This window comes from Burkholderia sp. PAMC 26561 (assembly GCF_001557535.2).
Lineage (GTDB): Bacteria > Pseudomonadota > Gammaproteobacteria > Burkholderiales > Burkholderiaceae > Caballeronia.
In genome coordinates, this window is sequence record NZ_CP014306.1 from 227533 (window position 1) to 283017 (window position 55485).

Annotated in this window: 56 protein-coding genes and 1 tRNA gene (2 of these 57 cut by a window edge); 32 read left to right on the forward strand and 25 right to left on the reverse strand. The window is 60.4% G+C overall.

Going from position 1 to position 55485, the window contains the following annotated elements; all coding sequences use genetic code 11:
- The 6 genes from AXG89_RS01140 to AXG89_RS01165 form a co-directional block, all read left to right on the forward strand.
- A protein-coding gene (locus AXG89_RS01140; RefSeq protein ID WP_062167261.1) for an Rne/Rng family ribonuclease crosses the window boundary here: on the forward strand, positions 1 to 764 show its end. The gene continues 2599 nt to the left of window position 1, outside the view; 764 of the gene's 3363 nt are visible here — the last part of the coding sequence; the start codon falls outside the window, past its left edge; its stop codon occupies positions 762 to 764.
- A gap of 179 nt (positions 765 to 943) precedes the next feature.
- Positions 944 to 2053: a GTP 3',8-cyclase MoaA gene (gene moaA / locus AXG89_RS01145; protein WP_062167263.1), complete on the forward strand. Its 1110-nt coding sequence runs from the start codon at positions 944 to 946 to the stop codon at positions 2051 to 2053.
- Position 2054: 1 nt separating this feature from the next.
- The gene (mobA, locus tag AXG89_RS01150) at positions 2055 to 2687 is read left to right on the forward strand and encodes a molybdenum cofactor guanylyltransferase MobA (protein WP_062167265.1); all 633 of its coding nucleotides are present in this window, start codon (positions 2055 to 2057) and stop codon (positions 2685 to 2687) included.
- Between the two features lie 138 nt (positions 2688 to 2825).
- Entirely contained in the window at positions 2826 to 4133 is a 1308-nt protein-coding gene (gene moeA / locus AXG89_RS01155) for a molybdopterin molybdotransferase MoeA (RefSeq protein ID WP_061999963.1), read from the forward strand.
- 116 nt (positions 4134 to 4249) lie between these two features.
- Positions 4250 to 4525 (forward strand): hypothetical protein, encoded by a 276-nt coding sequence (locus AXG89_RS01160; protein WP_031363462.1) that lies wholly within the window; start codon positions 4250 to 4252, stop codon positions 4523 to 4525.
- Positions 4525 to 5043, forward strand: a complete 519-nt coding sequence (locus AXG89_RS01165) for a GNAT family N-acetyltransferase (RefSeq protein ID WP_062170176.1) — start codon at positions 4525 to 4527, stop codon at positions 5041 to 5043. Before AXG89_RS01160 ends, AXG89_RS01165 begins: the two co-directional genes overlap by 1 nt.
- Here AXG89_RS01165 and AXG89_RS01170 read toward each other — a convergent pair.
- The 4 genes from AXG89_RS01170 to pncB form a co-directional block, all read right to left on the reverse strand.
- Positions 5040 to 6506: a DNA recombination protein RmuC gene (locus tag AXG89_RS01170; RefSeq protein ID WP_062167267.1), complete on the reverse strand. Its 1467-nt coding sequence runs from the start codon at positions 6504 to 6506 to the stop codon at positions 5040 to 5042. The two genes, AXG89_RS01165 and AXG89_RS01170, sit on opposite strands and share 4 nt — an antisense overlap.
- Before the next feature lie 2 nt (positions 6507 to 6508).
- The gene (locus AXG89_RS01175) at positions 6509 to 7489 is read right to left on the reverse strand and encodes a 2-hydroxyacid dehydrogenase (RefSeq protein WP_062167269.1); all 981 of its coding nucleotides are present in this window, start codon (positions 7487 to 7489) and stop codon (positions 6509 to 6511) included.
- A gap of 10 nt (positions 7490 to 7499) precedes the next feature.
- A complete protein-coding gene (locus AXG89_RS01180; protein ID WP_062167271.1) occupies positions 7500 to 8891 on the reverse strand; it encodes a sodium:proton antiporter in 1392 nt (463 codons plus the stop codon).
- 174 nt (positions 8892 to 9065) lie between these two features.
- Entirely contained in the window at positions 9066 to 10256 is a 1191-nt protein-coding gene (gene pncB, locus AXG89_RS01185) for a nicotinate phosphoribosyltransferase (protein ID WP_062167273.1), read from the reverse strand.
- Between the two features lie 445 nt (positions 10257 to 10701).
- Here pncB and fdxA point away from each other — a divergent pair, with 445 nt between their 5' ends.
- From fdxA to kdgD, 6 genes are all read left to right on the forward strand, one after another.
- Positions 10702 to 11025, forward strand: coding sequence for a ferredoxin FdxA (gene fdxA / locus AXG89_RS01190; protein WP_061999968.1), 324 nt, complete (start codon positions 10702 to 10704; stop codon positions 11023 to 11025).
- A gap of 132 nt (positions 11026 to 11157) precedes the next feature.
- Positions 11158 to 11233 (forward strand) — tRNA-Asn (locus tag AXG89_RS01195).
- A gap of 289 nt (positions 11234 to 11522) precedes the next feature.
- Positions 11523 to 11693 carry an antitoxin gene (locus AXG89_RS01200; RefSeq protein WP_236873355.1) on the forward strand — a complete coding sequence of 57 codons (171 nt, stop codon included), beginning with the start codon at positions 11523 to 11525 and terminating at the stop codon, positions 11691 to 11693.
- Complete coding sequence (locus AXG89_RS01205; protein ID WP_062167277.1) at positions 11690 to 12082, forward strand: type II toxin-antitoxin system VapC family toxin; 393 nt, start codon at positions 11690 to 11692, stop codon at positions 12080 to 12082. Before AXG89_RS01200 ends, AXG89_RS01205 begins: the two co-directional genes overlap by 4 nt.
- Before the next feature lie 103 nt (positions 12083 to 12185).
- Complete coding sequence (locus AXG89_RS01210) at positions 12186 to 12929, forward strand: FadR/GntR family transcriptional regulator (RefSeq protein WP_062167279.1); 744 nt, start codon at positions 12186 to 12188, stop codon at positions 12927 to 12929.
- Between the two features lie 259 nt (positions 12930 to 13188).
- Positions 13189 to 14106, forward strand: a complete 918-nt coding sequence (gene kdgD, locus AXG89_RS01215; RefSeq protein ID WP_062167281.1) for a 5-dehydro-4-deoxyglucarate dehydratase — start codon at positions 13189 to 13191, stop codon at positions 14104 to 14106.
- Between the two features lie 78 nt (positions 14107 to 14184).
- Here the strand turns inward: kdgD and AXG89_RS01220 are convergent, their stop codons facing one another.
- Genes AXG89_RS01220 through AXG89_RS01230 form a run of 3 tightly spaced genes read right to left on the reverse strand, consistent with a single transcriptional unit; the run spans position 14185 to position 16918 of the window.
- The gene (locus tag AXG89_RS01220) at positions 14185 to 14772 is read right to left on the reverse strand and encodes a LutC/YkgG family protein (RefSeq protein WP_062167283.1); all 588 of its coding nucleotides are present in this window, start codon (positions 14770 to 14772) and stop codon (positions 14185 to 14187) included.
- Positions 14769 to 16178, reverse strand: a complete 1410-nt coding sequence (locus tag AXG89_RS01225; RefSeq protein WP_061999974.1) for a lactate utilization protein B — start codon at positions 16176 to 16178, stop codon at positions 14769 to 14771. The genes AXG89_RS01220 and AXG89_RS01225 overlap by 4 nt, the downstream gene beginning before the upstream one ends.
- Complete coding sequence (locus AXG89_RS01230) at positions 16175 to 16918, reverse strand: (Fe-S)-binding protein (protein WP_061999975.1); 744 nt, start codon at positions 16916 to 16918, stop codon at positions 16175 to 16177. The genes AXG89_RS01225 and AXG89_RS01230 overlap by 4 nt, the downstream gene beginning before the upstream one ends.
- 979 nt (positions 16919 to 17897) lie before the next feature.
- On the opposite strand from AXG89_RS01230, the gene AXG89_RS01235 reads away from it, so the two are divergent.
- The 4 genes from AXG89_RS01235 (at position 17898) to AXG89_RS01250 (ending at position 21436) form a co-directional block, all read left to right on the forward strand.
- Positions 17898 to 18683, forward strand: a complete 786-nt coding sequence (locus AXG89_RS01235; protein WP_062167285.1) for a FadR/GntR family transcriptional regulator — start codon at positions 17898 to 17900, stop codon at positions 18681 to 18683.
- A complete protein-coding gene (locus AXG89_RS01240; RefSeq protein WP_062167287.1) occupies positions 18680 to 19738 on the forward strand; it encodes an aldose epimerase family protein in 1059 nt (352 codons plus the stop codon). The genes AXG89_RS01235 and AXG89_RS01240 overlap by 4 nt, the downstream gene beginning before the upstream one ends.
- 297 nt (positions 19739 to 20035) lie before the next feature.
- The gene (locus AXG89_RS01245) at positions 20036 to 20509 is read left to right on the forward strand and encodes a CreA family protein (protein ID WP_062167289.1); all 474 of its coding nucleotides are present in this window, start codon (positions 20036 to 20038) and stop codon (positions 20507 to 20509) included.
- 162 nt (positions 20510 to 20671) lie between these two features.
- The gene (locus AXG89_RS01250) at positions 20672 to 21436 is read left to right on the forward strand and encodes a DUF4088 family protein (RefSeq protein WP_062170178.1); all 765 of its coding nucleotides are present in this window, start codon (positions 20672 to 20674) and stop codon (positions 21434 to 21436) included.
- 31 nt (positions 21437 to 21467) lie between these two features.
- Here AXG89_RS01250 and AXG89_RS01255 read toward each other — a convergent pair whose 3' ends face one another.
- The 3 genes from AXG89_RS01255 to AXG89_RS01265 form a co-directional block, all read right to left on the reverse strand.
- On the reverse strand, positions 21468 to 23525 hold the full coding sequence (locus AXG89_RS01255) for an ATP-dependent helicase (protein ID WP_069638362.1): 2058 nt from the start codon (positions 23523 to 23525) through the stop codon (positions 21468 to 21470).
- A 249-nt stretch (positions 23526 to 23774) separates the two neighbouring features.
- On the reverse strand, positions 23775 to 24029 hold the full coding sequence (locus AXG89_RS01260; protein WP_056354457.1) for a hypothetical protein: 255 nt from the start codon (positions 24027 to 24029) through the stop codon (positions 23775 to 23777).
- An 88-nt stretch (positions 24030 to 24117) separates the two neighbouring features.
- Positions 24118 to 24501: a hypothetical protein gene (locus AXG89_RS01265; RefSeq protein ID WP_061999982.1), complete on the reverse strand. Its 384-nt coding sequence runs from the start codon at positions 24499 to 24501 to the stop codon at positions 24118 to 24120.
- 350 nt (positions 24502 to 24851) lie between these two features.
- Between AXG89_RS01265 and AXG89_RS01270 the strand changes: the two genes are divergently transcribed.
- Positions 24852 to 25073 carry an RNA-binding S4 domain-containing protein gene (locus tag AXG89_RS01270; RefSeq protein ID WP_062167292.1) on the forward strand — a complete coding sequence of 74 codons (222 nt, stop codon included), beginning with the start codon at positions 24852 to 24854 and terminating at the stop codon, positions 25071 to 25073.
- Between the two features lie 268 nt (positions 25074 to 25341).
- Here the strand turns inward: AXG89_RS01270 and AXG89_RS01275 are convergent, their stop codons facing one another.
- Positions 25342 to 25566: a hypothetical protein gene (locus AXG89_RS01275; protein WP_062167293.1), complete on the reverse strand. Its 225-nt coding sequence runs from the start codon at positions 25564 to 25566 to the stop codon at positions 25342 to 25344.
- Here AXG89_RS01275 and AXG89_RS01280 point away from each other — a divergent pair.
- The 4 genes from AXG89_RS01280 (at position 25565) to fumC (ending at position 31677) form a co-directional block, all read left to right on the forward strand.
- Entirely contained in the window at positions 25565 to 26620 is a 1056-nt protein-coding gene (locus AXG89_RS01280; RefSeq protein WP_061999985.1) for an NAD(P)-dependent alcohol dehydrogenase, read from the forward strand. The two genes, AXG89_RS01275 and AXG89_RS01280, sit on opposite strands and share 2 nt — an antisense overlap.
- Positions 26621 to 26803: 183 nt before the next feature.
- Positions 26804 to 28228: an MATE family efflux transporter gene (locus tag AXG89_RS01285; protein WP_061999986.1), complete on the forward strand. Its 1425-nt coding sequence runs from the start codon at positions 26804 to 26806 to the stop codon at positions 28226 to 28228.
- Between the two features lie 339 nt (positions 28229 to 28567).
- Positions 28568 to 30244 carry a phospholipase D family protein gene (locus tag AXG89_RS01290; RefSeq protein WP_082771304.1) on the forward strand — a complete coding sequence of 559 codons (1677 nt, stop codon included), beginning with the start codon at positions 28568 to 28570 and terminating at the stop codon, positions 30242 to 30244.
- A gap of 38 nt (positions 30245 to 30282) precedes the next feature.
- A complete protein-coding gene (gene fumC / locus AXG89_RS01295) occupies positions 30283 to 31677 on the forward strand; it encodes a class II fumarate hydratase (RefSeq protein WP_062167295.1) in 1395 nt (464 codons plus the stop codon).
- Between the two features lie 54 nt (positions 31678 to 31731).
- Here the strand turns inward: fumC and AXG89_RS01300 are convergent, their stop codons facing one another.
- The 3 genes from AXG89_RS01300 to AXG89_RS41940 all read right to left on the reverse strand — a co-directional run bounded on the left by AXG89_RS01300 (position 31732) and on the right by AXG89_RS41940 (position 34195).
- Positions 31732 to 33285, reverse strand: coding sequence for a class I SAM-dependent methyltransferase (locus AXG89_RS01300; RefSeq protein ID WP_062167297.1), 1554 nt, complete (start codon positions 33283 to 33285; stop codon positions 31732 to 31734).
- Positions 33286 to 33421: 136 nt separating this feature from the next.
- A complete protein-coding gene (locus tag AXG89_RS01305) occupies positions 33422 to 33949 on the reverse strand; it encodes an acyl-CoA thioesterase (protein WP_062167299.1) in 528 nt (175 codons plus the stop codon).
- Between the two features lie 102 nt (positions 33950 to 34051).
- Entirely contained in the window at positions 34052 to 34195 is a 144-nt protein-coding gene (locus AXG89_RS41940) for a hypothetical protein (protein ID WP_155524226.1), read from the reverse strand.
- A gap of 138 nt (positions 34196 to 34333) precedes the next feature.
- Between AXG89_RS41940 and AXG89_RS01310 the strand changes: the two genes are divergently transcribed.
- Positions 34334 to 35101 (forward strand): ArsR/SmtB family transcription factor, encoded by a 768-nt coding sequence (locus AXG89_RS01310; RefSeq protein ID WP_062167301.1) that lies wholly within the window; start codon positions 34334 to 34336, stop codon positions 35099 to 35101.
- 269 nt (positions 35102 to 35370) lie between these two features.
- Positions 35371 to 37353 carry an alkyl/aryl-sulfatase gene (locus AXG89_RS01315; protein ID WP_082771306.1) on the forward strand — a complete coding sequence of 661 codons (1983 nt, stop codon included), beginning with the start codon at positions 35371 to 35373 and terminating at the stop codon, positions 37351 to 37353.
- 59 nt (positions 37354 to 37412) lie between these two features.
- Here the strand turns inward: AXG89_RS01315 and AXG89_RS01320 are convergent, their stop codons facing one another.
- Together AXG89_RS01320 and AXG89_RS01325 are read right to left on the reverse strand one after the other, a co-directional pair.
- Positions 37413 to 38246 (reverse strand): thymidylate synthase, encoded by an 834-nt coding sequence (locus tag AXG89_RS01320; protein WP_062167303.1) that lies wholly within the window; start codon positions 38244 to 38246, stop codon positions 37413 to 37415.
- Positions 38247 to 38476: 230 nt separating this feature from the next.
- The gene (locus tag AXG89_RS01325; protein WP_061999993.1) at positions 38477 to 39853 is read right to left on the reverse strand and encodes a sigma-54 dependent transcriptional regulator; all 1377 of its coding nucleotides are present in this window, start codon (positions 39851 to 39853) and stop codon (positions 38477 to 38479) included.
- A gap of 515 nt (positions 39854 to 40368) precedes the next feature.
- On the opposite strand from AXG89_RS01325, the gene AXG89_RS01330 reads away from it, so the two are divergent.
- The 3 genes from AXG89_RS01330 to AXG89_RS01340 all read left to right on the forward strand — a co-directional run bounded on the left by AXG89_RS01330 (position 40369) and on the right by AXG89_RS01340 (position 43062).
- Entirely contained in the window at positions 40369 to 40914 is a 546-nt protein-coding gene (locus AXG89_RS01330; protein WP_062167305.1) for a hypothetical protein, read from the forward strand.
- Between the two features lie 115 nt (positions 40915 to 41029).
- Positions 41030 to 42517 (forward strand): sigma-54 dependent transcriptional regulator, encoded by a 1488-nt coding sequence (locus tag AXG89_RS01335; RefSeq protein ID WP_144022163.1) that lies wholly within the window; start codon positions 41030 to 41032, stop codon positions 42515 to 42517.
- 44 nt (positions 42518 to 42561) lie between these two features.
- Positions 42562 to 43062 (forward strand): dihydrofolate reductase, encoded by a 501-nt coding sequence (locus AXG89_RS01340; RefSeq protein WP_062167307.1) that lies wholly within the window; start codon positions 42562 to 42564, stop codon positions 43060 to 43062.
- A 65-nt stretch (positions 43063 to 43127) separates the two neighbouring features.
- On the opposite strand, the gene pmbA is transcribed toward AXG89_RS01340, so the two are convergent.
- Entirely contained in the window at positions 43128 to 44498 is a 1371-nt protein-coding gene (gene pmbA, locus AXG89_RS01345) for a metalloprotease PmbA (RefSeq protein ID WP_061999997.1), read from the reverse strand.
- 187 nt (positions 44499 to 44685) lie between these two features.
- Here pmbA and yjgA point away from each other — a divergent pair, with 187 nt between their 5' ends.
- Together yjgA and mog are read left to right on the forward strand one after the other, a co-directional pair.
- Complete coding sequence (yjgA, locus tag AXG89_RS01350; protein ID WP_062170189.1) at positions 44686 to 45333, forward strand: ribosome biogenesis factor YjgA; 648 nt, start codon at positions 44686 to 44688, stop codon at positions 45331 to 45333.
- A complete protein-coding gene (gene mog / locus AXG89_RS01355) occupies positions 45317 to 45937 on the forward strand; it encodes a molybdopterin adenylyltransferase (RefSeq protein WP_174364088.1) in 621 nt (206 codons plus the stop codon). Before yjgA ends, mog begins: the two co-directional genes overlap by 17 nt.
- A 34-nt stretch (positions 45938 to 45971) precedes the next feature.
- Here mog and orn read toward each other — a convergent pair whose 3' ends face one another.
- On the reverse strand, positions 45972 to 46595 hold the full coding sequence (gene orn / locus AXG89_RS01360) for an oligoribonuclease (protein ID WP_062000000.1): 624 nt from the start codon (positions 46593 to 46595) through the stop codon (positions 45972 to 45974).
- Positions 46596 to 46742: 147 nt separating this feature from the next.
- On the opposite strand from orn, the gene AXG89_RS01365 reads away from it, so the two are divergent.
- From AXG89_RS01365 to AXG89_RS01375, 3 genes are read left to right on the forward strand one after another with little or no spacing between them, the layout of a single operon-like run.
- Entirely contained in the window at positions 46743 to 48011 is a 1269-nt protein-coding gene (locus tag AXG89_RS01365; RefSeq protein WP_062167309.1) for a M48 family metallopeptidase, read from the forward strand.
- Positions 48008 to 48934, forward strand: a complete 927-nt coding sequence (gene rsgA, locus AXG89_RS01370; RefSeq protein ID WP_062167311.1) for a ribosome small subunit-dependent GTPase A — start codon at positions 48008 to 48010, stop codon at positions 48932 to 48934. Before AXG89_RS01365 ends, rsgA begins: the two co-directional genes overlap by 4 nt.
- A gap of 9 nt (positions 48935 to 48943) precedes the next feature.
- Positions 48944 to 49270 (forward strand): putative signal transducing protein, encoded by a 327-nt coding sequence (locus AXG89_RS01375; RefSeq protein ID WP_062000003.1) that lies wholly within the window; start codon positions 48944 to 48946, stop codon positions 49268 to 49270.
- Between the two features lie 340 nt (positions 49271 to 49610).
- Here AXG89_RS01375 and AXG89_RS01380 read toward each other — a convergent pair whose 3' ends face one another.
- The 6 genes from AXG89_RS01380 to rpsP form a co-directional block, all read right to left on the reverse strand.
- Positions 49611 to 50549, reverse strand: coding sequence for a CobD/CbiB family protein (locus tag AXG89_RS01380; protein ID WP_062000004.1), 939 nt, complete (start codon positions 50547 to 50549; stop codon positions 49611 to 49613).
- Between the two features lie 114 nt (positions 50550 to 50663).
- On the reverse strand, positions 50664 to 51365 hold the full coding sequence (locus AXG89_RS01385; protein ID WP_236873356.1) for a CoA pyrophosphatase: 702 nt from the start codon (positions 51363 to 51365) through the stop codon (positions 50664 to 50666).
- Positions 51366 to 51495: 130 nt separating this feature from the next.
- Entirely contained in the window at positions 51496 to 51882 is a 387-nt protein-coding gene (gene rplS / locus AXG89_RS01390) for a 50S ribosomal protein L19 (RefSeq protein WP_062000005.1), read from the reverse strand.
- Positions 51883 to 52017: 135 nt separating this feature from the next.
- The gene (gene trmD / locus AXG89_RS01395; protein WP_062000006.1) at positions 52018 to 52788 is read right to left on the reverse strand and encodes a tRNA (guanosine(37)-N1)-methyltransferase TrmD; all 771 of its coding nucleotides are present in this window, start codon (positions 52786 to 52788) and stop codon (positions 52018 to 52020) included.
- Positions 52789 to 52821: 33 nt separating this feature from the next.
- Positions 52822 to 53529: a ribosome maturation factor RimM gene (gene rimM / locus AXG89_RS01400; RefSeq protein ID WP_062167313.1), complete on the reverse strand. Its 708-nt coding sequence runs from the start codon at positions 53527 to 53529 to the stop codon at positions 52822 to 52824.
- A 79-nt stretch (positions 53530 to 53608) separates the two neighbouring features.
- Positions 53609 to 53863 carry a 30S ribosomal protein S16 gene (rpsP, locus tag AXG89_RS01405; protein WP_047844837.1) on the reverse strand — a complete coding sequence of 85 codons (255 nt, stop codon included), beginning with the start codon at positions 53861 to 53863 and terminating at the stop codon, positions 53609 to 53611.
- Positions 53864 to 54225: 362 nt separating this feature from the next.
- Here rpsP and AXG89_RS01410 point away from each other — a divergent pair, with 362 nt between their 5' ends.
- The gene (locus tag AXG89_RS01410; RefSeq protein ID WP_062000008.1) at positions 54226 to 54720 is read left to right on the forward strand and encodes an NINE protein; all 495 of its coding nucleotides are present in this window, start codon (positions 54226 to 54228) and stop codon (positions 54718 to 54720) included.
- 43 nt (positions 54721 to 54763) lie between these two features.
- Here AXG89_RS01410 and AXG89_RS01415 read toward each other — a convergent pair whose 3' ends face one another.
- On the reverse strand, positions 54764 to 55485 hold the 3' portion of the coding sequence (locus AXG89_RS01415) for a PA0069 family radical SAM protein (RefSeq protein ID WP_062167315.1). 415 nt of this gene lie beyond the right edge of the window; 722 of the gene's 1137 nt are visible here — the last part of the coding sequence; its start codon lies beyond the right edge, outside the window; it ends in the stop codon at positions 54764 to 54766.

Sequence of the window (55485 nt, forward strand, 5' to 3'; positions counted from 1 at the left end):
CTGCCGCGGTCGCCGTGACGGAATTGCCGGAGCCGGTTCGCGCCGTGCCGGTCGAAACGGTCGCGCCGGTTTCCATCCCTGCCGCGCAGCCAGTTGCAGAATCGATCGAAGCGAAGCACGCCGAAGCCGAAGGGTTCGTGGTGCAGCACGAGGCGCATGAAGTTCACACGCCGCATGCTGAAACGCCGGCGATCACCGTGTTCGAGAAGCCGGCAGCACCGCGGCCCGTCGAAAACCCGTTTGGCCCGACGCCGAAGGTAGCGGAAGAAAAGCCGGCGAGTCCTTTCATCGATACCCCGAAGGCAGAGGAACCGGTCGTAGCTCAGGCCGCGCCTGAAGCCGCACCGCAAGCCGCTGAAACGCTTGCCCAGCCTGCCGAGCCGCTGAAAACGGCGGCTGTTGCGGCTGCGCCGGAATCGGAAATGGTATCTGCGATTGCGCCGCCCGTGCCCGTGGTGGCGGAAGCGTCTGCACCGGTCGTATCCGAGCCGGTGAAGGCCTTTGAAGCGGTGGAAACCGCTGCGCCCGCCCCGGTTGCTCCGGCGCCCGCGGTTGCCCCGGTCGCGCTGAAGGAAGAAGCCCTCAAGCCGATGCTGGATACGGCGGGTCTCGTCTGGGTGAACACCGACGCCGACAAGCTCCGCGCTGCGCGCGAAGCCGCGGATCAGGTCGAAGCGCCGACACGCGTCGTGCGGGAGCGCAAGCGCCTGCCGCCGCTCGACGCCGCGCCGATGCAGCAAGTGGAAACGGGTAAGGACGCATAAGCGTCCGACGTTTCGATAAAAGCGCCACATGACTCAGGTCTGTGGCGCTTTTTTATTTCTGCGCGTGCAAAAACCCCATAAAGCACAGCGGCGGACTACTGCTGATCCGCCCTTCCGCTAAAATGGATCGTTGAAAGTTGACAGTAGCCCCGCTGCTGCTTGCGAGAAATAAAACGATCATGTCCCGACGCATCATTCCCGTCACCGATATCACCGCGATCCCGGCCTTCCCGGGAGCCGTGGCGACGCCGACCGGATTGCTTACTGACAGGCTGTCACGCGACTTGCGCGATCTGCGCATCTCGGTGACCGATCGTTGCAATTTCCGTTGCGTGTACTGCATGCCGCGCGAAGTCTTCGATAAAAACTACGAATTCCTGCCGCACAGCGCGCTGCTGTCCTTCGAGGAAATCGAACGGCTGGCGCGGCTGTTTGTCGCCCATGGGGTGGAAAAAATCCGGCTGACCGGCGGCGAACCGCTGCTGCGAAAGAACATCGAATTCCTGATTGAGCGGCTGGCGCTTTTGCGTACGCCCGAAGGCCGGCCGCTCGACATTACGCTCACCACCAACGGTTCTATCCTCGCCCGCAAAGCCAGGTCGCTCAAGGACGCGGGTTTGACCCGTGTCACGGTGAGCCTCGACGCGCTCGACGACGCGTTGTTCCGCCGCATGAACGACGCGGATTTTGCCGTCGCCGATGTGCTCGATGGCATCGAAGCCGCGCATGCAGTCGGCCTGGCACCGCTGAAGGTGAACATGGTCGTCAAGCACGGAACAAATGACGCGGAAATCGTGCCGATGGCGCGCCATTTCAAGGGCAGCGGCACGGTGCTGCGGTTCATCGAGTATATGGACGTGGGCGCGTCGAATGGCTGGAACATGAACGAAGTGCTGCCATCGGCAGATGTTGTTGCGCGCATTGCCGAGCATTTTCCGTTGCAACCGCTCGAAGCCCACAACGACGCAGAAACCGCTCAACGATGGGGTTACCGGGACGGAAGCGGCGAGATCGGCGTGATCTCCAGCGTGACCCGCGCCTTTTGCGGGACGTGCACACGGGCGAGGTTATCGACGGAAGGCAAGCTGTACTTGTGCCTTTTCGCGACGTCCGGACACGATCTGCGCGCGCTGATTCGCAGCGGCGCGAGCGACGCAGCCGTCGCCACCGCCATAGCCCGGATCTGGGAAGCGCGCACCGACCGCTACTCGGAGCTGCGCGGCAGCAATTCCCTGCCGGCCCCGGACCCGGACGCCCGGCGCGTCGAAATGTCGTACATAGGCGGATGACATGACCGAGCCGTCCCGAGATGCCCTTTCGAAGCACGACATCACGGGCGTGGTACTCGCCGGTGGACGCGGGTCACGCATGGGCGGCGTGGATAAAGGCCTGCAGCCGCTGAATCTCGAACCGCTCGCGCTGCACGCGCTGCGCCGGCTCACGCCGCAATGCGGCGCCATGCTCATCAGCGCAAATCGCAGCCTCGAAATCTATGCGCAACTCGGCATGCCGTTCCGGGCCAAGGTCATCGTCGATGCATTCCCCGACTTCCCCGGCCCGCTCGCGGGCATGTCGGCGGCGTTGCACGAGGCGCAGACCGACTTCGTGCTGTTCGCGCCCTGCGATGCACCTTTCGTCGATCCTCATCTGGCCGACCGGCTGTCGGAGAAACTGGTTGCCGACAGTGCGGACATCGCCATCGCGACTGTCACGGATTCGGGCGGCGATCGCCATCTGCACCCCGTGTTCGCGCTCCTGAGAACGTCGCTGGCCGACGATCTCGACACGTACATTCGCGCCGGCGAACGTAAAGTTCGCGCGTGGTACGCGCGCCACAAGGCGGTAGAAGTGACCTTCACCGACGAGCGTGCGTTTTACAATGTCAACGATCTGCAGCAGCTAGCCGACCTGGAGCGCAACTAAGCGCCGGTTCGTTTCAGTTTGCTGCGAGCCACCGGCTTGCCAGAGGTCGCGGAAACACCGGCGCATCTCAACACGTCTGCCTCTTCATCCATCCACCCGCGGGCTTTGCGTCGCGATTCCGCGCTGTTTTACCCATCGATGAACACACCCAGGCACTTTTCGAGCTGCGTCGCCGAGTACGATCCGAACGCGCTGCCCGTCAGCGCGGCGCAAGACATCGTGCGTCAGTGGGCGTTGCCGCGCGGCTCCGTCGAAGTCGAGCGCGTGCGTCTTTTCGATGCGCTGGATCGTGTGCTGGCCAAGGACGTGATTTCACCCATCAACGTCCCCTCGCACGATAACTCCGCCATGGACGGCTACGCCTTCGATGGCGCAGTGCTGGCGGACGCCGGTCTCGAAGGGCGGATTCAGTTGACCGTTGCCGGGAAGGCGCTCGCTGGACAACCGTTCGAAGGCCGCCCGCTTGCCGCCCAATGCGTGCGGATCATGACGGGCGCGCTGCTTCCGCCCGGCTGCGATACGGTGATTGCGCAGGAACTCGTGCAACGCGCGGGAGACATGGTCGCGTTCGGCACGGCGGGAATCGGGCGCGGCGTGAACCGGCGCCTTGCGGGGGAAGATCTTGCAGAAGGTCAACCGGCGTTGCGTGCAGGACGGATCGTGCGGGCATCGGATATTGGGTTGCTGGCTTCATTGGGTATCGCTGAAGTTACCGTGCAGCGCCGTTTGCGCGTCGCGTTTTTTTCCACCGGCGACGAGTTGCGCTCTGTCGGCGAAACGCTTGAACCGGGTTCCATCTACGATAGCAACCGCTACACGCTTTACGCGATGCTGCGCCGGATGAACGTCGAGCCCGTCGATCTGGGCATTGTCCGTGACGACCGGGCATCGCTTGAAGAAGCCCTGCGACGCGCGACCCGCGAAGCCGACGTCGTCATCAGTTCCGGCGGCGTGTCAGTGGGCGATGCCGACTTCACACGCGACCTGATGAACACACTCGGCGACGTCGCATTCTGGAAAATCGCGATGCGCCCTGGCCGGCCACTCGCGTTCGGTCGGCTATGGTCGGGCGCGCGTGCCGGCGAGGGCGAATCAGCGTTGTTCTTCGGCTTGCCCGGCAACCCGGTCGCGGTCATGGCGACGTTTTATTTCATCGTGCGGGAAGCGCTGCTCGCCATGTCGGGCGCGGCGCGGCACGCGTTGCCGATGGTATCGGCGATCAGCACGAATCCGCTATCCAAACGTGCCGGCCGCACGGAATTCCAGCGCGGTATTGCAGAGCGCGACAAAGCCGGGCGCTGGCGCGTGGTAACGACCGGGCCGCAAGGCTCGGGAGTGCTGAGTTCAATGAGCGAAGCCAATTGCTTCATTGTCCTCGAGCACGAGGCAGGAGATATCGATGCAGGAGACAGCGTCGATATCCTGCCATTCGACGGCCTGATTTAGTTTCACAGGCTCTTCGACAACCTGCTTCAAGAATCCGGACTGCAACGCCGTCATCCCGTATGCGGCCAACGCCTGGGTTCGAATGCACTGCACTACGACTGACGGGGTTTTCCTTCATGAAAAAACAGATTTCGTTCATCGCACCGGGACAAACCGCCAAAGCGCTGATTCTCGTGTACCTCACATTCAGCGTGCCGATCGTGTTGCTCGGCGTGCTGGTCGCGTTCTTCCGATACGGCTCCGTAGAACTCAGCACCGTGACAAGCGCACTGTTGCTGAACGCGATCCTGGGATTCATCCTGTTGTGGATTGCGTGTCACGCGTACAACTGGGTGGCGTCGCGGTTCGGCGGCATCGAGATCGTGTTGTCCGATGCACCGGAAGAAGCATGATGAGCGCCGCAATCCGTAGCGCCACTCCGCAAGATGTCAGCGCGATCTTCGGGCTCATGCTGGAACTGGCCGAGTTTGAAAAGCTGACGCATTTGTTCGTTGGGACTGAGTCCGGCCTCACCGATGCCCTGTTCGGCGACAAGCCCGCAGCGGAAGCCATGGTCGCGGAAGAAGACGGGGTGATCGTGGGTTATGCCCTCTTCTTCCAGAACTACTCCACGTTCCTTGGCAAGCGCGGGCTTTATCTGGAAGACCTGTATATCAAACCTGGCATTCGCGGCAGCGGACTTGGCACGAAGATGCTGCGCGCGCTCGCGGCGATTGCGGTGGAGCGTCAGTGCGGCCGCTTCGAATGGACCGTGCTCGACTGGAACCAGAACGCCATCGGTTTCTACGAGAAGATGGGCGCGACCGTGTTGCCGGACTGGCGCATCGTGCGGATCACCGGCGACGCGCTGGCCACCCTCGCCTCGCCTTCTGCCTCGCCTTCTGCCTCGGCGAATGCCCCGGTAAATTAAGCTTCCGGTTCCTCGCGATCATCCGCTTCATGCCCGAGCAGGCAGGCCGCCTGCTCGCCCGGCAACGCTTCTACATCGCGCAGTTTCTTGCTCATCTGACGGGTGCGCGTTTCCGCTGATTCAATCGATCGCGTCACCGCCTCAAGCTGCGAGCGCGTCTTCGAGAGCACTTCCCCGAACTTCCTGAATTCCGTTTTTACCGCGCCGAGCACTTGCCAGACCTCACTGGAACGCTGCTCGATCGCGAGCGTCCGGAAGCCCATTTGCAGGCTGTTGAGCAAAGCGGTCAGCGTGGTCGGGCCCGTCACACTCACGCGATATTCACGCTGCAAGAAATCCGTCAACCCCGGACGGCGCAAGATCTCCGCGTACAAACCTTCAGTAGGCAGGAACAACAACGCAAAGTCCGTGGTGTGCGGCGGCGCGACATACTTCTGCGCGATGGTCTTCGCCTCAGCGCGAATCCGGCCTTCGAGGGCGCGCGATGCCTCTTCCACCGCGACTGGATCTCCGCGATCCTGCGCATCGATCAGACGCTCGTAATCCTCGCGCGGAAATTTCGCATCGATGGGAAGCCATACCGGCGTCGCCACCGCGTTCGCGCCGCTCTGGCCGGGGGCGTCGTGTCGGCCGGGCAGCTTGATCGCGAACTCCACGCGGTCGTTGCTCTTTGGAATGGTCGCGACATTCTTCGCGTACTGGTCCGGCGTCAGGAGTTGTTCGAGCAGCGACTCGAGTTGCACTTCGCCCCATGTCCCCCGTGTCTTGACGTTGGTCAGCACTTTCTTCAAGTCGCCGACGCCCGCCGCCAGTGTCTGCATTTCCCCCAATCCGCGATGCACCTGTTCAAGTCTGTCTGACACCAGCTTGAACGATTCGCCAAGCCGCTGTTCCAGCGTGGCATGGAGTTTTTCATCGACGGTGCGGCGCATTTCTTCGAGCTTCGCCGCGTTGTTCGCTTCGATGTCCTTCAGCCGCGCTTCAAGCGTCATGCGCACCTCGCTCAGACGGCGGTCGTTCGATTCCGACATCTGTGCGAGTTGCAGCGTGAGGGTATCGCCGAAACGCTTGAGCGCCTGACTTTGTTCGTCGCGCGCGTGCTGGCTTTGCTGGACGTTGCTTTCCGTCAAGGCAAGCAACTGCCGCGAGAACGCCTCGAGTTGCGCGTTCTGCACGTTCGACATGCTTGCAAGTTGCGTCGCAAGCGTCTGCTGGAACTGAGCGAACGCGCCGCCCGCTTCCGTACGCGATGCGCGGGACGTCTCCACCACCTCGCCCCGCACATTGCGTTCGAGCCGCTCCTGGGCGCGTGCGTGGGCTTCGCCCATATCGATAACCCGGTCAGTGAGTGCGTCGAACTGTTCTTCGATATCCGTCTCGCGCTTGGGCCGCAGCAACAGAATCAGCACGATCACCAGCGTGATCGCAAGGACCGCGACCGCAGCGCTCAACAGCAACAACATTGTCATTTCTTCAGTACTTCCGGATTGATCGGGTTCGGCGGCTTACCGGCGCGGGGACCTTCGCCTAATGCAGCGATGAGGTTGTCGGCAGCGAGATTCGCCATTGCGCGGCGTGTGGATTCGGTCGCGCTTGCAATATGCGGCGTCAGTACGACGTTCGACAAACCCAGGAAATCGCGATTGAAATTCGGCTCGCCTTCGAAGACATCGAGGCCCGCTGCAGCGATGGTCTTGTTGCGCAGCGCTTCGATCAACGCAGCGTCATCGACGATTCCGCCTCGCGCGATATTGGTCAGCGTTGCCGTGGGTTTCATGCTCGCGAGTTCCGCCGCGCCGATGGTGTGATGGTTTTCGGCGGTGTACGGCAGCACCAGTACAACGTGATCGGCCTGTTTGAGCAAGTCAGCCTTCGATGCGTATTCGGCATTCAACTCCGACTCGATCGCCGGCGCGACACGCGAACGGTTGTGATAGATCACGCGCATGTTGAACCCGCGCGCACGCCGGGCCAGCGCTTGTCCGATGCGGCCCATGCCGATCACGCCCAGCGTCGAGCCGTAGACGTCCGCGCCGAGAAACGCATCGTACGACCACGTGCCCCATTTGCCCGCGCGCAGGAAATGCTCGGATTCCGTGATGCGACGTGCAGCCGCCATCATGAGCGACCAGCCAAAGTCAGCGGTGCTCTCGTTCAGCACGTCAGGCGTGTTCGTGCCGAGCACGCCGTGGGCGTTGAGCGCCTGCATGTCGAAGTTGTTATAGCCGACGGCCATGTTCGACACGACCTTCAAATTCGGTGCGCCTTCAAGCACCTTGGCCGTGACAGGATCGCCCGCGAGCAACGCGCCATCGCGATCGGCCATGCGGCGCGCGAATTCGTCGGCGGGAAGCGGCGCGCCGGGATTGGCATCGACTTCAAAATACTGTCGCAGGCGTTCGATCACGTCCGGGAAGATGGGGCGGGCAACCAGCACTTTCTTCATCGACTTCTCCTTAAAAGAACAACCATCCGGTAAGCAGGTACAGGGGCAACAAGATGACCGATGACCAGCCCAGGTAACCGAAGAAACTGGGCATCACAACGCCGCGAGATTCGGCGATCGCCTTGACCATGAAATTGGGCGCGTTGCCTATGTAACTGTTCGCACCCATGAAAACGGCACCCGCGGAGATGGCGGCGAGCGTGGTGGCGCCGGTCGTCATCAAGGCCTGTGCGTCGCCGCCGGCGAGGTTGAAGAACACGAGGTAGGTAGGCGCGTTATCGAGAAACGATGACAACAGCCCCGTCGCCCAGAAGTAAGCAATGTCGATGGGCTTGCCGCTCGAGTCGGTGACGAGATGCACGATGCCAGCAAACGCGCCATCCGCGCCGGCGCGCAGAATAATGATCACCGGTGCAATGGTGATGAAGATGGCGGCGAACAGCTTCGCGACTTCTTCGATAGGCGCCCAGTTGAACGCGTTGCCCTCCCGCGCGCTCTTCGGCGTGAGCTTCAGTGACAGCAACATCACGACGATCAGCAATACGTCGCGCACCAGGTTCTGCAACGCTACGTGCGTGCCGAATACATCGAATTCGATACCCGGTTTCCACAAGCCGCTCATCAGGACCAGCACGACAACTGCCGCCAGAAGAACGAAATTGATTTTCCCGTCGATGCTCAGCGGCGTCTTTTCAGCGGTCTCCGGCAGCACGTCTTCCTTCGCGAAATAATACCGGTCGAGCGCATAAAAGAGCGCGAGCAGGATGGCGCAGATAAACAGCGTCGGCTTCGCGAGATGCACGGTGGTCCAGAAGAAGCTGACGCCGTTCAAGAAGCCGAGGAACAAGGGCGGATCACCGAGAGGTGAAAGCGAACCGCCTGCATTGGCAACGAGAAAAATGAAGAACACCACCCGATGCACACGGTGCTTGCGCTCTTCATTTGCGCGCAGCAACGGGCGGATCAGCAGCATTGCTGCGCCCGTGGTTCCCATGATGCTGGCGAGGAAGGTGCCGAGCGCGAGCAGTCCGGTGTTCAACCGGGGCGAACCGCGCAGGTCGCCATTCAGGCATATTCCGCCGGCGACGGTGAAGAGCGCCGTGAGCAGAATGATGAACGGGATATATTCTTCCAGCATCGCGTGGACGAAGGTCGCGAAGGCGGAGTTCGCTCCGAAACCAATGGCAAACGGTACGAGAAAGGCAATCGCCCACGCTGCCGATATCTTGCCGTAATGACTGTGCCAGGCATGCGGCGCGACCAGCGGCGCAATGGCGATGGACAGCAGGATGCCCGCGAACGGCAGCGCCCAGAGCGGCGACAACGCGGCGCCATCGAGCGTCGCCGCGGAGGCATCAAGCGGCAGTGCCGCGAGCGCGAGGACCAGCATCAACCAGCGCATATCCCAACTGCGCCGCCCGCGTGATTTCCAGCATGCGGGCGATGGTTTCATGGGTGGGTCCTCGTTGGCAGGTGCGTCGATCAAGGACTTGATTATAACGAGCAGCCCTGCCGCACGACCCTAGACCGAATGGCTAACGCTAAGCCGGGTTGCGTCCGGACGCACGCCCACGAGTTACAGTTCTCCTACCGGCTTGACGATATCGAAAACCTGGCGCAGGTACGCAAGATAAGCCTGGTCTTCGCACATGTTCTTGCCGGGAGAATCGGAGAGCTTGGCGACCGGCTGCCCATTGCAGCGAACCATCTTGATGACGATCTGCAAAGGCTGGTAACCCAGGTCGTTGGTGAGATTCGTGCCCACGCCGAACGCGAGCTGGCAACGGCCGCGAAAGCGTACGTAGAGCTGCAGTACTTTGGGAATGTCGAGCGCGTCCGAGAAAACCAGCACCTTGGTTCGCGGGTCGCATCGGTTCTGCTCGTAGTGACGGATCAGGCGCTCGCCCCAGTCGAACGGATCGCCGGAGTCGTGACGGGCGCCGTCGAAGAGCTTGCAGAAGTACATGTCGAAGTCGTTGAGAAACGCCTTCATGCCGTAGACGTCGGAGAGCGCAATGCCCAGATCACCTCTATATTCCTTGGCCCACATCTCGAAGCCGAAGACCTGCGAATCGCGCAGCCGCGGACCGAGCGCCTGGCAAGCCTGCAAGTACTCGTGCGCCATCGTGCCCAGGGGACGAAGGCCGTGCTTCATTGCGTAATAGACGTTGCTCGTGCCGGTGAACTGCTCGCCCAAACCTTCCTTCAGCTTGAGGATGACTTCTTCGTGCCACTTGCCGGAGAACCGGCGGCGCGTGCCATAGTCGGCGATCTTGCACTCGGATACCTCAGGGCTGCCGCCAAGCAACTCGATCTTGTCGCGCAGACGGTCGCGGCCGGTTTCGAAAGTCGGATCGCGCTGCGTGTTGCGGAAATAAACTTCGTTGACAATCGCGAGAACGGGAATCTCGAACAGGATGGTGTGCAGCCAGGGGCCGACAATATCGATGTCGATCTCGCCGTTGTTTTTCGCCGACGGCTTGATCGTCACCCGCTTTTCGTTGAGGTGAAAGAGCGCGAGGAAGTCGATGAAATCGCTCTTGATGAAGCGCATCCGCCGGAGGTATTCGAGCTCTTCTTCGGTGAAACGCAACTGGCAGAGCGCGCGCACTTCCTCGCGAATTTCCTCGATGTACGGAACGAGATCGACACCTTGCGTACGGCATCGGAACTTGTATTCCGCATGCGCTGCCGGGAAGTGATGCAGGACGACCTGCATCATGGTGAACTTGTAGAGATCGGTATCGAGCAGCGAATGGATGATCATGGTTCCAGACGAACGGCTAGTACAACGGATAGAACCGCCAGGCAAAATCCCGCGGGCAAACGCAAACGGAGGGTCTGTAAGGACACGGTCTGTACGGACACGGTCCGACGGAACGCACTGACCAGGCACTGGCTGGTCTGCCCCGGCGGCCTCGAAGAGCATGTTACCCGAAGTGCAAAGCCTGAGCCCCGTGCGCCATGGCGTCGAATCATTTGCCGCACCTTGCGGCAGGCCCGCATACGCCCATAAACAAATCACTAAAGGATATAAGGCCTTCTGGAACGGGGTCGCGCTGAGTTTTACCGGTACGCTACAATATTGGTTTTGGCGCGCGCAATGTGCATAGCCGGGCTGCCCAGCCCAGGAAAGAGACTGAAGGTTCGAGATCGAACCCAGCGTCCGAGTTGCCTCGCCGCCCCCACGAATTTCGCATGCAGGAGCCTGAATGACTCACGTTGTGACCGAAAGCTGCATCAAGTGCCGTTACACCGATTGCGTGGACGTGTGCCCGGTGGACTGCTTCCGCGAAGGTCCCAATTTCCTCTCGATCGACCCGGACGAGTGCATCGACTGCGCTGTGTGCGTGGCTGAATGTCCGGTCAATGCGATCTATGCCGAAGAAGATGTGCCAGGTGATCAGCAGCACTTCATCGAACTGAACGCGGATCTTTCGCGCGCATGGCCAAGTATCACCAAGACCAAGGCACCGCTGCCGGAAGCCGACGATTTCAAGGACGTAAAAGAGAAGCTCGAACTGCTCGAACGTTGATACATAAGCGGCGGTTTGTCGCTCTGTTTAACGCACTCTTTGTTGGTAGGTAAGTTTTTAAATCGAGATGAACGCAGGGTGTTGACAGGCTAGAATCCCCTCCATATAATCTCGTTTCTCTGCTGCAGATGTTCCCCGATAGCTCAGTTGGTAGAGCGCCGGACTGTTAATCCGTAGGTCCCTGGTTCGAGCCCAGGTCGGGGAGCCAAAAAGGTTCCAGACAAAAAGCCCAATCGAAAGATTGGGCTTTTTGCGTTTAGCGCTATGGAATGCACTGCCATAGCGATTTCGCGAAGTAAGTTGCCACTGCTCATGTTTCAAGAACGAAATGCGACCTCTAGGGCATGTCAACCGGGAAACTGCCTCTTCTTTCCTGATGAGTTTGGTATATACATTTGATATATCTCATCAAGAGGGGAAGGTTATAAATACTGCTAAAGTATTTTTAGTCTGTCCGATCACAGACCGTGCGCTTGCCCAAGGAGTTCCGACTGGACGTGGATGAAGTGCGTGTGCGGCGCCACGGCAACGCGATCATCCTCGAACCGATCGCCAATGATTGGTCATGGCTCGAATTGATCGTCGGCCCCGTCGACGAAGGCTTTATCCAGGCATCAACTGAGCAGCCGACCGAACAGGACCGCCCAGATCTGGATTTCTTTAAGTGAACCACTTGCTCGACACGAACGCCGTCATTGCGCTCATGAAGGGAAATAGCGGATTTCTCGCTCGGCTGCGACAGCATCGACCGCGCGATTTCGCCATCTCATCCATCGTCGCACAAGAACTATATTACGGCGCATACAAGAGCCAGAACGCCGCCGAGAACTTGAAGCGTGTTGAGGCGTTGCAATTCGAAGTTCTCGACTTCGATACTGAAGATGCCCGGCACGCAGGGGAAGTGCGCGTGGAACTCGCATTGGCCGGAACTCCAAGTGGACCGTATGACGCTCTCATCGCGGGACAGGCCCTTGCCCGCGCACTCACACTTGTCACTCGAAATACCCGGGAGTTCCGTCGCGTGAGCAAGCTGAACGTTGAGGACTGGGAAAGCTAGGAGACCCAGCGCACCTCATCCAATCTTTAAAATTGGCGGTCGTCAGACAACGGTATAATGTCCGCTTGAATATATCGCCCGACCGACTCAAGGAGCGTTTCTGATGGCCGAACCCCTCGCATCCGTCGCGACACCCCGACGTGCCCGCAACCTGGCGGAGAGCGTGTTCGACTACGTGATCGAACAGATCGAATCTGCCGCCCTGAAACCTGGCGACAAACTGCCGACCGAAGCCAAGCTGATGATCACGCTCGGCGTAAGCCGGACAGTCGTGCGCGAAGGCATTTCGCGATTGCAGGCAAACGAGGTCATCGAAACGCGGCACGGCATTGGAAGTTTCGTGCTGGAACCGCGGCGCGAAAAGCTTGGTATCGACATGGTGCCGGCCACCACCCTGCGCGATGTTCTTTCAGTGCTCGAACTGCGCATCAGTCTTGAGACGGAATGCGCCGGTCTGGCCGCGCAGCGTGCGCAGCCCGAAGACCTCGTGCGCATGCGCGCCGCACTCGATGCAATCGAAGCCACCAGCCGCAATGGCAATGACAGCGTCGCGGCCGACCTCCAGTTCCACATCGCGCTTGCCCGGGCAACGGGCAACCGCTATTTCGTCGATATCCTGACGCAAATGGGCACGGCGCTGATTCCGCGAAACCGCATCGATTCAGCGGGTATCGCGAAGGCAGATCCGAAGGCGTACATGTCGCTGGTGAATCTCGAACATGAGAGCATTCTGGAAGCGATTGTCCGGCGCGACGCCGAAAGCGCCCGCGCCGCCATGCGCATGCATTTGTCGAATAGCCGGGAACGCTTGCGGCGCGCCAACCAGGCAGCCGATGTGACCGCCTGACCCACCAAGCTCACTTGCCTCGCTTGGAATTTTCAACGAGCGCAGGCAAACTCATCTTGTCTGACGTCATACTTTGATGGATACTATGTACGCCCGGCGGCACCAAATACAGCCTGTAAGGTGTCGCCACTATTATATGATCTGGGGGTTAATACCCATACTATCGCCAATCTGATCGATCTTAGAATGTCATCAGACAACGTATGTCGATTAATCTCGTAGCTGCTGGCCGCCTGGAAAAACCAACTCACGACCGAACATGACGACACCTCAAGAACTCAAGAAAATCGTTTCCGAAGGCCTGCTGTCTTTCCCGCTGACCGACTTCGATGAACAAGGTGACTTCCGCGCCGACACTTACGCCGAGCGTCTCGAATGGCTGGCGCCTTACGGCGCAACGGCGCTGTTCGCGGCCGGCGGCACGGGCGAGTTCTTTTCGCTCACGCAAACCGACTATTCGAACGTGATCCGCACGGCGACGGAAACCTGCAAGGGCAAGGTGCCGATCCTGGCCGGCGCCGGTGGCCCAACGCGCGTTGCCATTGCTTATGCGCAGGAAGCCGAGCGGCTGGGCGCGAACGGCATCTTGCTGATGCCGCATTACCTGACGGAAGCGAGCCAGGAAGGGATTGCCGCGCACGTCGAACAGGTGTGCAAGGCGGTGAAAAACATCGGCGTGATCGTCTATAACCGCGCGAATTCCAAGCTGAACGCTGACATGCTCGAGCGTCTCGCCGATTCCTGCCCGAATCTGATCGGCTTCAAGGATGGCGTGGGCGAGATCGAAAACATGGTGACGATCCGTCGTCGCCTGGGTGATCGCTTTTCGTATCTCGGTGGCTTGCCGACCGCCGAAGTCTATGCCGAAGCGTATAAGGCGCTGGGCGTGCCAGTGTACTCATCGGCGGTATTCAACTTCATTCCGAAGACGGCGATGGAGTTTTATCGCGCGGTGTCATCGCAGGATCATGTGAAGACCGGCCGTTTGCTCGACGAATTCTTCATGCCGTATCTCGCGATCCGCAATCGCAAGGCCGGCTATGCAGTGAGCATTGTGAAGGCGGGCGCGAAGCTGATCGGCCGTAGCGCCGGTCCGGTGCGTGCGCCGTTGACCGATCTGACCGAAGACGAAATGGCGCAGCTCGATGTGCTGATCAAGAAGCTCGGCTCGCAGTAATCGTTTCAGGGCAGGCCGATAAAAAACCCGTTCCCGTAATGCAAGCCGGAACGGGTTTTGTACCTCTGGAACGTCGGTTCAAGCCGCGAGCAGGACCACCGTCAACGATCTCACGCCCTGCGCGCCGCGAATCAGCACGCCTTCAATATCGGCTGTCGCGGATGGCCCCGTCACCAGTACTGCGTATCGTGCGTTTTTGAAGTCATCCTGTCTGTACACATCCTGCAGACCATCCACGATCCGCGCCGGATCGAGCAAGACCACGAGATGCTGCACGAGGTAACCGATCGAATTGACGATGTACTCGTCCTCGCTGAACCACACCGAGCCAGTTTCCGCCACGCCGAAGCGCGCACGCACGACGCCGGCATCGACATCCTGCAGCAATGCAGGCGCCATTTCGGCTGAAAGCGCACGGTTTCCATCGATACCCGCAACCGCCGATGCCACGATTGCATCAGCGCCGAAGCGCTCGGCCAGCAGCGCACGCACGGTATCGAGCGATTCGCCTTCGACTACCGTGCCGCCCATCGCGGCGAGCGCCGTACGAAAGCGTTCGAGACGCTCGCCGGGAGGGGTATCGAAGAGGGGCACTTCGGGGCGCGGACGGCCCGCCGGTTGCGCCGCGCGGATCTTGGCCAAGAAAGCTTCACGCGTTGTCGTCATTTCTGCGCTGCCTTGCGATTTTTCTTGTACCACTCATGGAAGGTTTCAGCCGGTGTTTCAGGCAAGTCACGCTGACGGCCCCAGATATTCAGCGGGTTGTACAGCACGAAGTTCGGCAAGCGTTTCAGCGCGCCGCCAAGCGACGCCACCGTGCCGCGATACAACGTCGGACTGGCAAGCAGGCGCCCCGCCATCTTCAGCACTTCGGCCTTCACGAACGGTACTTCATGATTCGCCGCGATGACCTCGCGCCACTTGTAGATCTGCTCGTGAATGTTGACTTTCGTCGGGCAGACATTCGTGCAACTCCCGTTCAAAGTCGATGCAAACGGCAAGCTGCTGAAACGCTTCATATCGTAGGTCGGATTGATGATGGCGCCGATCGGGCCGGAATACGTGAAGCCGTACGACAACCCGCCGCTACGCCGGTAAACCGGGCACGTATTCATGCACGCGCCGCAGCGGATGCATTTGAGCGAGTACCAGAAATCTTCCATCGCGAGGCGCTCGGAGCGGCCGTGATCGACGAGGATGTAATGCATCTCCGAGCCCGGACGCGGCGCGCGAAAATGCGAGGTGTATTGCGTGATCGGCGAGCCGAGCGCGCTACGCGACAACATGCGCACGAACACGCCGAGATCGGAAATCTTTGGAATCAGCTTTTCGATACCAATCGACGCAATATGCAGCGGCGGCACATTCGCCGACAAATCCGCGTTGCCTTCGTTCGTACACACCACGACCGTACCCGTCTCGGCAACTGCGAAATTGCATCCCGTCATACCCGCCGTTTTCTCGCGCACGAAATACGGCCGCGTGTTCATGCGCTGGCTTTCGGCGAGATAGTGGATGTCGCTGTTCTTGGGATCGGTGCCGATGGTTCGTCCGAACAGCTCGGCGACGTCCGCGCGCAACTTGTGCACGGCCGGCACGACCATGTGGCTCGGATCCTGATTGTCCAGTTGCTGGATGCGTTCGCCGAGATCCGTTTCCATCACCGTGATGCCGCGCGGTTCGATGTACTCGCGCATCTTGCATTCATCGGTGAGCATGGATTTGCTTTTCACCAGCGTGGTCAAGCCGCGCTCGGACATCAGCTTGTAGACGATCTCGTTGTGTTCCTCGGCGGTGGCCGCGTAATGCACGGTGACGCCATGCGACTCGGCTTGCGAGATGAACTGCTCGAGGTAATCGGAGAGATGGGAGAGCGTATGCTCCTTGATCCCCGATGCCAGGTCCCGCAGCGTTTCCCATTCGGGCATGCCGTGCGCTTGCGCATCGCGTTTGCTGCGCAGGTCCCAGAGGCGTTTGTCGTGGAAAGCGACGTGATCCGTTTTCGCGATAAACGCGCCCGCCGCCTTCGCGTGATCGAGCCGCTTGCTCTTTCCCTTCACGACGTCGCTCATGCGCGTGCTCCGTTCAGAACCTGTGCGATGTGGATGAATTGTGCATCGAGTTTCAGGCGCTCGGCGCAGCCTTGCTGATGCATGAGACACGACATGTCGCCGGAGACGATGTATTGTGCGCCCGCGCCGACGTGATCGCGCACCTTGTCCTGCCCCATCCTCACCGATACCGCTTCTTCCGTCACTGAAAACGTGCCGCCGAAACCGCAGCATTCGTCGGGCCGGGTGAGTGTGACGAATTCGATGCCCTTCACGCCTTCGAGCAACGCACGGGGTTTGGAGAAAGGCGCGCCATTGATCTCCGACGCCGAGACTTCCTTCAGGTGCCGGATCGCGCTGCAGCTATTGTGCAGTCCCACGCGATGCGGAAATTCGGCCCACGGGAATTCGCGCACCTTGAGGACATCGTGGAGAAACTCGACGAGTTCGTAGGCGCTTGCCCGGACCTTTTTCACCGATGCCGTTTGCTCGATCGCCGTCAGGTGTTCGCGCACGTGATGAATGCAGCTCGCAGAGGGTCCTACTACGTAGTCGTAGTCGGCGAAGTTGCGGGCGAAGACGCGCTCGGCGCCGGCGGCCTCCTTTTGCGCGCCGCTGTTTGCCATGGGCTGGCCGCAGCAGGTCTGCTCTTCAGGGTAGTCGACGTCTACGCCCAGGCGTTCGAGCAGCTCAAGCGTCGCGATGCCGACTTCGGGGTAGAACGCATCGATGAAACAGGGGACGAACAGGGCGACTTTCATGGGCGGGGTTTGCGCTGGCGCTTGGGGGGTGGGGTTTTTGTTACCGCTGGGCGTTTTTTGCTTTTGCTGTTCAGTTTTTTTGCTTCTGCTGGTCAGCTTGGTCTGACCAAGACTTTAAAGTTTGTGTGGTTTCATGTCAAACTGAGGTTTTACAGGGATGGGGTGGTGCGGGGTCGATGCCGGGTTGTTGCTCTTCAGGTCTTCGCGCGTTACGTCTTGGCTGATTTTTTTCGCACTATTAGCCACTGTCCGTGGCGGGACTTCATTTCTTTTTCCAACGGCGAAAAAGAAACGAAGCAAAGAAAACGCCTCTCCACCGACGGCACATAAGTGTCCCGAGCGTGCACTGACAACTGTTTGGTACTTCAGAAGAACGCTCGACGCCGGAGTTCAGAACACTTGAAACCCTCCCCCTCCGTAAACGGCAACCCACACGCTTCGCCACCAGTGTCGGAATCCGTTAATGAGGCTTCCGCGCTGCGCGCGCTGACGCCCAAATGGAGGAGTTGGCTGTACTGGTTCCGTTTTGCCCGCGCGAGCCTGAGACCACCGGCGGCAAAGTCTCGGCAAGTTCAGGATGCTGTAGCGCCGTCATGTGCTCAACCCGTTGTTCACTTGGGCCAGGTTTCCGTATTGACTGCCACAGTTACTGGTGGCGAAGCGTGTGGGTATCTGTTGACGGAGGGGGAGGGGTTCAAGTGTTCTGAATTCCGGCGTCGAGCGTTCTTGTGAAGTACCAAACAGTTGTCACTGCACGCTCGGGACACTTAAGAATTAGCGGTTGAAAGGCGTTTTCTTTGCTTCGTTTCTTTTTCGCCGTTGGAAAAAGAAATGAAGTCCCGCCACGGACAGTGGCTAATAGTGCGAAAAAAATCAGCCAAGACGGAACGCGCGAAGACCTGAAGAGCAACAACCCGGCACCAACCCCAACCCCTACGAACAACCGCCCAATCCCCCACTCCAAACACCGCCCGCCCAAGTGCCAACGCCCCCCTTCCACCCCGTCCACTCCTACCCCCGCGTGCGCATCGCCGATGTCGTCTCCGACCAGATCCGTGCCCTGATCACAAGCGGCGCCCTCCTCCCCGGCCAGCGCCTGCCCGCCGAACGCGATCTCGCCGAACAACTGAACGTCTCACGGCCATCGCTGCGCGAAGCACTCATCCGCCTGGAATCCGATGGATTCATCCGCACCGCCGCCCGCGGCGGCTTCGAAGTGTCTGACGTTACCGCGCCCCTCGTTTCGGCGCCGCTCGCCGCGTTGCTCAGCCAGCATCCCACCGCCAGCAACGACGTGCTCGAACTTCGCCACGGACTCGAATCCCTCGCCACTGCCTATGCCGCCGAACGCGCCACCGAGGCCGACCTCGCGCGCATCGCCGAAGCGTTTCAAGCGCTGAAAACGGCGGCCATCGAACCGAAACGCACACGCATCGCCGAGCACGACGCAGCGTTTCATCTGGCCATCGCCGATGCCACCCATAACCTCGCGCTCGCCCACGTCATGCACGGCTTGCACGAACTCGTGCGCGAATCCATGCTGACGTCGCACCGGCTGGTCGATTACGACGACCAAGTCGAAGCCGATCTCCTCGCGCAACATCAGGCGATCTTCGATGCCATCGTCGCCCGCGATCCACAACGCGCCCGCGACGCCGCCGGCGCACACCTGGACTATGTGCGCACGCTGTATCGTGACAGGCCGCTCAAGGCCGAAGCGCCTCGCCAACCCGCGAAGACCCATAACCCGGAGACCACGTCATGAACATTTCCAGCGCCCATTGGGGCGACCTCCCGGACGGCACGCCCGTCGAACTTCATACCATCAGCCATGACAACGGCTTGCGGCTATCCGTGACGAATCTTGGGGCGGCGCTCGTTTCGTGGTTCGCGCCGGACCGCGACGGTCGGCTCGCCGATATCCTCCTCGGCCACGACACGCCCACCGCCTACACCGAAGGCCCCGCGCACATGGGCGCGACGGTCGGGCGCTGGGCAAATCGCATCGCGGGCGCGCGTTTTTCACTCGATGGCGTCGAATACCCGCTCGAAGCAAACCAGCCGCCGAATTCGCTGCACGGCGGATCGACCGGCTTCAGCTACAAGCTCTGGCAGGCGAAACACACGGACGAATCGCTCGTGTTCCGGCTTGAATCGCCAGCGGGCGATAACGGTTTTCCCGGCGCCCTCACGGTTCAGGTGACATACGCGTTCAGCCCGGCAGGCGAGTTGACGATTGCCTACGACGCCTTCACCGATGCCCCAACGCCGCTCAATCTCACCAATCACGCGTACTTCAACTTGTCGGGCGTGCCATCGAGCATTGCCGATCACGAGATCGAGATCGCGGCGGACCACTTCTTCGCCATCGATGAAAACACGATCCCCACCACGCTCGAAAACGTCGCCGATACCCCGTTCGATTTCCGCAAGCCGGCGGCGATCGGACCGCGTATCGAGACACAGGACAACGAGCAGGTGAGGCTCGCGAATGGCGGTATCGATCATTGTTTTGTGTTGCGCTCGATTGGCGCGGTCACCGCACTGCCGGAATTGCAGCACGCGGCGAGCGTCTACCATCCGGCGAGCGGCCGTGAGCTGGCTGTATCGACGACCGAACGCGGCCTCGTGTTCTATACGAGCAATCATCTGGAAGGCGAGCCGGGCAAACAAGGTGTGATCTACAAGAAGCACGGCGCGCTGTGCCTGGAAGCGGGCGGATTCCCGAACCAGATCAACATGGAAAGTGCCGAAGACGTCGTGCTGCGCCCGAACGAGCGCTACAGGCAAGTGACGCAATACACCATGAGCGTCCGATAGGAGTCCGCCTACATCCATATAGGACAGGCGCGGCTATCAGCGGATCAGCCTCTTGAGGATACTTGATTCATCAAATCAGATATCGAATGGAGGATGACATGCCCTACCTACTTGGCTGGCTGCTTGGTGTTCCGGTGATCGTGCTGGTGATCTTGTATTTGATTTTTCACTGATCTTTCATTGCACCCGTTTCATCCGGACTGAACGAAGGCGTCGTTACAATACGACGCCTTTTTTGTTTTTACACTGCCAACGGCATTGACCGCCGCATTGCCACGATAGCTTCGAAGGATTTCGATGAAACGCGCCCTCCCCGTACTTGCAGCGATCGCTGCCGTCGTCGCCGTTCCCGGTCTTCATGCCGAGGAAATCGCCAGCGTGAACACGAACTTCCGGTTCACCGGTTCGGACCGCGTAACGGTCGAGGCATACGATGACCCCGGCGTGACAGGCGTCACCTGTTATGTGTCGCGTGCACGCACGGGTGGCGTCAAAGGCATGCTTGGAATTGCCGAAGATCCGTCCGAGGCATCGATTGCCTGCCGTCAAGTCGGTCCGATCAAGATCGACGCGCCGCTCAAGCAGAAGGCCGACATTTTTTCCGCGAGCATGTCGTTTATCTTCAAGACCTTGCACGTGGTGCGTGTCGTCGATGCCAAACGCAACACGCTCGTCTACCTGACCTACAGCGACCGCATCGCGACCGGCAGCGCGAAGAACAGCGTGACAGCCGTCCCCATGCCAGCGGGCACGACGATTCCCGTGAAGTGATATGAAGGAGCGCACGATTGGAGGCCTTCCTCCATTTGTCTAAAGTTTGCCGTCCCGCTGCCGTTATAAAGACGAAAGGCAATCGCTCTAGCAGCGACGCCGACTGTTTACCCGCGCAAATTCCAAAATTCGATGCGCGGGACGCGCGAACCGGGACACACCATGGGTCAGATTACCCTCTCATTCAAAGACGAAACGCTTGCCGCGCTGCGCCGCGATTTCGATACGTTCATTCGTCTCTCGCTCAAGTTCGATCCGCAGTTCGTCACGCCATCGTTCGAAGATTTCCTGCGCGCAAAACTGCTCGACAATCCCACGCCCCTCACCGAACAAGCCGTCCAGCGCATGCTGCAGAACGGCCAGTACGCATGGGCCAAGCGCGCACTGGACAAGGAATTCCCGGACGTTATCGACATGATGATGCGCCAGGCGGCGGAACACGGTTTCGGGTTCGCTGTGCGCTCGGACTGGTCAGCGGAAGATCTGGTAAAGGCGTCGCGCACATGGGCGACATCGATTGTGAACGAGGCAAAAGGCGACCCGGCGCAAATCGATGCACTTGCCTCGCAGATCAAATCGGCGGCATCGGACATTCAGGATCTCGAGCAGAAGATGCAGACGCCCGCGTGGCGTCTTGCCGATTCATTACGTCAACGCGTGTACGAAACGAGGATCGCGACCGAACACAGCGTGGGATCGACCGCGCGCGAGAAGCTTGGCGAGTTGCGTTGCCTGTTGAGGCTCGGGATGTTTCATGGCTCCGTTTCGAAGCAGGAAGCGCAGCAAGTGCTGGAGCAGTTGCGGTCCCTGAAACCGGAGATATTTATTGAAGAGCCGTATGACGGTTTCACGCGTTTTGGCAACTGGCTGCGCGCGATCTTCACGCCGGAACGCAAGGCGCCAAAGCCATCGCGCGCCGAGCGCTGAGCGCGCGCCGCTGAGCGCGCGCCACCGAACCTCACTCCCACATCTTTTTAAGCCGCGCCGCGATATCCAGCTTCGCCTTCGCCGCCGCGGCCAGTCCGGCGGCGGTCGGCGCAACAGGCTCCGGCACATGCGGCCAAGCGCGCGCTTCGAATTGCGGCATCAGGTGCGCGGGAATGAAGCGCGTGCGCGCCGCCCACACATGCCGATCGCCCATGGCCGTCTGGTTGTGCACGTAAAAGCGTTGTGGCGTGACGATGTGCAAATCCTCTTTTGCCCGCGTCATGGCGACATATAAGAGCCGCCGCTCTTCATCGATTTCCTCGTCGCTGCCTGTGCCCATGTCCGATGGAATGCAGCCATCCACGCCGTTCAGCACAAACACGTTCTTCCATTCCTGGCCCTTGGCCGAATGGATGGTGGAGAGAATCAGATAGTCTTCATCGATGAGCGGAACGCCCGATTCGTCGCTCGTGGCATCGGGCGGATCGAGCGTCAACTCCGTCAGGAAACGCTCGCGCGTGGGATACGTCGATGCAATGCTTTCCATCTGCAGGACGTCGCCGTGACGGATCGCCGCGTCTTCATGATTGCGCTCGAGATGCGGTTCATACCATCGGCGAATCATCTCGAACTCAGCAGGCCAGCCACTTTCACGCGCGCAAACCTTCGCCATCAACCCTGCGAATACCGGCCAGTCCTCACTCGCTCTTGGCGGCGGCACAAATGCCGCGAGCGCTGACGCCGTGTTGCCACGTTCCGCAACCTGATCAAGCACTCGTCCGGCAATGGCCGGCCCGATACCCGGCAGCAACTGCACCACGCGAAAGCCTGCCACACGATCACGCGGATTCTCGGCCCATCGCAACACGGCCAGCACGTCCTTCACATGCACGGAATCGAGAAACTTCAAGCCGCCGAACTTCACGAACGGAATGTTGCGCCGGGTCAGTTCGATTTCGAGCGCGGCGCTGTGATGCGCGGCGCGAAACAGCACCGCCTGCTGCTTGAGCGTCATGCCGCCTTCGCGGGCTTCGAGTATCTGCTCGACGATGTAACGCGCCTGATCGGCTTCATCGGCCACGGAAACGATCCGTGGACGTTGCGCCGATGTCTTGTCTGTCCAGAGGTTCTTTGTGTGTCGCTCGGTGGCCAGTCCGATCACCGCATTCGATGCCGCCAGGATAGGCTGCGTAGAGCGGTAGTTGCGCTCGAGCGTCACGCACTTCGCCGGCGGATCGAAGTGATTCGGGAAGTCGAGGATGTTGCGCACCGTTGCGCCGCGAAACGAATAGATGGATTGCGCATCGTCTCCAACGACGGTGAGGCCGCGCCCATCGGGTTTCATGGAAAGGAGGATGGATGCCTGGAGCTTGTTCGTGTCCTGGTATTCATCGACGAGGACGTGGTCGAACCGGCTCGACAGATCCGCTGCAATCGATGGCTCGGCCGCAAGGTGCGACCAGTAGAGCAAGAGGTCGTCGTAGTCGAGCACGCTTTGCTGCTGCTTCGCGTGGACGTAGGCGGCGAAGAGGCGGCGCAAGTCGTCCTCCCATTCGCGGCACCACGGGAACGCCTGATCGAGAACGGTCGCGAGCGACGCGCCGGTATTGACCACGCGCGAGTAGATGGCGAAGCAGGTGGACTTGGCGGGAAAACGCTTCTCCTTCGCCGATAACCCCAGTTCGTGCCGCACGAGGTTCATCAAATCAGCGGAATCTTCGCGGTCATTGATGGTGAACGACGGCGACAAGCCGACCATATCCGCATAGTCGCGCAGCAAACGCGCGCCGACGCTATGAAACGTGCCGGACCAGATGAGGCCCTGCGCCATGCCGCTGCGATTACCCAGCGCGTTGGTCGCGATGCGCGTCACGCGCCGCGTCATCTCGTTGGCCGCGCGCCGCGAAAATGTCAGCAGGAGGATTCGGCGCGGATCGGCGCCTTTTACGAGCAGGTGCGCCACGCGATGCGCAAGCGTGTTCGTCTTGCCTGACCCCGCGCCCGCGATCACGAGTAGCGCGCCGGTGGGATGGTCGGCATCGGTTCCGTATTCGACGGCTTCGCGCTGGGCGTCGTTGAGCTTGGTCAAATACGGGGCAACTGCGGGTACGACTCCGGGCGCACGGGCTTGCGCTTCGGTCGAGGAGTCAGCCTCAGTGGCGGGAATGGGCGAAAGCACGTCGCGTAACCTTGAAAGCTCGAAAAACGGGTGACGCACACTGTATATCCATACAACCCGCGCACGCAAGCGCTTGATGCAGCAGGCTTTTGGCCCTAAAAAACAAAAGGCCCGGCAAGCGTGCGCTTGTCGGGCCTTTCGTCACGCGGCAAAGCGGAATCAATCCGCTTTCTTGGCGTTCTTCAGGTTGGCATCGGCGGCGGCTTCGTTCGCCTTCGATTGCGACTCGGTCTTCTGCTTGTCGGCCTTGGCCTGCGCGACGTTCGCGTCTTTATCGGCTTCGGCCTGCTTCTTGGCGGCCTTCTTTTCAGCGTGCGTGGGTTCGGCGGTGGTCTGCGCGATCGATACCGTCGCAGCCGTCGCAAAGGCCCCCGCGAGCAAGGCAGCGCATAAACGATGAGTGGTCTTGGTCATGATGTTCTCCTTCTATTCTTGTCAAACGCGGCCATCAGGAAACGGCCGCTTTCATCGAAACATCGAGCTTAGTGCTGCAAGTTCGTGCTTAGTGCTGCAAGTTCGTGTTCTGCGGGCCATTCGGTTCGGCGGACTTGAGTTCGTCGTTGGCCGTTTGCTTGTCGGCCTTCTTGTTGATCTTGGCGTTGCGCACTTGCTCTTTGTACTGTTCCTTCGCTTGCTTGTTGGCCGCCTTCAGGTCCTGTTGCGACGCTTTCTTAGATGCCTTGTACTCCGCGTTGGCCTGAGCGTTTGCATTGCGCTTCTGCACGAGCGGATCGGTCGGCGCCGGAGCCGTCAGGTTTTGCGGCGCGGGCGTGACCTGAGCGGGTGCCTGAGCACCGGCATCGGTGGGCTGCGCAGTTTGGGCGAAAGCAGAACCTGCGACAGCGATGAAAGCGGTACCAAGCAGCATCTTCTTGATTTGCAACATATTCAATTCCTCGCTAGCGATTGTTTTTCCGGGTACTGACTGCAACGCCGGGCAGCGTATCTCGTGTCCTGAAACGCCCTTGGATCCTGCGCGTTGCAACCGCCCGTCTACTGGACTACGTATTACGATTGACCCTGACGATTGACCCTGCTACCACCACCCGGTTCAGCGAAACCCGTCACTGTTACCGAAGGTTTCATTTGCTGACATGTTGCAAAGGAACGGATGGCCGGAAATTACCGGGACACGGCAGCTATCGCACACGGCGTGCCTGCCTCGGCATTCGACTGGTTTATGATGTGCGCCCTGATTGGCGCCAGCACCGATCCCAACCCGTAAGGAGGCCCTCAATGCCGCGCCTGGAATTCACGCTCACGGGCGATTACGTCGAGTTGCATAACCTGCTGAAGATCATGGGTCTCGCCGACAGTGGCGGCTCCGCGAAGATGCGCGTGGCCGAGGGCGAAGTGAAGGTCGACGGCAAGATCGAGTTGCGCAAGACGTGCAAGATCCGCGCGGGCCAGACGGTTCTTGTCGATGACACCACCATCAAGATTCGCAAGCCGGCATGAACCCGGCACTTGCTGCGCGACGTGTGTGAGAGTGGCAAAGTTTTACATCGGCACGGCTACGAAGGCAGGACCGATAGCGCGATAATTGGCGTTCGGGACCGGTCGCTAACTGCCTGTCACTCAAGCACGTTTTTTTGAGTCGATTTAAAATCATTTCAGGCAGTAACGTTCGGCAGCAATCTTGAACGACGCTGCCGATTGAGCAAGACCCGCGCATCACCCCCGTAACACCCGGACACGCTCCGGCCAGGCGACTCCATCCCGTTAATCATTCCTTCTTTCGCAACGCGTGGACGTCCGCGCATGGACGTCCGATCAAAAGGACCGGCATAACCCTTGCCCGCTTCATCCGGCAATTCTCTTTGCCGGCCTTGCAAATGCTTCCAGGCGCGCGCCCTTCCAACAGGCCGATGACCGGATCATTGAATATTTGTGTCCAGGGCTCGAGCATTTCGCCCGACGCTTTTTTGCCCTCTATCTGGAGCAATTCCATGTACAAGACCAACGCTTACGCCGCACGTTCCGCAACCGAACCGCTCAGCCCTTTCGAGTTCGAACGCCGTGACCTCACGCCGCACGATGTGCGCATCGACATCCTGTTCTGCGGCGTGTGCCACTCGGATCTGCACACCGCTCGCGGCGAATGGGGCGGTACGGTGTATCCGAACGTCCCGGGCCATGAGATTGTCGGCCGCGTGGTGGAAGTCGGATCGGAAGTATCGAAGTTCAAGGTCGGGCAACTTGCGGGCGTCGGCTGTATGGTCGATTCATGCCGCACTTGCCCGAGTTGTCAGGAAGGCCTCGAGCAATATTGCGAAGGAAGCGGATTCGTCGGCACGTATAACGGACCCGACAAACACACCGGCGGCGTGACCTACGGCGGTTATTCCACGCAGATCGTCGTCGACGAAGCCTTCAGCCTGCATATTCCGGAAAACCTCGAGCTTGCCGCCGTCGCGCCGCTGCTGTGTGCCGGCATCACGACCTACTCACCGCTGCGCCACTGGAATATCCAGCCGGGCCAGAAGGTCGGCATTGTCGGACTGGGCGGGCTTGGGCACATGGGCGTGAAGATCGCCGCTGCGCTCGGCGCGCACGTGGTGCTGTTCACGACGTCGCAAAGCAAGGTGGAAGACGGCAAGCGGCTCGGCGCGCACGAGGTCGTGATCTCGAAGGACCCGGATCAGATGGCGAAGCACCTCAACAGCTTCGATTACATCCTGAACACGGTCGCGGCGTCTCACGATCTCGACGCGTTCGTGACGCTGCTCAAGCGTGACGGCGCCATGACGCTCGTCGGCGTGCCGGAACATCCGCATCCGTCGCCGTCCATCGGCAACCTGATTTTCAAGCGCCGCACGCTGGCAGGCTCGCTGATTGGCGGTATCGCTGAAACGCAGGAGATGCTCGATTTCTGCGGCGAGCACGGAATTACGTCGGATATCGAGATGATCCGTATGGACGAAATCGATACCGCGTACAACCGGATGCTCAAGAGCGACGTGAAATACCGCTTCGTGATCGACATGAGCTCGATCAAGCAATAAGCTACAAGGCTTTCGTTCTCTTTTGCCGGTTTCGGGTTCAGTGCAATTGTCCGCAGTTCGCACCTGAACTCCGGAACACGGCCGGAACGAACGGGCGATGCAGGGCCGGCAACGGCCTTTGCATCGCCCGTTCCCGTTTCAACGCCGGCTTTTGCTCCGGCGCATGTTTTCCGATTACCCGTCATGCCAACCCCGATAAATCGCGCGACCGCGCCGCCCAGCTTTTCCCGTCATGCCGTCGATACCGCCAGGCTCGCGGCGCCGCTCGCCATCTCGCAGCTCTCGCAAATGGCGATGGGCGTGACCGACACCATCCTGCTCGGCTCGCTCGGGCCCGATTCCCTTGCCGCCGGCGGCCTGGGCGCCAACCTGTTTTTTGTCGTGGTGGTGCTGCTGCAGGGCGTGCTGACGTCGGTGAGCGTGTCGGTGTCGCATGCGCGCGGTGCGAACAACGATCACCTCGTGCCGAATATCTACTGGACCGGATTCGTGTTGTCGCTGCTGCTCGCCATTCCGGCGTTCGCGCTGCTGAGCTTCGCCGAGCCGATCCTGCTCGCGTTCCACGAGCCCGCGTTGCTCGCGAAAAACGTCGGCGAATATTGCGCGGTGCTGCGCTGGGGCGCGCCGGGAAGCCTGATCGGGATCGGCATGATGCGCGCGTTCCTGCCGGCTATCGGCGCGGCGCGGCGGCTTTTGTGGGTATCGATTGGTGGCGTGTTCGTGAACGGGTTCCTCAACTACGGGCTCATCCACGGCGCGTACGGCCTGCCCGAGCTCGGTTTCCTGGGTTCTGCCGTCGCGACCACCATTACGGTCTGGGGCACCGCGCTTACGCTTGTCGCGTTCCTGCACTTGCGCCCGCGATTCAGGCATTTCGTTGCCGCGTCCCGTCCGCGCCTGCCGTTGATGGGCGAACTGTTTGGTATCGGCTGGCCGGTCGCGATCACGTATGGCGTCGAATCGACGCTGTTTCTTGCCACCGGCATGACCGTGGGCACGCTCGGCGAAGCGCAGCTCGCCGCGCATCAGATCGCGTTGAACGTGGCGTCGGTGGCGTTCATGGTGCCGCTTGCCATCGGCCAGGCGGCGAATGTGCGCGTGGGCTACTGGATCGGCGCCGGCGTGCCTGTGGCCGCGCGCCATGCAGGGTTCGTCGCGCTCGCGCTCGGCGTGGCGTTCATGGCGCTGTCGGGCTGCGTGCTGGTGCTGGCGCCGCATGCCATTGTCGGGCTGTATCTGCATCTCGATGACCCGAAAAACGCCCAGACCGTCGCGCTGGCGGCGTCGCTGCTTGGCGTGGCGGCAGTTTTCCAGATCGTCGATGGCATGCAGACCGTCGCCTCCGGCGTATTGCGCGGGCTCAAAGACACGCGCGTGCCCATGCTCGCCGCCGCATTTGGCTACTGGGGCATTGGTTTTCCGACGGGCTATTTGCTCGCGTTTCACTTCGGCGGCGGCACGAAAGGCCTGTGGTGGGGACTCGCGGCGGGGCTGGCAAGCGTCGCGGCGCTGATGACTTTCCGTTTCGACCGGATGAGCCGCCGGCTTGTTGCCGGTGAGACGCTGGCCGCCGTTAAAAACGCGCAAGCGTCGCGCAATAGCGCCTGAAAGCGGCAAGCAGGAGCAGACGGCCGAATAAGTTAAGCAGGCATTGTTGGTTGGAATCCGGCCGCTCCCCGGATACGATCAAGCCGTCTCCTTGAGACTCATCCAGTAACAGGGGTATTAGGCCCGCTTCGTTGAAGCGGGTTTTTTTTCGTCCGCGATCCGCCGCATTCCCTCCCCGCTTTTTCTCAAATCGATCCGTTCAGCGTGTCCATACCCGATTTCCCATAAAATGTGTCCGCGTGATCCTCGCCCGTTTGCACGAGATCCAGCGCTGAGAACGACAACGAAGGTGCGTCTAAAGCGCCGTCAGATCATAAAAACGCTCGGGAAAGAAAAGAAATGGACGTGTCGCAACGCAGCAGGCAGTCATTGAAACGCCAGGCATTTCACGCGGGATCCAGCGATTTTTCGCAGTTTCTGAAACTCACCGTCGCCGCGCTCACCGCGTTGACGCTCACCGCATGCGCCACGCGGCCACCGGCAAGCGCATTCGACCATCCGGTCACGCACGCGCTCTCCGTCACTGCCGATACGCCGCTGCGCGCGGCCATCGCGGCGAAAGAAGCGGCGCACCCGGACGAATCCGGCGTGCGGCTCCTGCCAACCGGCACCGAAGCGCTGCAGGCGCGCATCGCACTTGCCCGCGCAGCGACGAAAACGCTCGACATGCAGTACTACATCGCCGAAGAGGACAACACAGGCAAGTTATTGCTCGGCGCAGCGCTTTATGCAGCGGACCATGGCGTAAAGGTCCGCATGCTGGTCGATGACCTGAATTTCAAGGACATCGACAAGATCATGGCCACATTGAATTCGCACGACAACATCGACATCCGCGTCTTCAATCCCTTTGGCAGCGCGGCGCGCGGTTTCGGTGAACGCACGCGCAACCTGTTCACGAACGTCGATCAGTTCACGCGCCGGATGCACAACAAGGCGATGATCGCGGACAACCAGATTGCGATCATCGGCGGCCGCAATCTCGGCGACGAATATTTCAGCGCAAGTCCGACGATCCAGTTCCGCGATCTCGATGCGTTTGTCGCGGGGCCGGCGACGCAGGAGATATCGGCGAGTTTCGATGAATACTGGAACAGCTCGATTGCGTATCCGCTGCGCGCGCTGAACAAGCAGAAGTTCGATCCCGCCGATCTCGACAAGACCCGCGCCGACCTGCGCCAGCACTGGAAAGAACAAGCCGACCCGCTGAACGCAAAGCCGCTCAATGCCACGCCGCTTGCCCAGCAGATCGCGCAGGACAGCCTGGGACTCACATGGGCGCGCACCGAATTCAAGGCCGACTCGCCTGTCAAGATCGAGCATCCGGATCCGGACTACAAAAGCCCGCCGCTGGAACGCCTGATCGAATTGTCGAATCAGGCGAAGAGCAGCGTCCAGATCGTCTCGCCGTATTTCGTGCCGCACGACGAAGGCGTCAAGGCGCTCGCCGCGATCACCGCAAAGGGCGTGAAAGTCGAAATACTGACGAATTCGCTCGCCGCGACCGACGCCGTCGCGGTCCAGGCGGGTTACGCGCCGTATCGCGTGCCCATGCTGAAAGCCGGAGTCGATTTGTACGAACTGAAGCCCGTGATTGCCGAAGGCGCCGGACAGCCGCGCGCAGGCCTGTTCGGGTCACAATCGCGCTCGAGTCTGCACGCCAAGGCTTATGTGATCGATCGCAGTATCCTTGTAATTGGTTCGATGAATCTCGATCCGCGCTCGGCGTCTCTCAACACCGAACTCGCGCTGGTCGTGTACAACAAGAAGATAGCCGGCGAAGCCGCCGAGTTGTTCGATCGCGGCATTGCGCCGGCAACGTCGTATCGTGTGGAGCTTGCCTCCCCCACAGTACTGGGTGGCCTCCAGAACATCGGCTCGTCGACGTCGCGGCTGGTCTGGATCACCGAAGAAAACGGCCAGGTGCGCACCTATGACTTCGATCCGCAAGCCGGTTTTTACCGGAATCTGCTGACGGGATTGTTCATGTTGCTGCCTGTCGACTCTCAACTTTAAGCGTCTGGTTCCAACCGAACCTGAAGGAGCAAGTAGTCATGACGGACAACGTAAGACTCGAGAAAGACACCTTCGGCGAAATCGCCGTGCCGAACGCGAAACTCTGGGGCGCACAGACGCAGCGCTCGTTGCAGAACTTCAAGATATCGAGCGAGAAGCAGTCGCCCGAACTGATCGATGCCCTCGCGATCGTCAAGCGCGCATCGGCGGAAGTGAACGCCGAACTGAAAGTGCTCGCCGACGATAAAGCCAAGGCCATCATTGCCGCCGCAGACGAAATCCTCGCTGGCAAGCATCCCGATGAATTCCCGCTCGCCGTGTGGCAAACGGGCTCGGGCACGCAGACGAACATGAACTTGAACGAGGTGATCGCGAACCGCGCGAGCGAACTGATGGGCGGTGAGCGCGGGGAGGCGCGCAAGGTTCATCCGAACGACGACGTGAATCGCGGACAATCATCGAACGATGTATTTCCGACCGCCATGCACATTGCCGCGGCTGTCGCGATCGTCAAGCATCTGGTGCCGTCGCTGAAAACCTTGCGCGCCACGCTCGATAAAAAATCGAAGGACTTCGATTCCATCGTGAAGATTGGCCGCACGCATTTGCAGGACGCAACGCCGCTCACGCTCGGGCAGGAATTTTCCGGCTACGTCGCGCAACTGGACCAGGGCATTCGCCACGTCGAATCCACTTTGCCGCATCTGTATCAACTGGCGCTCGGGGGCACCGCGGTCGGCACAGGTTTGAACGCGCATCCCGAGTTCGCGGTAAAGGTCGCGAACGTGATCGGCAAGCTCACCGGCCTGCCCTTCGAAACCGCGCCGAACAAGTTCGAAGTGATGGCCGCCGCCGACGCGCTCGTGTTCGCGCACGGCGCGCTCAAGACCATCGCGGCGGGTCTGATGAAGATCGCCAACGACATCCGGTGGCTTGCCAGCGGACCGCGCTGCGGCCTGGGCGAGTTGTCGATTCCCGAGAACGAACCGGGCAGCTCGATCATGCCGGGCAAGGTCAATCCCACTCAATCCGAAGCCGTGACCATGTTGTGCTGCCAGGTATTCGGCAATGACGTTGCGGTGAACTTCGGCGGCGCGAGCGGCAATTTCGAGCTGAACGTGTTCCGCCCGATGATCGCCCATAACGTGCTGCAATCGGTTCGTCTTCTCGCCGACGGCGCATTGAGTTTCAACGATAACTGCGCGGTTGGCATCGAGCCGAACAAGCCGCGTATCGAGAGTTTGCTGAACGAATCGTTGATGCTGGTCACGGCGTTGAATCCGCATATCGGCTACGACAAGGCCGCGAAGATTGCGAAGCAGGCACATAAGGAAGGCACGACGCTGAAAGCATCCGCCCTCGCGTTAGGCTACGTGACGGAAGCGCAGTTCGACGAGTGGGTGAAGCCGGAAGAGATGGTCGGGAACAGGTAAAGCTGGAGACGGCAGCGGTTGACTACGCGCAACCGCTGCCGTCATGCAATGAATCTATCGTGACGTTTTTCGTGCGGCGGGGAAAAACCCTTGTTCGACCGCATAAGCGAGCAGCTTCTTGCCGGAGTCTTCGAAGATATGGCCAAGACGTCTGTCGATGTCGTCGTCCGCCACGTCCTTGTCCCCAACCCGCAGTTTCAGACCCGTCGCAGCCACCGAGCGCTTCGTGCGCGCGACCAGTTCATCAATGTCTTTGGTGAGCGCCTTCACTGGATCAGCCTTTTCATGAAGTGCCGCGAGCATCAACTGGTCCAGCGTGCCGATGCCCGCGCCGCCGCCCTGGCGCGGTGCGGCCAGTGCATCCCAGGGCTCTCCGCGCTCGGCCCGCGAAAACAAGGCGGTGTTGAGCCGGTCCGCTGCGGCACGCGGTTGTTCCGGGCCATAACGGACGACCGTCTCGCCAATGGCAATGGATAAACGCAGCAACTTCAGGATTGCATCGAGCGGAAGTCCTGCAAGCTCGGGGGCATCGAAGACTTCCGCGAGCGTGGTTTCAGACCGGCGCAGAAGATCGAACAATGACTTGTGAAAAGTGTCAGCGCGCGTGATCGTGGAGTGTTCCAGGCTCACCTCCGACTTGTAGACCATCGCCGGGTTGCCCCACAAATGAATGTGCCGGGCCTGCTCGCGCAGGCGGATATCACTGAGCGACACTTTGCCCCTCACGAAGATATCCGAGCGAAATCCCCGGTTGGCAAAATAATCGCGCACCTCTTCTGCTTCGATAGGATCGGTGACCGTTTCGAGCATTTTCCGCTGGTTTTCACCCAGCCACGAAACGGGCGCCATGTGTGCAAATCGCGCGCTGCCCGCAAAGCTCAGCTTGGCCTCCGCCATTTCGCGTGCAATGTCCGTGATGTGAAACGGCGTCCATTTAGCGTGCAGGTACTCGTGGACAAGATAGTTTTTATCGAGGTTTTGAAAGCCGTCCACGCGGCTCGCCGAGTCAGGGTTGCGCACGAAGTGCAGCGCTTCCAGGCCCTTCACCTTCGTTACCAGTTCATTGCCCTTCGTCCAAGCGTCGCTGCCCTTTCCGGCACCGAGCATCAGCAGCCGTTGCAGCGGCATGATCTGCGCGCAACCAACCATTGCGTTGTAGCTCACCTGCACAACACCGCCCGGCTTCAGATATCGCGTGAGGAACTGCATGATGTGCGCCCGCGTGTCATCCGATACCCACGAGATGATGCCGTGCAGCGTAATGTAGTCGAACAAGGGCAGAGCGACCTTGCCTTGCGCGAGCTCGTGAAAGCCGTTTTCAAGCAGCGTGAGGTTCGGCAGGCGCGCTTCGTCGCGTATGGATGAAGCGCTCAGCACGTGCAGCGGGTTGAAATCGCAGGCATGGAACTCGCCGTTCGGATGCGTCGCAGCGAGGATGAGCGACGTCAGTCCCTGACCGAATCCAAGTTCGCAATAAGTGAATTTTTCGAGCGATGGCGGCTGTACGCGCTGCATCACGAGGCATGCGTTCAGGAAGCTGGGACTTTGTTCCTGATAGTAACCAGTCGTGTAGGCGACCGAGCTGTTATAGCCGGCTGTCCAGGTCATTGGTGTTTCCTCATTCATGTTTGGAGTTGTGCTTTAGCCCGTTCGGCGGCCAACGCACGGGCTGCCGAACTATGCCGACAACGCACACACTCATGAATGAGAAACGTCTTATTTACTTGTTTTGCCCGGCGAATTTCTAGACCTTGCCGGCCGCGACCTCTTCCGGCTTCAGCTCCACGATGGCATCGAGTGCGTCCTTCACGTCCATCGCGTATCTTGCGAGCCGTTTTTGCTCGTCAGTCACCGGCACGAAGGACGGGACCGGCACGGGCTTGCCCTGTTCGTCGACGGCGACGAACACCATCAGGCAATCCGTCGTCTGTTGCAGGACGCCGCTCTTCGGATCGCCGGCATGCACCGAGATATGCAGATGCATGCTCGTCCGCCCGGTTGCGACAACCCGTGCGCGGAGTTCCACGAGATTGCCGACGAGGATCGGCCGGCGAAAGCGGATGTTGCCCACGCTCACTGTCACGCAATAACGCCCCGACCAAACGGCGGCGCATGCATACGCCGTCTCGTCCATCCACTTCATCAACGCGCCGCCGTGGACCTTCCCGCCGAAGTTGACGGACGTTGGCTCGGCGAGGAAACGAAACGTGGTTTCCGACCGATCGTTGATGGGGGCATCCGTGGAATCCGAAAGCGGCGCTGCAGTGTTCATGTCGTTGTAAGGCACGCCCAGCGGGGCTGCCGGTCAAGTGGAGTTGCCGAATTATACGAGTCGCAAAATGCGGACGGGCTTACGACAAACCATCCAACGATCCTATTTGCGCACCGAGATACCCTCGTCCACCACGCCGTACATGGTGATGCCGCTCGACCCGCTCGCCGACGACGATCCGCCCGACGCTCCCGCGCACCCGGCGCATACCGCCGCAAGCAACGCCACAACCAACAGTTTCAGCATGACAAGCTCCTGCAAGACCGCACTTCAAGATGAAACATTATTCTAGCCCGGTGCCCCGGGGCGCATCGATACTTCACGCCGCAGTGAAACATCGCGTGCACAAAGCCGCTAAAGTCGAGGCAATCGAAGGAGGTTCCCATGACTCTCAATCACGACGATGCACGCCCGTTCCCGGGTTTGTCGCGAATCGGCGCGCTGCTTGCCGACCCCGGACGCGCCGCCATGCTCTGGGCGCTGATGGACGGCACCGCCCGCCCTGCCGGCGAATTGACCATGATCGCAGGCATCTCGCCCTCGGCGGCGAGCGGGCACTTCGCGCGGCTCATCGAAAGCGGCTTGCTCGCGCTCGAGGTCAGCGGGCGGCACCGCTATTACCGCATCGCCACGCCGGACATCGCCATGGCAATCGAAGCGCTCGCCAATCTCGCGCAGGCCAGCGCGCCGCTGCGTGAACCGGTGGAAGCGCACCGGCAGGCGCCGCGCCGGGCGTCGGCGGTACCGCTCGACATGCGCTACGCGCGGACCTGCTACGACCATCTCGCAGGCGAACTGGCGGTGCGGCTCTTCGAGCGCATGTTGACATCGGAATGGCTGGAAGTCGTGCCGGGAACCACGGCCGGCTCCGCGCGCCCCGGGCCCACTTCGCTCGATGCAACCGCGCGGGGTATCGACGCGTTCTCTCAAATGGGCATCGATCTGAGGGAGCAGAAAGCACGGCGGCGGCGATTCGCCTGCACGTGCATAGACTGGAGCGAACGCCGGCCGCATCTGGGCGGCGCGCTGGGCGCGGCTTTTCTCGATGCCTGCACGGAACATGGCTGGGTTGAAACCACGTCCCGGCGACGCATTCTGCGCGTGACGCCATCGGGCGAACAGCATTTCGCAGGGGTCCTTGGGGGTGAATAAAGATAGCTGAGCGTTCGAGCGGGGGCAGTTGTTTCATCGGGTGCGAGCCGACCAAATATGACAATTTATCAATCGGTTCACCTGTAAAGTTTTTAGTTCGCTGTCCTTCAAAGGTGCCGGACGATTTACCTGCCGGTGAACGACGCGGTATTCCCGACAGCTTTATTAGGATACCGAGTTGATTCCACTGGTTGCCGGATCCCGATCCTGACAAGTCGGGAACATGCCTTGTACCGGACCGAAGCGTGAACAACCAACCAGACCTCTCAATGAAGACAACAATAATCACAACGCCGCACAGGCTCACGCTCACCGCGCTCGCTGCCCTCAGCATGCTTGCCGCGCCGTTCGCACTTGCGCAGCAAGCCGCCCCCGTGCCTGCCAAGGACGCCACGGCCATCACCCGGCAAGACAACCTCGCTGTCTACAAGGAACTCCCCTTCGCCGACAAGACCGACTTCGAGGACGCGCAACGCGGCTTCATGGGCACCATCCCGACCGGCACGTTCAAGGCAGACGACGGCCGTACAAGCTGGGACCTGAACAAGTACAACTTCCTTAAGGGCGAAGCGCCGGACACCGTCAATCCGAGCCTCTGGCGTATCGCGCAGTTGAACATGTTCAACGGCCTCTTCAAGGTGACGGATCGCGTGTATCAGGTGCGTGGACTGGATCTCGCCAACATGACCATCGTGGAAGGTGACACGGGTGTCATCCTCATCGACGTGATGGTCACGCGCGAAGCCGCCCGCGCCGCGCTGGACCTATACTTCCAGCACCGTCCGAAGAAACCGGTAGTGGCGGTCATCTACACGCATAGCCATGCGGATCACTACGGCGGCGTGCGCGGGGTGATCGACGAAGCGGATGTCAAGAGCGGCAAGGTCAAGGTCGTTGCACCGGCAGGCTTCCTGCAGGAAGCGGTCGCCGAGAACATTTTTGCCGGCAACGCCATGGGCCGCCGTTCCCTGTACCAATATGGCGCGCTGCTTCCGCCCAGCATGCGCGGACAGGTCGATGCCGGACTTGGGAAAACCACGTCGGCGGGCAACCTCGGGCTGATTCCACCCAGCGATACGGTTGAGAAGACCGGCGACACCCGCACCATCGACGGCGTTCAATTTGAATTCCAGATGGCGCCCGGCACGGAAGCGCCGTCCGAGATGCTGATCTACATGCCTCAATTCAAGGTGCTCGATACCGCCGAGGACACCACCCACACGCTGCACAACCTGTACACGCTGCGCGGTGCGCAGGTACGCGACGCAGCCAACTGGTGGAAGACGCTCAACGAGGCGATTCTCCGCTACGGCAACCGCACGGACGTCGTGATTGCGCAGCATCACTGGCCGACCTGGGGTCAGCAAAAGATCGTGAACTACATGGCCGATCAGCGCGACATGTTCAAGTATCTGCACGATCAATCGTTGCGTCTCGCGAACTCCGGCTACACGATGACTGAAATCGCAGAGCAGATCCAGTTGCCTGACAGCATCGGAAAGAAGTGGTACAACCGCGGTTACTACGGTTCGGTCAATCACGACGCAAAGGCGATTTATCAGCGTTATCTTGGCTGGTATGACTCGAACCCGGCGAACCTGCACCCGTATCCGCCGGAAGAGGAATCAAAACGTTTCGTCGACTTTATGGGCGGCGCCGACGCTGTGATGACCAAGGCAAAGCAATCATTCGACAAGGGCGATTACCGTTGGGTCGCGACCGTGATGAACAAGGTCGTGTTCGCCGACCCGTCGAACAAGGCTGCTCGCAATCTCGAAGCAGATGCGCTCGAGCAACTCGGTTATCAGACCGAGAACCCGACCTGGCGCAACGAATACCTGATGGGTGCATTCGAATTGCGTAACGGCGTGCCAAAGCTGAAGGGCGTCAACACGGCAACACCTGACGCGATCGCGGCGATGAGTCCCGATCTGCTGCTCGACTACATGGGAATCCGGCTGAACGGTCCGAAGGCGGACGGCAAGCACACAGTGATCAACTGGGTTCTCGGCGACGGCAGGAAGTACGGTATCGAACTGCGCAACTCAGTGTTGATCTACACCGAGGGCGTGACGCTTGCGAACCCGGACGCCACGCTGACCATGAGCAAGGATGACTTCGCCGGTCTCCTGATGGGCGGTCAGCAACAGCAAGCTGACGCGAGCAAGGTCAGCGGTAACGGTCAGAAGGTGACGGAACTGTTCGGCATGCTCGATCGCTTCGACCCGATGTTCAACATCGTTACGCCTTGACGTCTTGAAGGCGTGTCACGGCTTCGCATGATGGAAGCCGTGACGCACGCACGTCTGCGTTAAACCGCAATTGGCGCCTTGATGCCCGGGTGATATTCATACCCTTCGATGACAAAGTCCTCGTACCGGTAATCGAAGATCGACTCGGGCTTTCTCGCCAGCTTGAGCTTGGGCAGCGGATACGGTTCGCGGCTCAATTGCAGGTCCACTTGTTCCAGATGGTTCAGGTAGATATGGCAATCGCCGCCCGTCCAGACCAGTTCACCCACATCCAGATCGCACTGCTGCGCGAGCATATGCGTGAGCAACGCGTAACTCGCGATGTTGAACGGCGTACCCAGAAACACATCCTGGCTGCGGCAATACAGGAGGCAGCTCAACTTGCCGTCGTTCACGTAGAACTGCGCGAGGCAATGGCAAGGCGCAAGCGCCATGCGGCCAGCGCGGGCATTATCAACGGGCGACATGGATTCGTCCGGGAAATCCGCCACGTTCAACGCGGTCAGCATCAGCCGGCGCGAATTCGGCCGTGTCTTGATCTGGTGGACGAGGCCGCTTACCTGATCGACCATCGTGCCGTCACTTTTCGGCCAGAAGCGCCATTGATGACCGTAGACCGGACCGAGATCGCCGTTTTCATCGGCCCATTCGTCCCAGATCGTCACGCCATGGTCGTTCAGATACTTGATGTTGGTATCGCCGTTCAGGAACCACAGCAGCTCGTAGACCACGCTTTTCATGTGAATGCGCTTGGTCGTCACGATCGGAAAACCCGCCGCCAGATCGAACCGCAATTGGCGGCCGAACGTGCTGATCGTCCCCGTGCCGGTCCTGTCCATCTTCCGAGCGCCGCGCTCGAGAATGTCTTTGAGCAGTTCTTGATACTGGATCATGGGAAGGGTTGTGCGTAAAAGTGGTGGCCCGTGGCCGGATGCCTGCGGAAAACAGCAGGAATCCAGCCGCCGATAAAACCAAACCACGATTTTACCAAGGCCCGAACGGTCTGGCGCGAAGAGGTCTTGAAGGGGACAAAACGGTAGAAGCCGCAGTAGTTCGGATGAACCCCGGGTTTGGACGTTGGACAAGCACGAGCAGCCCACGGACTGTCATGCGCGGCCGGAAATCAGCCGCGCGTGACGTGCTCCGTGGGTGCGTCGACTTCGATATGGCGCATGCCATGGGCGCTCAACAACCTGTACAACGTGACGCGCGATATGCCCAGTTCCTGGGCGGCATCGCCGAGACGTCCGCGATGGCGCAACAATGCGAGTTCGATGGCTTGCCGCTCCGCGGCCTCACGTGCCTGCGCGAGGGACACCGGCGCAACTTCCACGTACTCGCCGAGTTCGAGATCGCGCGCGCTGATCTGCCGCCCTTCGGACATCACGATTGCGCGACGCACGCGATTGATCAGCTCGCGCACATTGCCGGGCCAGCCATAGTTATGGATTGCAGCGATGGCATCAGGCGCAAAACCGCGCAAACGCCGGCTTGCGTCTTTCTTGAAGCGATCGAGCATGTGCTTCGCCAGCAATTCGATGTCCTTGCCGCGCGCTCGCAGCGGCGGTTCATCGATTTGAAGCACGCATAAACGGTGATACAAATCGGCGCGAAAGCGCCCTTCGATCATCGCCGTTTGCATGTCCACGTGCGTGGCCGAGATGATGCGCACGTCGACTGGCGTAGAGCCGTGTCCGCCAAGCCGCTCGACCTTGCGCTCCTGAAGGAAGCGCAGCAGGCTCGCCTGGCTTTCGAGCGGCAGGTCGCCGATTTCATCGAGGAAAAGCGTGCCGCCATTGGCCGCTTCCACCCGGCCGATCTTGCGTTGATTTGCGCCGGTAAACGCGCCGCGCTCGTACCCGAAGAGTTCCGATTGCAACAGATGCGCGGGGATGGCGCCGCAATTGATTGCGACGAACGGCTGTTCACGCCGCGCGGAACGTTCGTGGATGGCGACCGCCGTCAGTTCCTTGCCCGTGCCGGATTCGCCCGAGATGAAAACCGGCGCATCGGTCATCGCGACCTTGCGGATGGAGCGGAACAGGCTGAGCATGGCGTCGCACGAGCCGACCATTTCGCCTTCGGCGCGGCCGTCGCGGGCATCGTTCGATGCGTTTTCGTGCAACGCCACCATGCCATACGCATGGCCGACCGCGTCCACCACGCGATCATTCGATGTCGGCAACGTCACGTAGTCAAAGCAGTAGTCGCGGATCAGCCGTCGCACAGCCGCGTCTTCGAGCTGGCCCGCAACGGTAGCCGCGACCCAGCCGACGTTGGTGAGCGTCAGCGACGCTTCAAGCGCCGCGAGTTCATGTGCTTCGAAATTGCTCGACAAATCCAGCAAGCCGCCGGTTGCCAGGTCGTTGCGAAGCCACCGGCGAGCATCCTTGGCGTTGGAAACCACCTCGATGTGCCAGCCCCTCTCCTCGAACCGGGCGCACAAAGGCGCGCTCGGGTCACGAGTCACATAGATTAATTGCCGCCGAGCGACTTCCATTGTTTTGATCCTTTCGTCAACGGTCGTTGAAAAGGTCGCGCCGGTAAATGCCCACGATCTCGTTGCAGACGTCGAAGACTCGCAAAGCATAAGCGAACGGTCATTCGGAAAACTGCAAACGGTGATACCCCGGAAGCGACGAGTGCTGTCGCGCGGTTCATAAACGAACCTGTTTTGTTTCTGCCGCTGTTTTTGAGAGACTACTATAAAGCGAATACTTCGAAAACAAATATCCGCAACAATGTCCCCGTTCGCGATCCTGAAGCATTGCCAGCATACGAATCAATGAAGCGTTTTGTTTTAATAAGCGGTTTGTAAATACTTTAAATAAGACAATTTCATTTCCGCGCAGCCTGACAAATATGGCGGCTGACTGCACATCGTTTCAGTGGTGAAACATTTTCTTCAGTTTTTGGAATCCTTTGTCGAACGCATTTTCGATGCAGTCCCATTAGACGGGCGAATGCGGCCGATGGCACATGTCTCGCTATTAAGGACAAACCTTGGAGACCGCCATGGAAATTACCAGCAGCGCCGTCAGGTGCGGGAAAAACGCCATTCCGCAACGCTTTGCCGCGGTTGCGACCGCGTGGTTTGTACTGGGGAGTTCAGGCGGCAACGTTTGCGCGCAAGATGATTTTAATAAGAACCGTCTGATTATTCGCGCGTTTGAATCAGGGTTCGTACCTCTGGTGTCCGGATTTGAAACAAGTTTGGCACCGACTAATCCGCCAGCCATTTTTAAAGAACAATTTATAGGAAAGATTGATTGGGGCGAGGGGTCATCAGTAAGTCGCATTATTCAAGAACCGGCAATGGCGCAGATTGATCCGGATCTCATTCATTCTGTACGGACGGCGTCATTTATGGCACAGGACGAAGGCGCGTTGGAAAAGGTGACCGTGACAGACGGGTGGACGCCTGTGCTGCCGCACACGCCAACCAGCGTCACGCTGTGGGACGAGATCGCGCCACCGGTGCCGGCCCGTGTTCCGGTCGATGCAACCCTGCACGCAACGCCCAACGACGTCGCGGACACGGAGGCACCCACACCCCAGTAGTCGAGTCAGGCATCCTTTCCGGCGTGGTGATCATGTCCAAGGCCCGATGAACGGCGCCGTACATGCTCGCCATTCCGGCCGAGACAACGTTTTGCGCTCGCTCAGGAGGTCGTTCGTGCACGATCCTGCTCCCGTCTCCCCTGCCGCATCGGGAAACCGCCTGCGGGCTTCACGGCCGGCAAGAGTGGCGATACCAGCCATCGTGGCCGGTTTGCCCGATCTACCGGATGTGTCCAGCGTTACCGTCCCAGCCGTGCGCCACCTGCTTTACCTCGCGCAGACGCCGAACCAGGCGCTGGTCGGCTACCTGAAAGGCCGCGGCTGGAAAGTGTCGGCCGGTACGCTCGCGGCGAACGCCGGCGTGCTGAAAAGCGGTGCGCCAGTCGCCGGGATTGTGGATTTGACCGGCTTTTCCGCGCGCGAACTCACCGCGCTCGAGCCCGCGCTGCGGCATCAGCAGATCGGCTGGATCGCGCTGGCCGATGCCACCCTCCTCGCCGACCCGATCGTCTGTCACATGATCCGGCACTACTGCTTCGACTTCGTAAAGGGGCCGTTCGCGCCGGCGACCATCGGATATCTGGTCGATCATGCGTACGGCATGGTGAGTCTTGGCGACATCGACCTGATGGACGCGCCCGCTGCCTCAGGCGATGAACAAATGGTCGGCACGTGCGAAGCCATGCAGGAACTCTTTCGCACCATCCGCAAGGTCGCCAACACGAACGCCAACGTGTTCATCTCCGGCGAATCGGGTACGGGCAAGGAGCTGACCGCCGTTGCCATCCACGAACGCTCGCCGCGCCGCAAGGGGCCATTCGTCGCGATCAATTGCGGCGCGATCGGCAATCACCTGATCCAGTCGGAACTCTTTGGCTACGAGCGCGGCGCCTTCACCGGCGCGCATCAGCGCAAGATCGGCCGTGTCGAACAAGCCGATGGCGGCACGCTTTTCCTCGATGAGATCGGCGACCTGCCGCTTGAGAACCAGGTCCATTTGCTGCGCTTCCTGCAGGAAGGAAAGATCGACCGGCTGGGCGGCCACGAGTCGGTTCCCGTAGACGTACGCGTGATTTCCGCGACGCATATCGACCTCGATGCAGCCCTGCGCGACGGCCGCTTCCGTACCGACCTGTTTCACCGGCTATGCGTGTTGCGCGTGGACGAACCGCCGCTGCGTTCACGCGGCAAGGACATCGAGATTCTCGCGCTGCACGTGCTGCACAAGTTCAAGAGCGACGGCAAACGCAAGATTCGCGGCTTCGCGCCATCGGCAATAGAGGCCATGTACAGCTACGCCTGGACCGGCAACGTGCGCGAGATGATCAACCGCGTGCGGCGCGCGATCGTGATGGCCGAAAACAAGCTGATCACCGCCGATGACCTCGGCCTCGGCCACTGCACCGGCATGGAATCCACGACGCTCGCCGCCGCCCGCGACGCCGCCGAAAAACGGGCAATCGAGCTGACGCTGCTGCGGCACCGGCACCGGCTGAACGAGGCGGCGGCCGAACTCGGGATATCGCGGGTGACGCTCTACAGGTTGATGGTGGCGCACGGTTTGCGCGCGCCGGCGGCGGTCAGCGAAAGCGCCGTCGGTTAGAATCCAGGGCTTGATTTATCTCGAAAGCCTGACGGATCGACATCATGACGACGCTCACCCTGATCGTCGCCCGCGCGCGCAATGGCGTGATCGGACGCGACAACCAATTGCCCTGGCGCTTGCCGGAAGATCTGGCGTTCTTCAAACGCACGACCATGGGCGCGCCGATCGTCATGGGCCGCAAGACGCACGAGTCCATCGGACGCGTGCTGCCGGGCCGGCGCAATATTGTGGTGACGCGCGATGCACAGCGTCGTTTCGATGGCTGCGACACGGTCCCGGGCCTGTGCGAGGCGCTGGAAGTCGCGGCGCGCGACGACACGAAGGAAGTGTTCCTGATCGGCGGCGCGGAGCTGTTCCGCAAAGGCTGGGCGCTCGCGAACAAACTCGTGCTCACGGAAATCGATGCGGATTTCGAAGGCGATATCTCGATCGATGCCCCCGATCCGGCCGTCTGGCAGGAGATCTCGCGCGAGACGCATCGCGCGGCCGCGCCGAACGACTTCAACTATTCGTTCGTGATCTACGAACGGCGGCCCGCATAAAACGAAAGAGCCCGGAACGACGATGAAAACCGTTCCGGGCTCTTTCGATGCAATCTGCAGAGCCTTTACTGCCCCGCGATCGTCATCTTCTCGATCAGCACCGAGCCGATTTCCTTGTTCCCGCGCACGACTGTATCCGCGCCGATTGCCTCGATGTGCCTGAACATTTCCTGCAACGTGCTCGCCACCGTGATTTCCTCGACCGGATACTGGATCTTGCCGTTCTCCACCCAGAATCCCGACGCACCGCGCGAATAGTCGCCCGTCACGTAGTTCACGCCCTGCCCCATCAACTCGGTCAGCAACAACCCGGTGCCGAGCTTCTTGAGCATTGCTTCGAAGTCATCGCCGGGTTGGGTCAGCGAACTGCGCAGCGACAGGTTGTGCGAACCGCCGGCGTTGCCTGTCGTCTTCATGCCGAGCTTGCGCGCTGAGTACGTCGACAGGAAATATCCCTGCACCACGCCGTCCTCGACCACATTGCGGCGGTGCGTGCGCACGCCTTCTTCGTCGAACGGTGCGCTGCCCATGCCGCCCTTTACGTGCGGATCTTCGACCACCTGGACGTGCGGCGCGAAAACGGGTTTGCCGAGGCTATCGACCAGGAACGTTGTCTTCCGGTACAACGCCCCGCCGCTCACCGCCTGCACGAACGCGCCCAGGATGCCCGCCGCCAGCGGCGCTTCGAACATCACGCGGCATTTGCGTGTGTCGAGGCTGCGCGCGCCCAGTCGCGCCAGCGCACGATGCGCCGCGTACCGGCCAATCGCTTCCGGGTCGGCCAGATCGGCCGCATTTCTCTTCGAGGTGTACCAATCGTCGCGCTGCATGTCGCGCCCCGATCCCGCGATAGGCGCGCACGCCACGTAATGCCGCGAGAACGGATAACCACCCATGAACCCGCGCGATGTTGCCAGCACGAATTGCGAATGTTGCGCCGAGACGCTCGCGCCTTCCGAATTCTGAATGCGTTTGTCGACGGCGAACGCTGCGTCTTCCGCGCGGCGCGCAAGGTCTGCCGCTTCTTCGGCGTTGATATCCCACGGGTGATAGAGATCGAGGTCCTGCGGCGCCATTTCGAGCAATTCCGCTTCGGCGAGGCCGGCGGCACTGTCTTCGGCCGTGAAGCGCGCGATGTTGTACGCAGCGGCCACCGTGTCCTTCAACGCGGCGCGCGAGAAGTCCGAGGTGCTCGCATTCCCCCGCTTCTTGCCGATGAACACCGTCACACCCACCATCTTGTCGCGATTGTGTTCGATGGTTTCGACTTCGCCACGACGCACGCTGACCGAAAGGCCATCGCCTTCCGAGATTTCCGTAGCGGCATCGGTCCCGCCGAGTTCCTTCGCGTGCCGCAGGATGTCGGACGCAATTTCTTTCAGCTCGTCCTGGGTGTGCGGGAAAAAGCGTTGCCTCACGTCCATGTCTGCTGCCATTTTTGTCTGCCTGTGGATGCTCGAGTTGCAGAAGGGTTCAGAACGGTCGCGCCGGAATTCAGTGGCGCAGCGCTCGCCATGACCGCTTCCGTGTATCGCAAGATCATAGCAAGTCCAGGGGTGTTTGGTTTCGTTCGTCCATGCCGCGAGGCGCCAGCGGGCCCCTGCGAACAAGTACAATATCGCGATGAACCGTAAAACCCGCACGCAACCCATAAATCCGGCCGTTGCCACCGAACAGGATGGCAGCGAGCACGGCTACGACCGCCCGAGCAAATCGCAGCTCAAACGCGACATGCTCGCGCTGCAGGTGCTCGGCGTGGCGCTGATCGAGCTTCCCAAAGATGCGCTCAAACGCATGCCCATGCCGGAAAAGCTCGACGACGCCGTCCGCGACGCCCGCAAGATCACCGATCACGAAGGCAAGCGCCGCCAGGTGCAATACGTCGGCCGCGTGATGCGCTCCCTGACCGACGAGGAAACAGCGGCGCTGCGCACGGCGCTCGACACGTATCGCGGTGTCAATCGCGCTGAAACCGCCAAGCTGCACTGGATCGAACATACGCGCGAAAAACTCCTCGCCGACGACGCCGCCCTTACCGTATTCATCCGCAAGCATCCGGGTGTCGATCCGCAGGAAGGCCGCACGCTGATCCGCAATGCCCGCAAGGAACGCGAGCAGAGCAAGCCGCCGCGCTACTTCCGTGAGTTGTTCCAGTGGATCAAGACCGCTGCGGGCGTGGACGAAGAAGACGACGAAAGCGCAATCGAAGCCGAAGACGGTGACGACGTTGAATTCCCGCAACGAGATGACGACGATGGCTACAAAGCGTAATCATCCGGACGAATTGCTGATCGGGCTGGTCTCGATCAGCGATCGCGCTTCGGACGGCGTGTACGAGGACAAAGGCATTCCGTCGCTGAAGGAATGGCTCGCGAGCGCGCTGAATTCACCCTGGCGCGCCGAAACCCGCCTGATTCATGACGACACGGCCACCATCTCGGCCACACTCCTGGAACTCGTCGATGAAACCGGCTGCGATCTCATCCTGACCACGGGCGGCACAGGCCCGTCGCGCCGCGATGTGACGCCGGAAGCCACGCTTGCGGTCGCCACCAAGCCGATGCCCGGCTTCGGCGAGCAAATGCGCCAGATCAGCCTGAACTTCGTGCCTACCGCCATTCTTTCGCGCCAGGTGGCCGTGATTCGTGAAACGGCGGATCACGCGGCGCTGATCGTGAATTTGCCGGGCCAGCCAAAATCCATCCGCGAAACGCTGGAAGGACTGCGCGACGCTGACGGCAAAACGAAAGTGCCCGGCATCTTCGCGGCGATCCCGTATTGCATCGATCTGATCGGCGGACCTTATATTGAAACGCGGCCGGAAGTGATCGCCTCGTTCCGGCCAAAAAGCGCGCTCAGGCCGTCAAAGACCTGAACGCTGCCACGTTCCTTCAGCGTTGCTTCATCTTTCAAGCGGCCGCGCCTGCTGCGCCGGTCGCCGACGGGATCAGGAAATGCTCGCGGTAGTACTTGAGTTCGTCGATGGACTCGTGAATGTCGGCAAGCGCCGTGTGCATGGCGCGCTTCTGGAAACCCTTATAGATGGCCGGTTGCCAGCGGCGGCACAATTCCTTGAGCGTGCTGACATCGAGGTTGCGGTAATGGAAGAACGTTTCGAGTTCCGGCATCCACCGCGCCATGAAACGCCGGTCCTGACAGATGGAGTTGCCGCACATGGGCGACTTGCCCGGCGGCACATATTGACCGAGGAATTCGCGGATTTGCCGCGTGGCTTCGGCCTCATCCACCGTCGAAGCCCGCACCCGTTCAGTCAGCCCCGAGCGGCCATGCGTGTTGCGGTTCCACTCGTCCATCTTGCCAAGCGCCGTTTCGTCCTGATGGATGGCGAGGACCGGCCCTTCAACGAGTTTATCGAGCGTCGAATTCGTCACGACCACCGCAATTTCGATGATCCGGTCGTTATCGGGTTCGAGACCCGTCATTTCCATGTCGAGCCAGACAAGGTTCATGTCGCTGCGAACGAGGTCTGACGGGCTAGCGGAAGTAGAGGAATCGAGCACGGAATCGGCCATAGGAGGGCAACCTGAATGGGTTTGACGCCTGGAACGGCGCGCAGGTGATTTGCAGGACCCGGCCGTTCGGCTGACGCGCAACAAGCCATGCGCGCGGTGACGGCCAAGAACCTATAATTCTCGCATAATTTAATCGGGTTTCCGCTGATGTCCAATTTCAATCTCGCGTTCTCGGTCGTGTTTGTCGTGGCGCTGGTCGGCATGGTAGGCACGAAGCTGTGGCTCGCTTCGCGCCAGATCCGGCACGTCGCGGCGCATCGCAAGCATGTGCCGTCGCAGTTTCTTCAAACCATTCCGCTCGCCGCCCACCAGCGCGCGGCCGACTACACCGTCGAGCGCACGCGCCTGACCATGGTCGAGGTCGTGGTGAGCGCCGCTTTGCTGATTGCGCTGACGCTGCTCGGCGGCATCCAGCAGATCGATCTTGCCGTAACCGACTGGCTCGGCCGTGGGTACGTCGGGCAGATGGCGCTGGTCGCTATCGTGGTGGCGATCACGAGCGTGGTCGACCTGCCGTTCGATTACATCCGCCATTTTGTGATCGAAGAGAAATTCGGTTTCAACCGGATGACGAAGAAGCTCTTTTTCCTCGATCTGATCAAGGGCGTGGTGCTGGGCGCGGCTGTCGGCTTGCCGGTGCTGTTCGTGACCTTGTGGCTGATGAACCAGGCTGGCGCGTTGTGGTGGCTCTGGGCGTGGGTGCTGCTCGTTGCGTTCCAGATGCTCGTGCTGATCCTGTATCCCACGTTCATCGCGCCGCTTTTCAACAAGTTCGAGCCGCTGAAAGATGAAGCGTTGCGCGCGCGGATTGAAAACCTGATGTCGCGTACGGGCTTCGCCGCGAAGGGCTTGTTCGTGATGGACGGAAGCCGCCGTTCGGCGCACGGCAACGCGTACTTCACGGGTTTCGGTGCGGCGAAACGGATCGTTTTCTTCGATACCCTCCTCGCCCGGCTTTCCGGCAGCGAGATAGAAGCGGTCCTCGCGCACGAACTCGGGCACTTCAAGCGCCGCCACGTGATCAAGCGCCTGGTCGTCACGTTCGCGCTCAGCCTCGTGATGCTTGCGCTGCTCGGATGGCTTGCGCAATGCGTATGGTTTTATGAAGGGCTGGGCGTGCGGCCATCGCTGATTGGCAACAACAACGGCCTGGCGCTCGTGCTGTTCATGCTGGCGCTGCCTGTCTTCATGTTCTTCGTGACGCCGCTCGGCAGTCTCAGCTCACGCAAGCACGAATTCGAAGCCGATGCCTTCGCCGCGAGCCAGACCGACCCGCGCGACCTCGTCAACGCGCTCGTGAAGCTGTACGAGGACAACGCGTCCACGCTCACGCCGGACCCTATCTACACCGCGTTTTACGCATCGCATCCGCCAGCATCGCAGCGCATCGAGCGCCTGATGCAATTCGCCGCATGAGGCCGCGCGACGCGAAGAAACCGGCGAACGCGCGCATTGAAGGAAGGGTCATTGCCGCTCACGGGCGGCATTACCTCGTAGCTCCCGCTGACGGCAGCGCCATGCTGCAATGTTTCCCGCGCGGCAAACGCAGCGAGATCGCGGTGGGCGACGTGGTGCAGTACGAACAGTCATCGGCGGATCAGGGTGTGATTGTCGAGATTGGCGAGCGAAGAAACCTGCTCTACCGGTCCGACCAGTTCAAATCAAAGCTCTTTGCGGCCAACCTCGATCAATTGATGATCGTGCTGGGTACCGAACCGCACTTCAGCGAGGACTTGCTCGGGCGCGCGTTGATTGCGGCGGAGGCGCACGGCCTCGAGCCGCTGATCGTGCTGAACAAGATCGATATGGAAGGGCCGCTCGCGGTTGCGCGCAGGCGCCTGGCGCTGTATCGGGAGCTTGGGTACACGGTCGTGGAGTTATCGGCGAAAGCGGCTCCCCAGCACGTCCACGATGAACTCGATGCCCGCCTCGCCGACCGGTCGACGCTGCTGCTCGGACAGTCGGGCATGGGCAAGTCGACGCTCGTGAACATTTTGATTCCGAATGCCGAGGTGGCGACGCGGGAAATATCGAAGGCGTTGAACAGCGGCCGGCACACGACCACGTTCACCCGGTTGTACCCGTTGCCGGGCGGCGGGTCCTTGATCGATTCGCCGGGCTTCCAGGAATTCGGATTGCATCATCTCTCAGAGGGACAACTGGAGCGAGCGTTCGCGGACTTCCGGCCGTTCCTGGGCAAGTGTCGCTTCTACAACTGCCGGCATCTGCACGAACCGGGTTGCGCGATTCTGGAAGCAATGGCGGAAGGCAAGATTCGCCCGGCGCGGCATCAGTTGTATGCGCAGTTGGTGCACGAGGCCAGCCAAATTGTCCGATAACCCCATCGCATGAAAAAATTGACGCGGGCTCCGAACCTGATCACGGCGCATCACTGGATGAATGTGCTGTCGACGGCGGGCATTGCGTGCGAGTTGCACAACCGTTATTTGAGTGGTGCGATGGGTGAGATTCCGGCGGAGCAATGTGCGCCGGAGATCTGGATACCGGATGACCGCGACGAAGCGTTGGCGACCGAAATATTGAACCGTGCGAGAAACGGCCCGGCATCGAACGCAAAGGCGTGGCGATGCCAGCAATGCGGTGAGATGCTGGAAGCACAATTCACGGTGTGCTGGCAATGCGGAACGGCGAGAGACCCGTTGCACGACGAATAAAAACAGGAACGTGGGGCCAGCGAGACCAAGCAGGCGGTACGACCTGGCAGGCGGTACGGCCTGATAAGCGAAGCGTGTGAAGTAAAATTGAAAGGCGAGAAGGTTCTTTTCAACGGCGGTGGATAATTGTGGGCGGTGGCAGATGCGTGCCACCAGCGAGGCTGTGCGCTGCGGGTAATTTAGTGGTTGTGGTGTGAAGGCGTTTTCTTTGCTTCGTTTCTTTTTCGCCGTTTGGAAAAAGAAATGAAGTGCCGCCCCGCACAGGGGCAACGCTAATAGACCGAAGCGATCAAGTTCCCAGACAGCGAAGAACACCAAAAGCACAGCGCGAGCAAACCCCTCAGGCCAGCCAAACCGCAATGCTCAGCATGAGCAACAACAACATCCACAAGATCACAGCGCGCCAAACAAGCCCAACTGCAGACTGAAGCGTCCGTGGCGTGCAATCATCGCCCACTGGCAGCGGACTGGCATCACCAACAGCCAACGCCTCCACGCTGAGTGGTTCGGCCAGAGGCCCGGCCAGCCGCGCTCCCAGCGCCCCGCTCCCGGCGGCGAGCAAAACACCCTCATTGGCATCGGGCCACTGCTTGGCGTGATTGCGCCACGCATAAATGGCGTCCTCGAAATTCCCCACAATAGCGAACCCCAAAGCCGTCAACCGCGCAGGCACCCAATCGATAAAGAAAAACGCCCGCTGCGCAAACGTAGAAAACGCCGGCGTGCGTTCATCCGTCGGCCGGACCCACGACCTCGCCAGATATTCAGCGATCCGATAAAACACCGCACCCGCCGGCCCGATAGGAATCAGAAACCAGAAGAACACGCCGAACACGTGCCGGTGCGACGCCACTACGGCATGAACCAGCGTATGCCGGACGATCTCGCTCACGGGCATATCGAGTGTATCGATACCGGTCCACTCGTTGAGAATTTCGCGGGCGCGCGGAACATCGTCGTTGTTCAACGCGAGATGGATATCGGTGAAATAGTGGCTGAACTGCCGGAACCCGAGCGTGAAATACACGATCACCACGTTCCAGAGGAACGCGAGCGCGAAGTTGATGTGATAAAGGACGTAATAGACCAGCCCGACGGCCAACGTCCACGGCACTACGACAATCAGCCACGCGAGCACGCCATGCCGCGGCTTGCCGGCATCGAAGCCATGAGCCGCGGATTCCGCATGGTACTGAAGCAACGCCGATATGGGATTCTGCGGCGAAAGCGCGCGCAACTGCTCAATGATAAGAGCCAGCAATACAGAGAAAAAAGTCATGCGATGCGCCGGGACATTCGAGTTTTACGAATTTCGTGTAAAGATATCACAGCGCCGATGCAGCCAGAGGGACACATCGGCTGAAGCGCTATTCGGGTGCCGACACATTACGCGTCACGCGGCGAGGAAGCGATAGAAATTACGTAACATACCCGCCGTTGCACCCCAGATGAAATACGGAGCCGCATTCTCGGCGGGTGTGAACGGCATCGCAAAAAAACGACGTTCGCCGCCTTCCCATCGAAACACGCGGACTTGATGATTGGCTGGGTTCATGAGGAACGCGAGCGGGACTTCGAAGATATCGGCGACTTCGAGTGTATCGGCGTGAAGTTCGATCGGCGGATGGACCAATGCGACGACCGGCGTGACGCGGAATCCGGTACCGGTCAGATAGTCGGGCAGCTCGCCCAGCACTTCCACATGCACGGCCTCGAGCCCCACTTCCTCTTGCGCTTCGCGAAGCGCGGTCGCGGCGGCATCGGCGTCTTCGGGTTCCTGGCGTCCGCCCGGGAAGCTGATTTGCCCGGCATGGTTCGTCAGGTGATCGGCACGCTGCGTGAGCAGCACGGTCAGGCCGCCTTCGCGCACGACAAGCGCAATGAGCACCGACGCCACCCTCGGATCGCCCCCGAGCGCCTTGACCTTGTCATCGCGTGCGTCCGGCGTCCAGTCGAGCGTCTGTGAAAACCTCGCACGCATGCCGTCGGGCGTCAGCACGTCTTCACGCACGCGAGGCAAGTCCGAGCTGGTCGATTCGATCGGCAGGATTTCGGGCTCGAGAATGCGGGGAGTCGACGGCTTGGGGGCGGACACGTGGGACTTGGCTTCTTGATTGGTTTTGATTTCAGGCGCCGTGAACGATGACGCAAGACATGATTTGACCACACCAAAGAAAAAAGCACCCGCGAGGGTGCTTTTTCCGGTGCAGCGGTCAGCGCAACACTTACGCCTTGGCAGCAGAACGGTCTTTCGACACGAGCTTTTCCTTGATCCGAGCCGACTTGCCCGAACGTTCGCGCAGGTAGTACAGCTTTGCACGACGCACATCACCGCGACGCTTCACGACGATGCTAGCGAGCAGCGGCGAGTAGGTCTGGAACGTACGCTCGACGCCTTCGCCCGACGATATCTTGCGGACGATGAAATTCGAGTTCAAACCACGGTTGCGCTTCGAGATCACGACGCCTTCGTAAGCCTGGACACGCTTGCGCGTACCTTCAACCACGTTGACGCTGACGATCACCGTATCGCCGGGGGCGAATTCGGGAATCGACTTCTCGCCGAGTGCGCGCGCGATTTCTTCTTTTTCGAGTTGCTCAATCAGATTCATTACTGACTCCTGGAGCCATCTTGCCGGAGTTGTTTGCCATGTTGGTGGCCCCGGTAGAGGATGGGTTCACATCTGGCGCCGGCTTGATTCAAGCATGGCGCCGCCCTTTGTCCCGCTTCGAACCTGGCTGAAAGCCTACTGCGCCTTCGACCCTTCCTTGGCGAGACTTGCAAGCCATGCCTCGTCGGCACGGCTCAACATCTTATTCCTGCGCGCCTTGTCGATCAGATCAGGCCGCTTTTCCTGCGTATTCTTCAGCGATTCACGCCGGCGCCATGCTTCGATTTCCTTGTGATGGCCGCCAAGCAGCACATCCGGAACCCGCACACCGCCGTATTCTTCCGGGCGCGTGTAGTGCGGACAATCGAGCAGCACATCGACAAAACTGTCCTGCACCGCCGACTGCGAGTCGTTCAGCACGCCGGGCAACTGACGCACGACGGCGTCCATGAGCGCCATGGCCGGCAGTTCACCGCCGGACAAAACGAAGTCGCCAAGACTGATTTCTTCGTCCACCACACGATCGATCAAACGCTGGTCGATCGCTTCATAACGGCCGCACAGCACGATCATCCCGGGCTCCTGAGCGATTTGCATCACACGCTCATGGTCCAGCGTCTTGCCTTGCGGCGACATCATCACCACACGCGTGCCGCTGATACCCTGCTCTGCCTGCGCCGCTTTCGCAGCCGATATTGCGTCTTCCAGGGGGCGCGCCAGCATCACCATGCCCGGGCCGCCGCCATAAGGACGATCGTCGATGGTCCGGTAATTGTCCGTGGTGAAATCGCGAGGATTCCACGTGCGCAGACCGAACCGTTCCTGCTTCACTGCCCGGCTGGTAATGCCCCAGTCGGTCAGCGCGCGAAACATCTCGGGAAAGAGCGTCACGACGTCAAACTGCATCGCCCTCTCCTTGTGATCGGTGATTCCGATAAATCAATAGTCGACATCCCAATCGACGACAATCTTTCGCGCCGCCTGGTCCACTGTCTTGACAAACACGCCTACGAACGGGATGAGCCGCTCGCCGGTAATGGGCGAGCCGTCCTTGCCCGTAGTCGGAAATTCCACGCGCATGATGGAATGCGCGCCATTGTCGATCATGCCCGCAACCTGGCCGAGGGCCACGTTCGCTTCATTCACGACATCCAGGCCGATCAGATCGACCCAGTAGAATTCGTCTTCGCCAGAGAGCTTCGGGAAGTCGCTGCGCAACACATGGATAGTGTGGCCGCGCAACGCATACGCTGTATCGCGATCGTCGCAGCCGGCAAAATGCGCGACAACCGTGTCGCTATGCACTTTCGACTGCAGGCAACGAACCGACTTGCGCTCATTCCCCTTGACTAGCCACCAGCGCTTTGCAGCAAGCATTGCGTCGCCGCCGTGCCCTGCATGCGCGTGCGGCGCAATCTTGACCCAGCCCTTGAGGCCGTAAGCATCAACGATGGCGCCGACTTCGATTGCGTCGTCGGGCAATGCTTCGACGGCCTCGATTGAACCCGAGTCGTCCAAAGCGTCGATAGCCACGCGACGCGCTGCCGGCTTGCGGACAAATGCGCCAAACGTGGCATCGTTCTGCTCAGGCTTCTCGCCACGTGCGGCTTTCAAACCTGAGTCTGAAGCAGAATCACGCGTCGACATAAGCCAGTCTCCCGCAAACATCGGCAGCAAAAATCGGCCGGATCACTTGGACCCGAGCGATTGACTGCAGCAACCGCACTTAAGCAGCCGGCTGAGCTTGTTGCGATTGCTTGACCAGACGGGCAACCGTCGGCGACAGTTGCGCGCCGTTGTCTTGCCAGTACGTCAGGCGGTCCTGAGCGATGCGCAGCGCTTCGCCTTTAGTCGCGACGGGGTTGTAAAAACCCACGCGTTCGATGAAGCGGCCATCACGGCGGCTACGCGAATCGGTTGCAACGATGTTGTAAAACGGGCGCTTCTTGGAGCCGCCACGAGCCAAGCGGATGATAACCATGCTGAAATCCTTGAAAACCGGGGTTCGGAACTACCAAAACACGCGATTATAGCGGCAAAACGATGCCTTAACAAACACTTGCATCGATTAATCGAGATGAGAAGGGCTGCTTTGCGTGGTCTTTGACGTACAGCCAATAGTCGCAAAGCACCGTGCGCCGGGCTTTTCGGGAGTTCCACGCAGGCTTTAGGAAGACAGATAACGGTTTCGAGCAGGAAGCGTTTTTCGGCGCGTGGTCGCGAATCGGCGAGCGCCTGCTTGGACCCGCGGCTGCGGCGTAGAATGCCGCTTCAGAGCGAACGTTTCGTGTCTCGTGTCTCCCCGCCCTTACCTGCCTTCAACGCCTCTCTTTCAGCTTCCCGATGAACAACCCGTCGTCCACTGTAACGCATCCTTCCAATCCGGCGCCAAACGGACGCTTCCGTTCGAAAACGCTGACCGCCGCGCTTGCCTTCTTTCTTGGCAGCATTGGCGCACATCGCTTTTATTTGTACGGTTTGCGCGACAAATTCGGCTGGGCGCATATTGTCGGCCTTCTGCTCGGCCTCGTGGGTTACATGCTGCTCGCCGCGACCGAACGCGCGTCGGTACTCGGCTGGGTGCTCGTCGTGCCCGGCGCGGTTTCGCTGCTGTCAGCGTTTCTGTCGGCGATTGTCTATGGCTTGCGGCCGGATGAAAAATGGGACGCCCAGTTCAATTCGCAGACCGGACAACACAGCGACTCAGGTTGGACCGTGATCTTCGTCGTGATCTTCTCCCTGCTATTTGGCGCGTTCATATTGATGGCCGGTCTCGCGCTTACCTTCCAGACGTACTTTGAAGGCCAGGTTCAGGCGGCGAAAGAGCTGTCGCAGTAATTTGCCTAACGGGGTCGTGAAGGGTTCGCGAATCCGGTCCCAGCTAGAACAGCTTCATCTGCGGACTTTCCACGACGCGCTGCTTCGGCGCGCTCTCGCCGCGCCGGAACGCCGACATGTCCAGAATGCCGCGATGCCGCTGGTTCAGCCCAAGCCGTCGCGCGGCATGGTCAAAACGCTGCTTGAGCATGTCGGCCCATAGTCCTTCGCCTTTCATACGCTTCGCGAAATCCGAATCGTAGTCCTTGCCGCCGCGCATATCGCGCACACGGCCCATCACGCGCTCTGCCCGATCGGGGAAATGCGCCGCCAGCCAATCCTTGAACAACGGCGCGACCTCCCACGGCAGCCTCAAGACAATATAGCTCGCGCTCCTTGCACCGGCTTCGGCGCAGGCTTCCAGCACGCGTTCCATATCGGGTTCGGTGACGAAGGGAATCATGGGCGCGACGCTGACGCCGACCGGGATGCCCGCTTCGGCAAGTGTGCGGATGGTCCGCAACCGTCTGGCCGGCGTTGCCGCGCGAGGTTCGAGCGTGCGGGCAATGTCGGCGTCGAGTGTGGTGATGGTCACCGCCACCATCACCTGCCCTTTCTGCGCCATGGGAGCCAGCAGGTCGATATCCCGCTCGACCAGCGAAGACTTCGTGATCGCCGCGAACGGATGCCCCCGCTCGCTGAGGATTTCAATGACGCGCCTCGTGATCCGCAAGTTCCGCTCGACGGGCTGATACGCGTCCGTATTGACGCCGAGCGCTATGGGCT

Excerpts from the sequence above, each read along its gene's own strand:
- AXG89_RS01260 (WP_056354457.1), bottom strand. The coding sequence starts at position 24,029 with ATGACCAAGACCACTCATCGTTTATGCGCTGCCTTGCTCGCGGGGGCC.
- AXG89_RS01225 (WP_061999974.1), bottom strand. The coding sequence starts at position 16,178 with ATGAGCGACGTCGTGAAGGGAAAGAGCAAGCGGCTCGATCACGCGAAG.
- rplS (WP_062000005.1), bottom strand. The coding sequence starts at position 51,882 with ATGAATCTGATTGAGCAACTCGAAAAAGAAGAAATCGCGCGCGCACTC.
- AXG89_RS41940 (WP_155524226.1), bottom strand. The coding sequence starts at position 34,195 with ATGCTGAAACTGTTGGTTGTGGCGTTGCTTGCGGCGGTATGCGCCGGG.
- AXG89_RS01175 (WP_062167269.1), bottom strand. The coding sequence starts at position 7,489 with ATGAAGAAAGTGCTGGTTGCCCGCCCCATCTTCCCGGACGTGATCGAA.
- AXG89_RS01230 (WP_061999975.1), bottom strand. The coding sequence starts at position 16,918 with ATGAAAGTCGCCCTGTTCGTCCCCTGTTTCATCGATGCGTTCTACCCC.
- AXG89_RS01170 (WP_062167267.1), bottom strand. The coding sequence starts at position 6,506 with ATGTTGTTGCTGTTGAGCGCTGCGGTCGCGGTCCTTGCGATCACGCTG.
- AXG89_RS01290 (WP_082771304.1), top strand. The coding sequence starts at position 28,568 with ATGGACGTGTCGCAACGCAGCAGGCAGTCATTGAAACGCCAGGCATTT.
- AXG89_RS01250 (WP_062170178.1), top strand. The coding sequence starts at position 20,672 with ATGGGTCAGATTACCCTCTCATTCAAAGACGAAACGCTTGCCGCGCTG.
- pncB (WP_062167273.1), bottom strand. The coding sequence starts at position 10,256 with ATGATCATCCATTCGCTGCTCGATACCGATCTCTACAAGTTCACCATG.
- AXG89_RS01325 (WP_061999993.1), bottom strand. The coding sequence starts at position 39,853 with ATGGAAGTCGCTCGGCGGCAATTAATCTATGTGACTCGTGACCCGAGC.
- AXG89_RS01320 (WP_062167303.1), bottom strand. The coding sequence starts at position 38,246 with ATGATCCAGTATCAAGAACTGCTCAAAGACATTCTCGAGCGCGGCGCT.
- orn (WP_062000000.1), bottom strand. The coding sequence starts at position 46,595 with ATGGCCGATTCCGTGCTCGATTCCTCTACTTCCGCTAGCCCGTCAGAC.
- AXG89_RS01275 (WP_062167293.1), bottom strand. The coding sequence starts at position 25,566 with ATGGAATTGCTCCAGATAGAGGGCAAAAAAGCGTCGGGCGAAATGCTC.
- AXG89_RS01330 (WP_062167305.1), top strand. The coding sequence starts at position 40,369 with ATGGAAATTACCAGCAGCGCCGTCAGGTGCGGGAAAAACGCCATTCCG.
- AXG89_RS01375 (WP_062000003.1), top strand. The coding sequence starts at position 48,944 with ATGAAAAAATTGACGCGGGCTCCGAACCTGATCACGGCGCATCACTGG.
- fdxA (WP_061999968.1), top strand. The coding sequence starts at position 10,702 with ATGACTCACGTTGTGACCGAAAGCTGCATCAAGTGCCGTTACACCGAT.
- AXG89_RS01265 (WP_061999982.1), bottom strand. The coding sequence starts at position 24,501 with ATGTTGCAAATCAAGAAGATGCTGCTTGGTACCGCTTTCATCGCTGTC.
- AXG89_RS01245 (WP_062167289.1), top strand. The coding sequence starts at position 20,036 with ATGAAACGCGCCCTCCCCGTACTTGCAGCGATCGCTGCCGTCGTCGCC.
- AXG89_RS01210 (WP_062167279.1), top strand. The coding sequence starts at position 12,186 with ATGGCCGAACCCCTCGCATCCGTCGCGACACCCCGACGTGCCCGCAAC.
- AXG89_RS01160 (WP_031363462.1), top strand. The coding sequence starts at position 4,250 with ATGAAAAAACAGATTTCGTTCATCGCACCGGGACAAACCGCCAAAGCG.
- pmbA (WP_061999997.1), bottom strand. The coding sequence starts at position 44,498 with ATGGCAGCAGACATGGACGTGAGGCAACGCTTTTTCCCGCACACCCAG.
- AXG89_RS01270 (WP_062167292.1), top strand. The coding sequence starts at position 24,852 with ATGCCGCGCCTGGAATTCACGCTCACGGGCGATTACGTCGAGTTGCAT.
- AXG89_RS01410 (WP_062000008.1), top strand. The coding sequence starts at position 54,226 with ATGAACAACCCGTCGTCCACTGTAACGCATCCTTCCAATCCGGCGCCA.
- fumC (WP_062167295.1), top strand. The coding sequence starts at position 30,283 with ATGACGGACAACGTAAGACTCGAGAAAGACACCTTCGGCGAAATCGCC.
- moeA (WP_061999963.1), top strand. The coding sequence starts at position 2,826 with ATGAACACACCCAGGCACTTTTCGAGCTGCGTCGCCGAGTACGATCCG.
- AXG89_RS01310 (WP_062167301.1), top strand. The coding sequence starts at position 34,334 with ATGACTCTCAATCACGACGATGCACGCCCGTTCCCGGGTTTGTCGCGA.
- AXG89_RS01365 (WP_062167309.1), top strand. The coding sequence starts at position 46,743 with ATGTCCAATTTCAATCTCGCGTTCTCGGTCGTGTTTGTCGTGGCGCTG.
- AXG89_RS01280 (WP_061999985.1), top strand. The coding sequence starts at position 25,565 with ATGTACAAGACCAACGCTTACGCCGCACGTTCCGCAACCGAACCGCTC.
- AXG89_RS01285 (WP_061999986.1), top strand. The coding sequence starts at position 26,804 with ATGCCAACCCCGATAAATCGCGCGACCGCGCCGCCCAGCTTTTCCCGT.
- AXG89_RS01340 (WP_062167307.1), top strand. The coding sequence starts at position 42,562 with ATGACGACGCTCACCCTGATCGTCGCCCGCGCGCGCAATGGCGTGATC.
- AXG89_RS01165 (WP_062170176.1), top strand. The coding sequence starts at position 4,525 with ATGAGCGCCGCAATCCGTAGCGCCACTCCGCAAGATGTCAGCGCGATC.
- mog (WP_174364088.1), top strand. The coding sequence starts at position 45,317 with ATGGCTACAAAGCGTAATCATCCGGACGAATTGCTGATCGGGCTGGTC.
- AXG89_RS01220 (WP_062167283.1), bottom strand. The coding sequence starts at position 14,772 with ATGACGACAACGCGTGAAGCTTTCTTGGCCAAGATCCGCGCGGCGCAA.
- rimM (WP_062167313.1), bottom strand. The coding sequence starts at position 53,529 with ATGTCGACGCGTGATTCTGCTTCAGACTCAGGTTTGAAAGCCGCACGT.
- rpsP (WP_047844837.1), bottom strand. The coding sequence starts at position 53,863 with ATGGTTATCATCCGCTTGGCTCGTGGCGGCTCCAAGAAGCGCCCGTTT.
- mobA (WP_062167265.1), top strand. The coding sequence starts at position 2,055 with ATGACCGAGCCGTCCCGAGATGCCCTTTCGAAGCACGACATCACGGGC.
- AXG89_RS01305 (WP_062167299.1), bottom strand. The coding sequence starts at position 33,949 with ATGAACACTGCAGCGCCGCTTTCGGATTCCACGGATGCCCCCATCAAC.
- AXG89_RS01315 (WP_082771306.1), top strand. The coding sequence starts at position 35,371 with ATGAAGACAACAATAATCACAACGCCGCACAGGCTCACGCTCACCGCG.
- kdgD (WP_062167281.1), top strand. The coding sequence starts at position 13,189 with ATGACGACACCTCAAGAACTCAAGAAAATCGTTTCCGAAGGCCTGCTG.
- AXG89_RS01300 (WP_062167297.1), bottom strand. The coding sequence starts at position 33,285 with ATGACCTGGACAGCCGGCTATAACAGCTCGGTCGCCTACACGACTGGT.
- trmD (WP_062000006.1), bottom strand. The coding sequence starts at position 52,788 with ATGCAGTTTGACGTCGTGACGCTCTTTCCCGAGATGTTTCGCGCGCTG.
- AXG89_RS01180 (WP_062167271.1), bottom strand. The coding sequence starts at position 8,891 with ATGCGCTGGTTGATGCTGGTCCTCGCGCTCGCGGCACTGCCGCTTGAT.
- yjgA (WP_062170189.1), top strand. The coding sequence starts at position 44,686 with ATGAACCGTAAAACCCGCACGCAACCCATAAATCCGGCCGTTGCCACC.
- rsgA (WP_062167311.1), top strand. The coding sequence starts at position 48,008 with ATGAGGCCGCGCGACGCGAAGAAACCGGCGAACGCGCGCATTGAAGGA.
- AXG89_RS01240 (WP_062167287.1), top strand. The coding sequence starts at position 18,680 with ATGAACATTTCCAGCGCCCATTGGGGCGACCTCCCGGACGGCACGCCC.
- AXG89_RS01380 (WP_062000004.1), bottom strand. The coding sequence starts at position 50,549 with ATGACTTTTTTCTCTGTATTGCTGGCTCTTATCATTGAGCAGTTGCGC.
- moaA (WP_062167263.1), top strand. The coding sequence starts at position 944 with ATGTCCCGACGCATCATTCCCGTCACCGATATCACCGCGATCCCGGCC.